This is a genomic window from Mammaliicoccus sp. I-M35, from assembly GCF_022386455.1.
GTDB lineage: Bacteria > Bacillota > Bacilli > Staphylococcales > Staphylococcaceae > Mammaliicoccus > Mammaliicoccus sciuri_A.
Window position 1 is genome coordinate 115,344 of sequence record NZ_JAJNIL010000006.1, and the last position, 57,671, is coordinate 173,014.

Here is a 57,671-nt window from a genome sequence, read left to right on the forward strand (position 1 = left end):
GGTATGGATTGCTAATACGAGATTATCACCCCAACTTGAGAAAAAAGAAAATCAACTTTTTATTCAAACATGGCACGGTACGCCCTTAAAGAAATTGGCTAATGATCAAACGGTTATTTCTATTCCCGAAATTACGCTTGAAGAGTATCTTTATGGCTTTAATAAAGAAACAAGTAGGTGGGATTTCCTAATATCTCCGAGTGAAACTGCTACTAAACGATTTAAATCTGCTTTTAATCTGAAAGAAGAACAGATTTTAACTTTAGGATATCCAAGAAATGATGATTTAGTTCAGTTAAATAATGAAGATTATATTAATCAACTCAAACAAAAATATGATATTCCTTCTCATAAAAAAGTCATATTGTATGCACCGACATGGAGAGATAATGATCGTACAGATATAGGTAATTACAATTTTAAATTGAAGATTGATTTAGATTCGTTTAGTAAAGAACTATCCGATGAATATGTATTGCTCATAAGAGCACATTATTTAGTATCAGAACATTTGAATTTAGAAAGTTATTCAAATGTGTATGACTTATCTAATGCTAATGATATCAACGAATTATTCTTAATGAGTGATGTATTAATCACAGATTATTCGTCTGTTTATTTCGATTATGCGAATCTAAGTAGACCAATCTTATTTTTTGCATATGATAAAGATGAATATGCTAACGATATTAGAGGATTTTATTTACCGTATGAATCAGATTTACCAGGACCCGTATTTGAAACAAGTGAAGCATTAATTGAGTATATTAAATCAATGCAATATGTAGATATTCCACATTCTGATAATTATAGAAAATTCAATAATAAATATAATCAACTTGATGATGGAGGAGCAACTGAAAGAGTAAGTGAAAAGATTATCGGCACTCTAGATAAAGAAAAGGAGTTTCAATAAATATGAAAATATTAAATATTTATCAAGAACGCGATTTACTAGTCTTTGAGTTTGATCAAACATTGGATAATATTAAAAATGTTTATATAAAAAATGAATTTGATGAAATAATCATTCCACAAACCAATATCAAAAATCAATTTAAAATTAATTTGAATGACGTTTTAGAAAAATTTTCACAGTATGATAGAGAAACAATCTTTATTTTACTAGAAAGATCTGATGGTATTACGCAATCCATTCAAAAAATAAACATAAAAAAATATGAATATAATATACAAAACTTTGAAACAGTTATTCATGATGAAGCGACTATTACCCCGTATATTACTAAAAACGGAATTATACAATTCACATTAAAACTAGAATTACCAGTGTCTACTTATTTTGCAAGAAGACATATAGATAAAATTATCATAAATAATAAACAAGCATTTTTAAAAGGGAAGTTCTCAATTCAAAATTCAACACTTGAATATGCTCATATAAGAATCACTTCAAGGTTAAGTGAGCATGTTATTGAGATACCATTAGATCCAGTTGTATTTAATGTGTATAAGTCACTAAATTCTACAAGTTATGATTTTGAAATTGATATTTTTAATGAACTTAAGCAGTATTTAGAAAATGACTTTGATTCTGAAGATATTATTGATATCTACTTAAATATTAAAGTAAATGAATTTAAAAATGTAATAGATGTAAAATTGGGTAACCCAAGAATTATGGTAGAAAGATTTGCTAAAGGTGAAGTATCAATTGATCTTGGGCAAACTGTAAAAACGGCTATACCATATTTCACGATAAAAGGTAGAAACCTATCATTTAGAATTAATGAATATGCAAAAGAAGATTATGAAGCATACAAAAAATTAATGCACGACTATCCAACATTAATCAAAAACAATTTGAACAAAAATAAAGTTTGGGTGATTGGTGAAAAATCATATAAAGCCCAAGATAATGGCTATCATTTCTTTAAATATATGAGAACTGAGCATCCAAATGAAGAAGTATATTATGTTATTGATAAAAATTCTGAAGAACGAAAAAACGTAGAACCATATGGAAATGTCATTGATTTTAAATCAAAAGAACATTTCGAAGTTATGATTAAAGCAGATATTATTTGCAGTACGCATCATACAGAATTATTGTTCCCAAGTCATGAAGCAAGTTATGTGAAAAAAATTAGAGCTAAACGCGTCTTCTTACAACATGGTGTATTAGGTGCTAAAAACTTAACACAGATAAATGGTAAACAACTGAAAGACTTTAATGTTGATATGTTTATCACAAGCTCTAATCGAGAAAAACAAATCGTTAATAGAGATTTATTATTTGATTCATATCAAGCAAAAGTTACAGGTCTCTCAAGATTTGATGAATTATTTAAGGAAAACGTAGAAGTTAAAAATCAAATCTTAATTATACCTACATGGCGTGATTGGATAACAAATATTAATAGTCTTTTAGAATCTGATTATCTACAAAATTATAATAACTTATTGAATAGACCAGAATGGAAAACAATTGCTCAAACAAAAAATGTAGATATCATATTCTGTTTACACCCTAATATGCAGGCATTTGTTGAATATTTTGATATACCTGATTACATTAAAGTCATTAGACAAGGTGAAGTAGATGTTCAATTACTTATTAAAGAAAGTAAATTGATGATTACAGACTATTCAAGTGTTGCGTTTGACTTTAGTTTCTTAGAAAAACCAGTTATTTACTATCAATTTGATAGAGATAGATTTATCGGTAAATTACCATCGCATTTAGATCTTGATAAAGAACTACCTGGTAAAATTGTTGATAATGTTGAAGCAGTTATAGAAGCGGCTAACCATTATGTTAATAACGGCTTCAAGAATGAACAACAAATTATCAATAAAGCTAATAACTTTGTAGCATATAAAGATACAAACAATTCACAGCGTATATATGAAGAAGCTAAATCATTTAAACGTAGAAATATCATAAAGGATACTTTAAAATATGATATTCTTTCACAACATGTGTTTAAACGATTTAGAAGACATAAAAAATACTTTGATATTATGTCCTATATGAATAAATTCCTTGTAAGATTTGGGAAAATAGATGAAAAACTAATTGTGATAGAAAGTAATTTAGGTAAACAAGTAACGGATAGTCCTAAAATGATTTACGATCAAATTAAAGCGCTCGATAAAGGTTATAAGATCGTATGGGTATCCAATAAAATATATCCATTTGATGATGAAAATGTAATAACAGTGAAACGTTTAAGCCCAAGTTATTATAAATATTTATCAATCGCTAAATACTGGATCAATAATCAGAACTTCCCTCATTATATTGAGAAAAAGAAAAACACAACATATATTCAAACATGGCATGGTACGCCACTGAAAAAAATGTTAAATGATGTCGATGATTTTAAAGGTAGAGATGAAGGGTATATAGACAGAATTAATCGTTCAGTGTCACGATGGGACTATTTAGTTTCACCAAGTCCATATGCATCGAGTTGCTTTAAATCTGCATTTAACTTTAATAAAGAAATATTAGAAGTAGGTTATCCACGTAATGATATCTTCTATGAAAATGAAAGTGATATTGAAGAAAAACAACATATTATCAAACGTAAACTTTCAATTCCTAAAGATAAAAAAGTGATATTATATGCACCAACATTTAGAGATGACGAAGTATCATCTGCGAAAAAACATTTAATTAATTTAAAATTAGATCTACATCAAATGAAAGAAAAACTTGGAGACGAGTACGTACTACTATTAAGACCGCATATCATTATTAGTAATAATATTATTATCGACAAATCATTAGAAGGCTTTATTTATAATGTTGCGAGTTATGAAGATATTAGTGACTTATATTTAATTAGTGATATCTGTATTACAGACTACTCATCTGTAATGTTTGATTATGCTAATACACGAAAACCATTACTCTTCTTCACATATGATTTAGAACATTATAAAGATAATTTAAGAGGATTCTATATGAACTTCGAAGACGAAGCACCAGGTCCATTGTTGAAAGACAATGAAAGCTTAATAGATGCTATTCTAAATATAGAAACGGTTAATGAATCATATAAAGATAAATATGATAAATTCTATGAGAAATTCTGTTCATTTGAAAAAGGAACAGCAGCGAAACAAATTGTTGATAAATTATTTTAAATAAAAAAAGCAGAACTGACGATGTATTTTCTGGCAGTTCTGCTTTTTATTATTTATTCGTTAATTTTAACGAAAGGTTTCCATTTATAGTAGGGTAGAAAACACCTTTTTTATCCGTTAAACTGATTTTCTTATCATACCCAAATTTAATATTTAAATGCTTAAATCCATCATATACAATGATACAGTTATATATTGCTGCTGGTTTATTATTGATTTCAGTTTTAGGTATTGAGATGGTTAAGAGGTTATCTTGGACATCTATATTCTCAATAACGATATCATCTTTGTAATCTTTTCGAGACATAAGAGACAAGTTACGTATTTCTTCAATCTCTATACCATCTATTTCAATTTGTATTTTGATGGATTTGTCTACTTCAGCTATGTTTAATAACGTTGCCTGTTGAAATGGTATTGTAAATCTTTCAGTAACATCAGTTAATATTGTTTGTTTTGGTTGCTTTTGAATAATTTTAGGTTGTTTTTTAAGCCACGTAAAGAAATTGATAAATGACTCAAAATCATTAGTTTGAATAAATTTAATTGCGTCTATATATTCTTGACTTATTCTTGGAATGATATCTGTTATTATATAGGATTGGTTGAAAAGCTCATTTAGTTGTTTAAAGTAATGGACTTGCTGATTTTTATCACTATTTAAAAATACATGACTATTACAACTTTTCAATAAATCATACTCTAAAAATCGATTTAACAATCGAATGTTTTTAATGTTTGATTCTTGTTTTAGTAAATGATTAATAATTTCTAAATCTGAATCACGTTTTTCATAAAAATCTATACTTCTAGTAAGTGACTCGTTAGATGTTGTTCTGTCAATAATTGAACAATTATCTGTCACCGTAGATACATTATTAATGTAAGGACTCAAGTTAGTGAAAAACATTTTATCTTCACCGAAATGTAAGTCTTCTGGGAACTTTATATTGTGTTTTTTAATATGACTTAGTTTAATAAATTTTGATGGCGGACCAAAGTGATTATATATATATGGGATGTCATTGATGTTATAATTATAACGATTATTGTTACTCATAAATCTAGCATGTACAGTTAAAGAATGATCATTTTGACGTAACGTCCTACCGACAATCATGTCTGATTTAAGAAGTGCATCGTCGTTAGCAATTCTTGCTAATATATCTGGTGCTAAATAATCATCAGCATCTAGAAAATAAATATATTGACCGGTTGCTTTTGCAATACCAATGTTACGAGGTTTTGAAGGACCACCTGAATTTTCGTCTAATATGATAAATTTGATGTTTTTAGCTTCATAGTTTTTAATTAAGGTTTGAGTATTATCCGTAGAATGATCATCTACTATGATGATTTCGTAATTTCTTGCATCTAGAGATTGGTTTAATATTGAATCAATCGCACGTTCTACTTTAGCTTCATTATTATACGTTGTGACAATAATTGAAAAAAGCTTTTTACTTTTGAATAACATAAATTAACTCCATTCATTTAAAAAATCAAATTGTATAAACAATGTGGCAAATTTGTCTCACATTGTTTGTATAATGTAATATGAATAAATAAAGAAGTCAATTTATTGTATAGCTTAAAATATATGGGGTGTAAAATGATTAAAATTATAAATATTCATGACGAGCATAATTTAGAAAATTATATAATTACAGAATGTCATGAAGAAAATCATATTATTTTAATAGATAAAAATACGCGAGTTAGGGAAGATGTATTGAACAATTTAGAATTGGATAACCAATCTTATATTGTTGATTATACTAACAATGGTTATTATACAAACGATAGTAGATATATGGGAAAGGCATTTATTACAGTTGCTGATTGGTTTAATAATATAACGCTTCAACCAAATATCATTTTTAAGAAAGATGAGCTATTATGGCTAATTTCTAATTATCAGTGGGAAACGATATTTGATATTACATTAAATGCAATTTTCCACTTGGATGAAATTAAAATTGATGCTCACGTTATTTTTGATTATGTTGAACAAAGTAAACTAAGTGCAAGCTGTTTATCAGCATTTAAAAATGAAAGTCTAAGTCATGAAGAGAAATTTTATTTAAATAAAACAGCACTTTTAAATGGAATTTCACCATTGTTTAAAGCGAGAGAAACACATATTCCTTCAATCGCCAGAACGATTGATAAAGTGATGGCAAAATCACAGTTTCAATTACCGAAGATTGCTTATCAAAAATTAAGTCATACGGCACAACAAAAACAAATGAAAGCAATTAATATATATGACAAAGATCAGACGAAAATTAAGCCACATATTGTATTTTTAGGTTTCGATTATGGTTACAGAGGTAATTCAAAATATTTATTTGAATATTTAATAAAGCAACACCCTAAATATACGGTGTACTTTATTACGGACGAAGAAAAAGGTGATCACTTTGTTTCTCCTTCTCATTCTGATACGAAACAAATTATAGAGGAAGCTAACGTAGTGATACTTGAAAGTTACTTGCCAGATCAATTTAAACCTAATGGTACAATCATTCAGTTATGGCATGGTACACCTTTAAAACGACTATTCTTAGATAGCAAAGAACCTAAACAAAATATTGATATTTATAATTATCGAGCACGTAAATATAATAAATTAATTAAACAAGATTATTTTATAACGGATGTAGAATCTATAAACGATGTATTTAAATCCGCATTTCCAATGGAAAAAACTGAACTTGTTGCATGTGGCTATCCTAGAAACCAATATTTATTAGAGAAGCACTCAATTTCTAATGAAATAAAACAAATCAAACAACAGTTAAATTTAAATACTGAAAAAGAAACAATTCTGTATACGCCGACATGGAGAGATAATCAAGAAGAAGAATTTTTATTAGAATTTACAGATGAGATGAAAGCGAAATATAACATCATTTATAAATATCACGAAGAAGATCATGCTAATAAACAGTATAATTATATCGATACAAGACAGTTTGAAACACAACAATTACTACTTGTTTCAGACATTGTAATTAGTGATTACTCTTCAATTGTATTTGATGCATTAACAATTGATAAAAAAGTGTATTTATATACACCGGATTTTAATAATTACGATTATAACCGTGGTTTATATAAAGAAGTATATGAAACTATCAATGATAATCAATATTTTGAAAAGTCATTATTGTTTAATGCAATTATGAATAATGATTATCATACGATTAGTGATCAATTTATCAACAAAAATAATCAGTCATACGAAACTATCACGCAATTGATAGAACAAGCTATGGACTGAAAAGGAGGATTTATATGAAATCTTTTACATTTTTAGTTCACAATATTTATCATATGGGTGGGACGACGAAATCAATTTCTAATCTGGCAAATAAATTAAGTGAAAAAGGTCACGCTGTAAAAATATTGTCAGTATTTAAAGCGAGTGATGAACCTTATTTTAAGTTGCATGAAAATATAGAAATTCAACCCATTATTGAATATAACAAAACCATCAAAGGGTTGAAAAATATATTTGTAAATAGAATCAATAAGTATACACCTTTTTTGAGTCCTAAAATTATTCATCCATCTGAACCTGGACTTCATCAATTTTCAAGTCATATTGAGCAACAAATTGTTAAAGCCATTCAGAATGTGAATACAGATATTATTGTAGGTACACGTGCAAGTTACAATATACTTGTTAGTAAATATGCAAGACAGTCGGTATTTAAAATTGGTATGGAACATATGTATTTACATGCGCATGATGAGCAATATCAAAAAGATATGCTTAAAACTTATGAACGACTTGATTTAGTGACGACATTAACTAAAGAAGACCAACAAGATTATCAAAAAGGTTTAACACACACTAAAGTGATTATTGTTCCAAATATACTAAATGAAACTCAATATAATGTAGAGAAACATAATACAATTGTTGCTGCAGGTAGATTTGAGCATGAAAAAGGGTTTGATTTGTTACTGGATAGTATCAATTTAATTCAAGACACAATGCGAAAACACCAATTTCAATTAGAATTATATGGAGATGGACAAGAAAAAGAACAATTCCATCAATTGATCAATCAATATAATATTCAAGATATTGTGAAACTTAAGCCTACTACTAACGCATTATCAAAAGTATTAGCTGAAAGTAAAATTACGGCTATTCCTTCTAGAGTTGAAGGTTTTGGACTTGTTATTTTAGAAGCTATGTATCAACGAAATGTAGTTATCAGTTATAAGGGCTGTTATGGTCCAGAATTTTTAATTGAAAATCAAAAAAATGGTTATTTAGTAGACTACCAAGATGCTAAACAATATGGAGCACAACTTGCGTATGTTATTGAAAATTATCATCATCATGATGTTCAAAATGTCATTCAAAAAGGTCTAGAAAGAAGTAATGATTTCGACGGAGATGTCATTTATGAGCAATTTATAAATGATTTAAACAAACACTTTAAATAAGAAACAATCTGAATCCCTAACAAGCCAATTGTTAGGGATTTTTTAATAGAGTGTTAAGATATTGTAAATATTAATTAATTGTCTTTCTAATAAATATCCTTATATATATACTTACAACTGTATAATACTTAAAGGAGATTTTTATATGCAGACAAATCCTATTAATCTAGACAAAAAATTTAGACCTGAAATTGAGGGGCTAAGAGTTATTGCAGCATTATTAGTTGCAATATATCATATTTGGTTTGGGAAAGTGTCTGGGGGCGTCGATGTATTTTTCGTTGTTTCAGGATTCTTAATTACCACTTCCATTATTTCTAAATACAATAAAACAGGGTCATTTAAATTTATACCTTACATAACAGGATTAATTAAAAGGTTATTTCCTTCTGTTATAACGGTGTTACTTGTTACGGTTATCTTAAGCTTTTTCTTATTGCCAGAATCAATACTTGGCAAAACGATAAAAGAAATCTTTGCTTCTTTATTTTATTATCAAAACTGGCAACTCGCTTTATCGAGTACAGATTATTTAAATAAAGATCAAATGAAGACGCCAGTTGAACATTTTTGGGCAATGTCGATTCAAGGACAATTCTATATTATATGGTTTGTTATTTTTAGTTTGATTTTTATGTTATATAAAAAATACACTAACCTTAAAGTTATTAATGTCATAAACCTTTTTTTAGGTACATTATTTATCGTTTCGTTGTCGTATTCTATTTATTTAACGCACGTCAATCAACCTTGGGCATATTTCCATACATTTACAAGAGTTTGGGAATTCTCGCTCGGTGGCTTATTAGCAATCAATCTTAATAAAATTAAAATTAATCGTCTAGTAGCAAGTTTAATTGGATGGTTAGGTTTAATTGGCTTGATCTTAACGGGTATTATTTTTAATGTATCAACAATGTTTCCTGGATATATTGCACTATGGCCAATGTTATGTGCCGTATTTATACTCGTTTCTGGTAACTATGAAACTAAATATGGTGTTAAGAAATTCTTAGGATCATCCATTATGGTGAAGATTGGCGGATTGTCATTTGGTTTATATTTATGGCATTGGGTGATTTTATCATTTTATCAGTACCATAATAATGAACGTCCTGGAATTGTATTAGGTATTTGTATGATTTTACTGTCATGGTTATTATCATATTTCATGACGCGTTATATTGAAAAGCCAATTAGATCAGCATCTTCTGATAAAATTGCATTCAAAAAATTAGGAATTGGATTAGCGATACAGTTATTGGCAATCGCATCTTTATATTTCGTTATCTTTAATAATCCTTTTGAAAAAGAAAAAGTAGCATTGAGTGAAAATTATCCCGGAGCAATGGCTGCAGAAAAGCATGTAAAAGTTAAAAAAGGTGTAGAAGCAATTCCAGAGTTTTCAAAAATCAGAAATGAATCACCTGATTCTACAAGAGACAAAGTTCATCAAAAAATAGGTGAATCAAAAGTTCTAGTTGGAGAGTACGGTAAAAAAGAAAACTATGATAAGACAATCGCTTTAGTAGGGAGCTCTCACGCACAACATTGGTTAGGTGCACTTCAAAAAGCAGCTGAAGAAGGCAATTATAGAGTATTAAGCATGACGAAAAGTGGCTGTGTATTAACAACGAATGACAGTGACCGAGATTGTACAGAGTGGAATAAAAATTTAATTAAAGAACTTGATAAGCAAGATGTCGATTTAGTTGTAACAACTGCAGATTCAAGTACAGATGTAAATGGACAAATCGATCCATTACAATTAAAACAATATCAAAACATTACAAATACAAAAACACCGATTATGGCAATAAGAGATAATCCGAGATATGAGTTTAATGTCCCAGAAACATTAGATAAATTCGGAGAACAAGAAACGATTAAGAAGATGAATGCTAAACAACGTTTGCCAAAAGTATCTAAATGGGATCAACTTGAACAAAAGCCAGAACAAACAAAATATGTAGATTATACATCGTATTTCAAAGAAGATGGAAAGTTTGCACCTGTAATAGGTAACGTCATTGTATATATGGACAAAGGACATATATCAAATAGTTACTCTAAAACGTTTGGTCCTAAAATAAAGAAAGATATCGAACAATACTTTAAAGAACTTAATCATTAATCTATAAAGCCCCTCAATCATATGAATTTATATGAGCGAGGGGCTATTTTTAACACGAAATATTGAGCAATTGTAAACAATGATAAAAGAGTGTAAACCCTTCCTTAAGTATCTGTTAAACGACTGTTTATTGTATTCATAGAAGTTACAATATATTTAACATTACGAAAGTAATAGCTTAACAATTAATTATTAAAGGATGGATAAAATATGAAATTAACTACTATTGGTTTAGGATACATTGGATTACCAACATCAATTATGTTTGCGAAACATGGTGTAGATGTTGTAGGTGTCGATATAAATAAAGAAGCAGTAGATAAATTAAATAATGGTCAAATTCATATTGAAGAGCCTGGCTTACAAGAAGCTTATGAAGAAGTGTTAGCTAAAAATAAATTCAAAGCAAGTATGCAACCTGAAAAAGCAGATGCATTTATTATTGCAGTTCCAACTCCAAATAATGATGATCAATATGAATCATGTGATATTTCGTTAGTAATGGGTGCAGTTGAATCTATCGTACCATTTTTAGAAAAAGGTAATACGGTCATTGTAGAATCTACGATAGCACCAAGAACAACGGATGATCATGTTAAACCATATCTTGAAAGCCAAGGATTTGAAATTGGTAAAGATATATTTTTAGTACATTGCCCTGAAAGAGTGTTACCAGGAAAAATATTACATGAACTTATTCATAACAATCGCATAATTGGTGGTATAACGCCAGCATGTGTTGAAGCGGGTAAACGTGTATATGGAACATTCGTACAAGGTGAAATGATTGAAACAAATGCTAAGACAGCAGAAATGAGTAAGTTAATGGAAAATACTTACCGTGACTTGAATATTGCGCTAGCAAATGAACTTGCGATGGTATGTAATCATTTAGATATTAACGTATTAGAAGTTATCAAGATGGCGAACAAACATCCACGTGTGAATATTCACTTACCAGGTCCAGGTGTTGGTGGTCATTGTTTAGCAGTTGATCCATACTTTATTATCGCTAAAGATCCAGAAACAACGAATCTCATTCAAGAAGGTAGACGTATTAATCGTTCAATGCCTCAATATGTAATTAATGAGTCTAAGAAAATGTTAGAAACTTTAAATGGTCATAAGGTTGTTGTATTTGGATTAACTTATAAAGGTGATGTAGACGATGTCAGAGAATCGCCAGCATTTGATATTTATAATGATTTGAGAAAAGAAAATGATATTCAAGTAGAAGCATATGATCCACATGTTGAGCTAGGTTTTGTCCAAAAAGATATTCAAAAAGCCGTTAAAGATGCATCTCTTGTATTAATTTTGAGTGACCATTCAGAATTCAAAAATTTAGTAGATCAAGATTTTGAAGGTATGAAAGACAAAGTCATTTTCGATACGAAAAATGTTGTTCAATCACAATTTGAGCAAGTTAAATATTACAACTACGGAAATTTATATACTTTCGGAAAAAATATTGCACTTTCATTTAATAAGTAAAGATTGAGGGGTCTTCATATGATAGACGTTAACAGTCCAATTATTCAAAGCGGATTGAGCTTTCAAATAATTTTAAGAGAACCAGAAAATCAAAAAATATTTGATGTAGATAAAAATGAACTTGTTGTAGGATATGCTTCTGATTATTTAAATAAAGCATTAAAAGTTATTTCTATAAAAGTGATAGAAAGTGAACTATATGGATTAATTGTAAGAGGTACGAATATTATAGGGTGGACAAGATTAAATCATTCTATCAAATTAATTTCTAAACCTATTGATACGATAAGAGTAGATTTAAGCTATTTTTCTACACCACAAATTAATAGAGAACTAGGGTTTGGTGATGACTATAATTTACTATTTAAAGAAAAAAACTTTTCATCTAGAGCATTATATTTATTTGGAGGTGAAGTGTTAGAAGCTGTATTTAATAAAGGAACATTTGCAGGATTTGTGCATACGAAAGACATAGATAGAGCAATTCCTATTAATAAAAAAGTATCAATAGAAGAATCTACAGTCCTTTATCAAGATAGCGCATTGCACAAATCAATTGATCTATCCTTGGATAAAGAACAATTTGATTTCAATAACGTCTTGATCGATATGGTGTTCTTAAAAGCAGAATCGGTAAGGATTATTATTAAAAAGAAAAAATATTGGATGAGCTTTAATGACTTAAAAGATAAAAGCATCATTCAAGATTTAGAAGCTAAACAATATGAAAACTATAACGAATTAACGCTAGAACAGCTGGATATGATTACAAACTTTCAAGAAGAAAGAAAAGAGTCAAAATCTGCAATTGTTCGTTTAATAAACGAAAATATCTCATTACAAAAAACAAATAAAAATGAAGAGAAAAATCAGTATGAACGATTATATATGAATTTAAAAAATTCTAAATTAGGAAAGATTCAAACGAAATACTGGAGTTGGAGAAATAGGAGGAAATCATAATGTCTTCAAATATGCCAACAAATATCAATCAAAAAAGTAATATCGAATCAACTAAAGAGGCTTTAGTCAATTTTGATGATAAAACAAAAGTTGAACAATTAGAAGAAGTGTTAAATATTGTTGAACAAGATTATATGTATGGACTATATAAATTAAAAAAGGTTAAAGATCATACAAATCATCATAATTACTATAAAAAAGTAGCAGAAGAATCAAAATTAGATTTCCTTGAAAAACACCAACAACATTTATCAAACCTTGTGAATTCTAATACATCGCGTGTATTTACTAAAAACAAATACAAAGTTGGTCTTATAGCTGATGAATTTTTATATAACTCATTTAAAGATATTGGTAATATCGTTTATTTAGATAGTAAATTTACAGATTTAAGTCGTGATATGGATGTTTTAATCGTTGCGACAGCATGGAGAGGTATAGACGGAAGTTGGACTGGTTTAGCATCAGTTAATAGTAAGAAAAGAAGAATGTTATTTGAAGGTATTCAACAAGCTAGAAAATTCAATATACCGATTGTCTTTTATTCTAAAGAAGATCCCGTCAATTTCCATTTATACAAAGATATCGCGACAGAATGCGATATTATTCTGACATCAGCTGCTGAAGTAGTAGAAGATTATAAAGAATATTGTCAAAATGATAAAGTATATGTACTTCAATTTGGTATTAATCCTCATTACCATAATCCAGTAGGGACGAGAAGTTCATATAATAAATCATTTAAAAACGATGTTATTTTTGCAGGAAGTTGGACTGAGAAATATCCTGTTAGAAACCAAGAATCTGCAAGAATCTTTGATGAGTTAATCAAAAAAAATCATAAATTAACCATTATTGATAGAAATTTACCATTGCGAAGAAAACGTTATCAATTCCCAATGAAATATATCCCATACTTAACAATGCCAATTGATCATGAAGAACTTATGAAACTGCATAAAGTATATAGATGGGCAATAAATGTCAATTCAGTAAAATATTCAGAAACGATGTTTGCGAATAGAATATTTGAATTACAAGCTTTTGGGAATTTAATCTTATCTAACTATTCAGTAGGTGTTAATAATCAATTTCCAAATGTATTTATGGTTAATCATAAAACTGATGTGGCACCAATTATGAACCAATATCAAGAATATGAAATAGAAGATATGCAAGCTAAAAGTATACGTAGTGTGATGAGAAATTGTACGACATATCATCGTTTAGATGAAGTCTTATCATATATTGGCATTGAACCGACTCAAAAAGAATCACAAATACTCGTAGTTGTTGATGCATTAACCGATAAAATGAAAGATATTCTATATCGACAATTACATGTTCAGTTTGATGTTATAGAAGCGCAAGATACGATAGAAGATGCATCACAATATGATTTTATAACTTACATGAAAGATTCAATCGAATATGAAGAATATTATTTAGAAGATTTATTAACAGCATTTAAATATGTAGATGTTGATTTTGTTACGAAAGATAAACAACATGAAGCACATCAATTTATTGAAAAAGCTCAAAATAAATATGTAACAATGTATCATAAAAATATATTCGATCAACAGTTGAATGTTACACAATCTCAAAATGGCTATAATTTAGATCAATCAGAAATTTATGACGCATCTTTATATGGTCAAAATAACCGCAAGAAAAAATTGAGTGTTATTATTCCAATTCATAATAATGGTACTTATTTAGAAGACAAGTGTATGAGAAGTTTAAGGAGATCTTCAATTTTTAAAGATATGGAAATTATATTCGTAAATGATGGTAGTACGGATTCTGAAACGATATCTATTATTAATCGATTAAGAAGACGATACCCAGATATTGTTTACTATGCATATGATGAAGGGTCAGGTAGTGCTTCAAGACCTAGAAATAAAGGTGCTGAACTTGCATCTACAGATTATATTACTTATTTAGATCCTGATAACGAAGCTACTGGTGATGGTTATGCAACATTATTAGAAGAAATAGAATCGAATAAAGATGTTGATATGGTTGTCGGTAATATTATTAAAGAAGATAATAAGCGCAGAGCATTGTTTAATTATGCTGGCACAGTGATGAAGTATAACGATGGAAAATTATTAATCGAAGACCCTAAAAAATATATGAAAAAATGTGGTCTACGTGCTCAAAGTATTCAAGCTTTAATCATTAAATCACAAATTATTAAAGACAATCATATTCGAATGATTGAAGGTGCTGCTGGTCAAGATACTTTATTCTTCCAAGAATTAATGATTCATTCTAAAAAAGTACAAGCTGTAACAGATGTTATTCATATGTATTATGCTGCTGTGTCTGGATCAGTTACAAATTCGATTTCTAAGAAGCTATTTGACAAATATTACACGTTAGAAATTGAAAGAATACCATTTTATGAAAAACATGGATTACTAACATCCTACTTAGAACATAGATTTAATTTTTACGTAAAAGGCTGGTATTTGCCAAGATTAGAAAAAGTAAAACCGGAAGAAAGAAAAGAAGCGGTAGAACGATTTTTAGAAATATATAGTTTGTATGATCAATATAAACGTCCAGAAGACCATGATTTAAATCAATATGTTGAACATTTAAAGCAAGAGGTTCAGCAATAATTGCATGATTGATATAAGGGGGTGTGTATGATGGATAATACGTTCATAAATTTTAACAAAGCATATATGATCGTTCCTCGACAAATTTCAATTGAAGATCAAAACTATCGTCAATATATTCAATTCACTGACTTTACGATTTATTTTTCAAATGATTTAAGTGCTTATGAGTATACAAAGAATGACATCAAAGTAGTCATATTAGGTCATTTTGTGCATACGAAACATGTCGATTTAAAATATCCTGAAATATGCGCCCAATTATTATCTCACGAAATTGATTCTTATGATTTTCTTGAAGAGATGAGTTTTTATAATGGCAGGTATGTTATGTTGATAGAGTATAATGGACGTTTGCTACTATATAATGATGCAACGTCATTTTTATCATTGTATTATCATGCGTCTCATGATTTATATGCTAGTCATTCTGAATTAGTGAATCAACTCGTAAAGTTATGTTTTGATAAGACTTGTGAAAGAATCGCACATAAGTCGTATGGATTTTTAGACTATAGTAAATATAAAGATGTTTATAAATTCAATGCCAATACAAGATTTAATATAACAGACCATACAATTAAAAGAATTTATCCAATCAACCCATGTGTTAAGAAATCAGCAGAAGAAGTATATGATATCGTTAATGATGAAATTGAAGCAGCGGTTGATTATTTATTTCGATTTAATCAAAAAGTGATTTGTTCTATCACTGCTGGTCATGATTCTAAAGTATCCTTAGCTTATATTAAAGAACATATCAATGATGTGAATTTCTTTACTTATACAAAAAATATAGATGAATTAGAACATGAACAAGCTGCTCATATTTATCGTATAGATGAATACATTTCTCAAAAGTTAGCATACAATTTAAATTTAAAGCATACGTTATTTAATATGGATCAACTAGCAGTCAATTCAAATTTGATTGATAGATATCAGTTATATGAAACAAATCATAGTATTCATTTAATCAATTATTATCATGAGAATAGGTCGTTTAATCATTGTATACATTTAAAATCTACTATCTTTGAACTTGCTAAAAGTATTATTCCGAAGCGGATACAAAGAGCAGACTCATTTTTACCGTATGAAAATGCAATCAAAAAATGGGCTAAAGATTTTCCAGTGGATCAATTATCTCACGATTATTTACTAGAATTTGTTAAAAGAAATAATCTCTATAAGACGATTGAATTAGGTTATCATCCTTATGAAACGTTGTATTACGAATCTAGAATGAACGGTTGGCATAGCTGTATTGTTCAAGAAAGTGATGATTATTTAGATGTGTTTAGCTTAATCAATACGAGGCATATCTTATTTGAATTTATGAGTATTAATCAGGAAGATAAGCAAAACCAAATGTTACATAAATTGATGATTAAACATCATTGGCCAATTTTAAATTACTTTCAAATCAATGACGTGAACACATTAGAGGATAGAATAATTCAATTAGAAGAAGACACAAATGAGCAAGTAGAAAGTTTGGCGAATATTATGATTCAAACTGAAGATTTCTATCAAGTTATTCAAAATGAAAAAAAGTTATTTCGTGCATTAACACCTAAATTTAGTTACGAAAATCAAAAGAAAATGATGTTAACGAATACGCAAGATAACACGATTACACTTGAATTAAGAACATTTTATCAAAATAAAAAAGGCAGAGATACGGTGTACTTTGATATAGAAAGTGAGTCAATTGACTTAGTAGATTTGAGTAAAAACAATTTAGAATTGACAATAAAACCACAATCATCTATTACAATATCTGTCTACGCAAGTAAGAGTTTTGAAAAAGAATCTTGGGTTAGCGCTTCACAATTTGAACTTATTGAAAAATAAAAATCAAGTAGGTCGTTATATATGAAGATAGTTATTGATATCTTAAAAGAACAATTTAATAATTTACCTAAAATTTTTAAACTTGCAATTTATAATATGAAAAGTCAATATGCCAATCATTATCTTGGTGTATTTTGGAATATACTACAACCCATCTTACAAGTTGCTGTATATTATCTTGTGTTTGGTTTAGGGTTAAGAGGAGATGCGAGTGCTCAAGTAGTAGGCGTACCATTTTTAGTACATCTTATTTCAGGTTTGTTTCCTTGGTTATTTATATCACAAGGGATCAATACAGGTGCATCTGCTATTCAAGGCAATATTGGACTCTTATCAAAAATGAAATTCCCATCTTCAATATTTATTTCTATAGCTTTAACGAATAATATGATTAATTTAATGATCACATCAGCCATTTTATTTGTCGTATCTGTCATTAATGGATATGTACCTTGGTGGCATTACTTTTGGTTTATATACTTTTTAGTCGCATCTTATGCAATTATTTTTGGTATTTCATTAATTATGAGTACATTAATTATTGTTATTCGCGATACTAAAAATTTATTACAAAATGTTATAAGAATGCTATTCTTTATGACACCTATATTTTGGGCGATGGAAGAAGCACATGGTATTTTACAAAGATTAGCAAGCTTAAACCCATTTGCATATTTAGTAGGTGTTTATCGTACGGCGTTTGTGCATGATAACGTTTCTGTGTACGGACAATGGCATGATCATTTATATTTTTGGCTTTTAACAATTATATTATTATTAATAGGTTCATTGGTTCATTCAAGGTTTAAACGGAAATTACTAGACTACTTATAGGGTGTTCATAATATGACAAAGAAATTATTAATGATTTCACAAAATTTTTATCCAGAACTTGGGTCTGCTGCAAATCGAATGAAAATGATGTTCAAAGCTTTTCGTTCAAGTGGTTCAGATCCGACAATGTTAACAACTGAGCCAACATATCCTAACCAAAGTTTATTTGAAGACCAATCTTATTTTACAGATGCATCTTTAAATAAATTAGAAAAGAAGAAAATTATTCGAATGAAAATGCATGGTAATAAGCAAAATAGTAATTTTATCATGAGGTTAGTCTATTATATAGAACAATACGTTAGATTAAGAGTCTTCTTGAAAATGCATAATGACGATTACGATATTGTGTATGTTTCTAGTCCAAATATATTTCTAGCATGGGCGACGTTATTTTTTAAAAGTGCGAAACATCCGACATATGTATTAGAAATTAGAGATTTATGGCCAGACAGTGTAAATGGATTAAAGCATATTAACATAAGTTTATTTATGCCACTATTAAAATATTTAGAGAAAAAAATGTATAATTCTGCTGATAAAATTGTCATTAATAATGAAGCATTTAGGTCACATATTCAGAAACGATTACAGCGAAAAGTGCCTATATTTTATTTACCAAACGGCATTTCAAGAAATGAACTGATTACTGAAGAAAAATATAATGATTTTAGTGTTATTTATACAGGAAATATTGGATATGCCCAAGATGTAGATAAACTTATTTCAATATGCTTAGCTTTAAATGATAAACAAATCAATGTTACAGCGATTGTTTATGGTGTTCAAGCTAACAAGTTTAGAAAAGCTGTGAGAGATTGTAAATATATTCAAGTGAAAAAGCCAATGGATCGTACAGCTTGTTTAACTGAAATATCTAAACATCATATTTCACTTTCCATTTTAGAATCTTCAGATGTGTTTATGAATGTGATGCCTGGAAAAATTGTAGACGCTATTGGTGTCGGAACACCTCCTATATCTAATATTAGTGGTCCAACTGAAGCCATTATTCAAAAATATAATCTAGGATTTGCAAGAAGACAAGCTTCAATAGATACAATCGTTAACGAAATTGAATCATTAAAATATGATGAACAAGCTTTATCTATTAAAGCTAAGAATGCACGTGAATATCGTGATGAACACCTCATTTGGGAAGATAATATTGAAAAGCTTATGACATTTTTAAGAAAAGGTGATAGAGATGACAAATACTTATAAAATAAAATGTGAAAATGTCTCGAAAGTTTACGACTTAAATGTAAACAGAAAAGATAAGCTGCTATCTTTATTTACTTTTGGATTAAGTTATAAATCTAAACCTTATTATGCTTTACATGATATTTCATTTGAAGTAGAAGAAGGGACATCTGTAGGTATAATTGGATTAAATGGTTCAGGTAAATCAACTTTATCTAATATTCTAGGTGGTGTTGTTGAACCTTCGTCTGGTACAGTTTATACAAATGGTAAGCCGTCGCTAATTGCGATTGGCGCAGGGTTAAATCCTGAATTTACAGGTGAAGAAAATATTCATTATAAATGTTTAATGCACGGTATGTCGCAACGAGAAATAAATGAAAAATTTGATGATATTGTACAGTTTAGTGAACTTGATGAATTTATTTATCAACCTTTAAAATCATATTCTAGTGGTATGAAATCAAGATTAGGCTTTGCAATTGCGATTCATACAGATCCAGATATACTTATTGTTGATGAAGCATTGTCAGTAGGCGATGAAACTTTTTCGAATAAATGTATAGATAAAATGCATGATTTACAAGAACAAGGAAAAACAATATTTTTTGTATCACATTCAGCAGGACAAATCAAAAAAATGTGTAAAAAAGCGATTTGGATACATTACGGTGAGATGGTTGCATATGGTGAAGTCAATGATATCGTAACGAGGTACGTTAATCTCATTCAGAAAGTAAAAAAGAAATCGAAACAAGAACAATTAGAATATAAACGTATAAAAATCCAACAACAACGTAATAAAGAAGTTGATGATTCAGTCATACAAAAAGAAAAAAGACCAACAAGTTTAATAGCGATGATTGGGATCATGAGTGTGGCATGGATATATATACTACTATTCCAAGTAGGGATACTATAAATTGCATGGAATGAGGTTATCAAATGAAAAAGGTCACAATGTTTGTATGGAATCATTTTACGAATGATGCAAGAGTCAATAGAGAGTGTACAACTTTAGCGGATAATGGATATGACATAAATTTAATTGCGATAAATGATCCGAAAAATCCTGCTATTTCAGCTTATGAAGAAATATCTAATACATTTAAAGTTCATAGAGTGAAGAGATATCCATGGTTATTGCAAGCTTATCAAGATCATGGCAAGAAATTCTTATTAGTTGTAGCTGGTGTCCAAGTTGTTATTATACCAAGTCTTTTCTATATCAGTTTCACATTAATGGCAGCTTATTTGTTATCACTCGTGGTTGCTGCAGGTATGATAAAGTTTAAAAAAATAAGAAAATGGTTTATAAATGGTGCAATTATTACGAGAATGATTGTAAAAGGTTATATACAAAATGCTGATATTTATCATGCAAATGATTTAAACACATTGCCTCAAGCTATCGTATGTTCTAAATTACGCTTAAAACCGAAGCCATTAATTTATGATAGCCATGAAGTCCAATCTGACAGAACAGGTTATAATCCAAAAACAATTAAGTCTATTGAGTCGTTTATGTTAAAATTTGTAGATCAAATGATTGTAGAAAATCATACAAGAGCAAAATACAATGAAGATATTTATGGATTCTATCCTAAAACATTGTATAACTACTCAGAGAAATACAATATTGAAGAAAAGCCACAAATCAATTTACATAAGAAAATAGGCATCAATGAAGATGAGAAAATTTTACTTTATCAAGGCGGACTCCAACAAGGAAGAGGGCTTGAATTGCTTATAGAGGCTATGGATGAAATTAAAGAAGGTCATTTACTATTTATCGGTGGTGGGAAGTTAACGCAACCTTTAAAAGAACAAGCCGAAGCTTCCAAACAAGCTGATAGAATTCATTTCTTAGATAAAGTGCCATTTCAAGAATTACCATCATATACGCGTGAAGCATATCTTGGATTCCAAGTGTTGCAGAACATTTGCTTCAATCACTATTCAGCAAGTTCAAATAAATTGTTTGAATATATGATGGCTCACGTACCAGTTATCAGTTGTGACTTCCCAGAAATTAAGAAAGTAGTCGAAGAAACTAATACCGGTTTAGTTGTGGATTCACATAATGCTTCAGAAATAGCTAATGCAGTGAATCAACTTGTAAAAGATACAAGCTTAAGAAATCAATTAAGTGAAAACACTAAACAAGCCAAAGAAATCTATAATTGGAATAATGAAAAATCAAAATTACTCGAAGTCTATAATCAATTTGTACCAATAGATCATCCAATAACTCAAGTTCATACAAAATGACAAAAGGTCTACCATGCCTCGGCATCGTAGACCTTTTTATGTTGTTTGAAGTCGTTACCGTTAATATTAACTAACTTGTGTTTTGTAAATATTGGGATTACAATTATATAATTAAGATAGTAACGGTAGAAGGAGTAATTGTAAGATGTATATTAAAAAGAGTATAGAACGCGTTAGCAATTTTATTGAAGTAGGTAATGAACGAGAAGCAATGATGTTACTAAGAGATCTAGAAGCAAATGTTGTAAGATATGATTTTGAAATAATGGGCGACGGATTTAACAAATTTGCTGAAATATACGTATCACAAAAAAACAGAAAAAAAGCAATCGAAATGTATCAAAAAGCAATCTTATATTATAGAGAAGTCGATAACCAAGAAAAAGTATCCCAAGTCAGTCGTAACTTTGAAAATCTGATTTTGTAGGGTTGGTAGAGGTAAGTAAAAAACTACATATATCTTTAATGAAGGAGCTTATATGGAAGAACAAATATTATTTCTTTCTGGTTTAGGCAGTCATAGATTATTTTTGGAAGATTTAAATAACCAATTGGATAATCTGAATTTAGTTCAAATTGATCTGCCAGGTCATGGTTTGAATTTAGATGTTATTGTTAATGATTTAAATGAATTAGTGGAGTGGTTTAAAACAGAGATAAAAATTTATGGTAATGAAGAACTGTCTATAATGGGACATTCTTTAGGAGCAGATTTATTATCTTATATAAGTATCAAGGTTCCACAAATTAAAAATATTATATTATTAGATGGTGGATTATTTAATCTTGAAGACCTAGAATACAGCAGTGAAGTTGAAATAAAAGATACTAAAAATCATTTAGAAAATTTTCAATTCAAGAACTTGGACGAATTTATAGAGACAGAAAAAGACGCATATAAAACATGGAATCAAAATTTATTAGAAGCATCAACTGCAAGGATGACTTTCAATTTAAATAAACATGTTTATGAACTTAATATTAATGAACTTTCTATTCTAAAATTATTGAAAATAAGAAGACAAATCAACTTACCTACCTTCAATCAATTAATAGACAGAAATATAATGGTCTTATTACCACAAGAACAGGACCAATTCATCTTAGACATGAAAATTAAAAATATACCTTCACATATTTCCTGTAAAACAATCCCTAACAGGGGCCACGATATTTATATAGATAACCCTGTAACAGTAGGGAAAGAAATAAAGAGTTGGTTAAGTACTATAAATGATTAAGGGAGGTAATTAAATGATAACCGATTCATTTGATATACAAGGGAAACCAATTGTAAATTTGAGTGACTATTAATTGTAAGATAAACCGAAGCCTATATCATATATAATAATACAAGTGCAATTTGATCAGAATCCCCCTAACTTAAATATTTAAGTTAGGGGATTCCATTTATCAAGAATGGCGAAACATGATAAATAGTGGGTCCGTATTTATCAAGACTGATCAAACAAGATAAATAGGAGGTCCGTATTTATCAAGAATGGCGAAACAAGATAAATAGAGGGTCTGTATTTATCAAGACTGATCAAACAAGATAAATAGAGGGTCTGTATTTATCAAGACAGGTGAAACAAGATAAATAGAAGGTCTGTATTTATCAAGACTGATCAAACAAGATAAATAGGAGGTCCGTATTTATCAAGACAGGTGAAACAAGATAAATAGGAGGCATGTATTTATCAAGACTGACTAAACAAGATAAATAGAAGGTCTGTATTTATCAAGACTGATCAAACAAGATAAATAAGAGGTCTGAATATTGCAAGTGGGGCATGACTAGCAACATAGAGCCTCCGAATATTGCAAGACAACCCAAACAAGCAACATAGCACCTCTCTATGTTGCAAGACTGACCAAACAAGCAACATAGAGCCCCTGAATATTGCAAGACTGACCAAACAAGCAACATAGAGCTCTCGAATATTGCAAGACGAGTCAAACAAGCAACATAGCAACCTCAATACAATCCAAAATCCCAAACCAACCACCCAATCCCAACACCCAACTCACTCTCCATACCATTAATTAATTCTATACAAAATAAAAAAGCTGTTAATAAAGTCTCTGACTTTATTAACAGCTTTAAATATATAGGTTTTACATATGGGCGCTGTGTCCGCCAACCATAACCCAATAAGTACCGATTATTACTAATAAAGTAATAATTACTGCGAAGAGTACTTTGAATGCAGTTGCGCGTCCATCTGGTCCTTCTGTTAAATGCATGAACATTAGTAATTGAACTAATGCTTGTAAGAAAGCAAATCCAATAATGATTGATGTTCTTACTTGTAGTGACATGCCAGTGTATAACATGACATAAACAGCTACTAATGTTAATACAATTGAGAATATTAAACCGACTGTATGTGTAACGACTGTTTTATTCATGACCCACTCACCATCCCTACAAGATAAACTAATGTAAAGATAAAGATCCATACAACATCAAGGAAATGCCAGTATAAACTTCCGATAAATACTTTTGGTGCATTGTGTTCATTTAATCCACGTGTAAGGATTTGGATTAGTACACCTGAAATCCAGAATATACCTAAAGTAACATGGAGACCATGTGTACCTAAAAGTATAAAGAATGCAGACCAGAATGATCCTAATTGAGGTGTAACACCTTCATGAACATAGTGAGTAAATTCGTAAATTTCAAATCCTACGAATCCTGCACCTAAGATAAGTGTGATAATCATCCATACCATCATCATTTTGACATTTTCTTTACGCATGTAGTAAACACCGATACCACAAGTGTAACTACTTACAAGTAATAGGAATGTCATAATCATAACTAATGGTAATTCAAATAATTCTGGTGTAGTGAAACCACCGTATGAACCACTTTTCTGTAGTACTAAGAATGTTGCAAATAATGTACCGAATAACGCAACCTCAGCAGTAAGAAAGACCCAAAATCCGAGTTTATTTAATTGTCCTGTTTCATTAACAGTATCAATTGTATTGTGGTGTTCATTACTCATCTTTATTGTCCTCCTTTTCCTGTAATTCTTGTTCACGTAATTCGCGTAATTTTGCTTCATTTTCTTCTAATTCTTCAGCATGAATATGGTAGCCGTAGTCTTTTTCGAAACTTCTCCAAACCATACATGCTAATACGCCAACACCAAAGATAATTGCTGGTATATATGTTTCGAATACTAGGAAGAATCCACCGAATAAGAAACATACTGCCATCCAGAATCCGATATGTGTATTATTTGGCATATGAATATCTTTATAATCTCTATCGTCTAAATAGTGTTTACCATTTTGTTTCATTTCTACAAATGTTTCAGTATCATACCATTTTGGTGTAATAGCGAAGTTGTAGTGTGGTGGCATAGCTGAAGCAGTAGCCCATTCTAATGTTCTACCTAAACCATTCCAGTTGTCACCAGTTGCTTCACGTTTCGCTTTACCGAAGCTGTATACGACGTTCCATACTAGAGCTAAGAAACCAATACCCATCAAGAATGCACCAATTGTAGAGATGAAGTTTAATGAGAACCATCCATCTGCTTGAGTGTATTTATATAAACGACGTGGCATTCCATCTAAACCTAATAGGAATTGTGGTAAGAAACATAAGTTGAATCCTAAAGTAAATGTCCAGAATAACCATTGATTAATCTTTTCATTTAATTTGTGACCAAACATTTTTGGATACCAGAATATTAAACCTGCGAAACATGCGAATACAACACCAGCGATAATAACGTAGTGGAAGTGTGCCACTAAGAAATAAGTATTGTGATATTGATAGTCCGCTGCTGCCATAGCAAGCATAACACCTGTAACCCCACCTAATGTGAAGTTTGGAATAAAGGCTAATGCGAATAACATAGGTGATTCAAATGTAATTCGACCTTTATATAACGTTAATAGCCAGTTGAATATTTTAACACCTGTTGGTACGGCAATTAACATAGTAGTTATTGAGAAGAATGAGTTAACTAATGCACCACTACCCATAGTGAAGAAATGGTGAACCCAAACGATAAAGCTTAAGAACGCAATACCACCAGTTGCCCAGACCATACTTTGATGTCCGAATAATCTTTTTCTAGCAAAAGTAGGGATGATTTCTGAGTAAATACCGAATGCCGGTAATACTAGAATATAAACTTCAGGGTGACCCCATACCCAGAAGAAGTTAGCCCATAACATTGGCATACCACCATTAGCAACTTCAAAGAAGCTTGTTCCCATTAAACGGTCGAATGTCATTAAAGCAAGTGCGACAGTTAAAATAGGGAAGGCTAAGATAATTAATAATGATGTAATTAATGTTGTCATTGAGAACATTGGGATTTGCATAAATTTCATTGATTTAGTACGTAATTTTAAGATTGTAACAAAGAAGTTAATACCTGTCATTAACGTACCAATACCAGCGATTTGAATTGCAATTAAATAATAGTTAATACCTGTACCTGGACTGAAGTCAGTTGCAAGTGGCGCATAGTTTGTCCAACCAGCAGCTGGCGAACCACCAATTACGAATGAAATATTAAATAATCCCATTCCGGCAGCAAATAACCAGAAACTTAAGTTATTTAACATAGGGAATGCAACATCTCGAGCACCTAATTGTAATGGTACAACAACGTTCATTAAACCAATTAAGAACGGCATTGCCATGAAGATAATCATGATTACACCATGTGTTGTAAAGATTTCATTATAGTGCTGAGATTCAAGTAATGTATTATCTGGTGTCATTAATTGTAAACGGATAAGAAGTGCATCTACACCGCCACGGAAGAACATAATGATTGCAGATATAATATACATTACACCAATTTTTTTATGGTCAACTGAAGTTAACCATTCTGTATAAAGCCATTTCCATTTTTTGTAATATGTTAGTCCACCAACAACACATATACCTGTTAATACAAGTAAAACTTGTGCCATTGTTATCATCCAGTCACTTTGAACGATAAATTCATTCCATGGAAAATTCATTACTTGTCACCTCCATGGTTCTTATCTGAAGATTTTTCATCATCAGATTTTGCATCTTCTTGCATTTTTTCCATTTCGTCCATATGATGTTTTTCTTCTTTTTTGAAGTCACTGTCATATTTTTCGTTATTTTTAAGAATCATAGGTTTCATTCCATGACGTTCATAGTTAGGGTTTGTAACAGTCACTTTACGTGCAGGTAATACTGGTTTTTCTGTTACGCCTTCACTTTCATCATAGAAGTTTGGATCTTTTGGTTCATAGCGGAAACGTTTATAAGCATGGAAAATGTATTCAGGATCCGCAGCAGGATCTACATATGCTAAGTGTGTTCCACTAAAAGTAAGTTCTTCATTCTTAGTTGTAGGTAAAAGTTGATGATCGAATGTATCTTGATCAATTGTTTTACGTTTTTGAGATTTAGAAACCCATTTATCATAATCTTCATTGCTTACAGCGTTAACATTAAATGTTTGTCTAGAGAACCCTTCACCATTAAAGTTAGAGTTTCTACCTTTAAATGTACCTGTTTCGTTTGCTTGCAATGTCCAATCCATTGTCATGCTAGTCATCGCGTACTTCTGTCCACCTAATTGAGGTACCCAGAAACTTGTCATTGTATCCATAGATTGTAATTTAAATAGAACTGGTCGACCTTCTGGAATTGTTACATGATTGACAGTTTCTACTTTCTCATCTGGATAACTAAAGAACCACTTAAAGCCTGCACTTGTTGCATAAATAACAACTGGGTCTTCTTCTGACTTTGGTGCTTCTTCATAGAAATACAATGATTTAATTGTTGGTACAGCTAATACCACAAGTATGATTATTGGAATAATAAACCATACAGCCTCTAAAACGACGTTGTGATGCATCGTACCAGATGTTTCGTTTTTTGTTTTTCTATATTTAATAATAAATATTAAAAACAAAACGGAGACCACTATAACAATAAAGACCATCATTATAATTGAAAAGATAATTAAGAAATGTTGATCTTCAGCCATAGGGCCTTTGGGGTTTAATACTTCTAAATTTGAACAACCACTAAGTAAAATACCTAATGTTGACATGAGAAGTATTGACTTTAACTTTGCCACGTTTTTTACCTCCCAATTTTCTATATACCTATATATATGGCTAGACCTTAATTTTAAAGGATTTAAACATATTTACAAGGCTATAAAATAGGGTGTAAGCGTTATAATATAAAAATGTATTTAATTAACTTTGATATGACGCGTTTTTTCCTAATTGTTAAATTTTTGTGTACATTTTAAAAATATTTAAAAAAACGAAAAAACATCTTTAAATTGTTAAAAACATTGAGTTTTCAGCTTATTAAGAATAGTTTAAAATATTTTTAATGTTCTTTAATAAGTACTTAAATGAAACATAAAATTAAAAATTACACTTTTGATAAATATAAAAAAACAAACCAAATGAATGAAGTCATTTGGCTCGTTTATATATGATTATTTTACTGTAATTGTTCTACCTTCAGCTGAAATATGACCGTCAGCATCTGATACTGCGTAACCAACTTTGTATTTACCTGGTTTGCTAGTGTCTACTTCACCACTTGTAACAATGTCAGATGTTAAATCTTTTCCTGATTTATCTTTAGCTGTTATACCTTTTAATAAGTCAAAGTCTTGACCTTTTTTAATGGTAACGTCTTTAATACCTGATAATTCAGGATTAGGTGCTAAATCTGCATCGTTTACGTAAACGCCTCTTTTGTATGTGTAGTAGTAGCCATCAGAGTCTTTTACGTGATAAGTGATATATTGTAAACCAGTTTTAGATGTGTCAATATCACCTTTAACAGTTACTTTATCAGTGATGTCTCCGTCTTTTTTGTCAGATGCTTTAACACCTTTCATCGGATCGAAGTGGTCACCTTGATAAACTAAATCTTTAGTTGGCACTGTAATAATTGGCATATTTTCATCTAAATCTTTAGTAGATGTCTTTTTGTTAGATGCTACTTCAGCTTTAGATTCATCTTTATGCTTATCTTTAGTATCGTTGTCTTTAGAACCATTTAATGAACCTTCTTTGACAACATATACATAATGCCATTTTGTTCTATATGCGCCATCAGAATCTGTGACTTTATATTGTACTTTGTATTTACCTAATTTAGAAGTATCAACGTCACCAGTTACTTTAATCTTATCTGTTAAGTCTCCATCTTCTTTATCATATGCTTTTATGCCTTTTAATGAATCGTAGTCAGCACCTTTTTCAACAACGTCACCCTCAACACCTTTAATTTGTGGAAGGCTGTTTCCAGTAGCACTCGCAGTTAATGAAGGTGTAACAAGTGAAGCAGAAACACCAAGTACTGTAAGTGATTGTAATATTTTATTCATCATTTTTTATGTACTCCTTTGTTGTAAGCTATAAGGAAAGAATAACATGTCTCGTTTTTCATTTCCTTACTAAATGATATATTATCGTAATATTTTCACATTTACATCGACCTTTAGACCGATTTCCTAACTTAAGTAGTGTAAACAGTGTCTTTTAGGGTGTTTTTAGGGATGATATCACTTAAATAATATTGATCAAGCGTACGTAAGTACTCCATTAAAGCATGATTGAGTGCACCTTTTAATCCACAATTTAATGCTATTGGACAAGTGTTTGTTTCCATATTAAAGCATTCTACTAATTCAAAATGATCTTCAGTTTGTCTAACAAGTTTACCTATATTAATGTCACTAGGGGACTGATTGAGGATTATGCCACCATTTCTTCCTCTTATGGATTTTAAGTATCCTAACTTAACAAGTTGATGTACGACTTTTGTTAAATGATTTTTTGATATGCCATAAAAGTTTGAAATCTCTTCTATTTGAGATTGTTTATTTTGTTGAGCTAAATACATGAGGACACGTAAAGAATAATCCGTGTATTGGGTGAGCTTCATAAAGTTCAACCTCCTTATAATATATTAATTATACTTTATATGAAGGTTAAAAAACAATCAATCAATATATGTATTTTTAAAAGAGTGACAACTTTGTAAACTTTTTGCAAACTGTATTGAAAAACATTGTGAAATTATTTACAATTAAACATGTATTTAAAATATATCTTTTAGAGGGGGACTTCTGATGTTATCAGAACAAACTAAAGAAATCGTAAAACAAACAGTACCAGTATTAGAACAATACGGAAATGAAATTACAAAAGTCTTTTATCAAAGAATGTTTGAAGCACATCCTGAATTATTGAACATATTTAATAAATCTAACCAAAAACAAGGTAAACAACAAACAGCTTTGGCACAAACAGTTTTAGCAGCAGCTAAACATATCGATCATTTAGAAGCAATCGTTCCTAACGTAAATCAAATTGCACATAAACATCGTGCATTACAAGTTAAAGAAGAACATTATCCAATTGTTGGTGAATTCTTATTAAAAGCAATTAAAGAAGTTCTAGGCGATGCAGCTACAGATGATATTATGAATGCTTGGGAAGAAGCATATGGTGAAATCGCAGGCGTATTTATCCAAATGGAAAAAGCAATGTACGAAGCAGCAGCTTGGGACGACTTTAAATCATTTAAAATTACAAATATCGAAGATCAAGGTACTTCAATGAAATCATTTGAAGTTGAACCAGTAGATAACATTAAAATTCCTGAACTTGTTGCAGGTCAATATATTACTGTACGTATTAAACCAACAAACGATGATAATTTAGCATTAAGACATTACTCAATTTACTCTGTAAAAAATGACGGTAAAATAAGATTTGCTGTAAAACGTGAAGGAGAAGGCGAGAAAAAAGGTCTAGTATCTCATGATTTACATGATAAATATTCAGTTGGAGATACAATTGAACTTTCAGCTCCAGCAGGTGATTTCAAAGTAGAATCAGATAAAGATAAAAAATTATTACTATTATCTTCTGGTGCAGGTGTTACACCAATGCTAGCTATGTTAGAAGATGAAGCATATAAAGGTAGAAATGTTCATTTCGTACATGTAAATGAAGCAGAAAAAGACGTACCATTTAAAGAAGAAGTAGACGCATTAAACGCAATGAACGAAAATGTAGAAGTTACTTATCATTTAAAAGAAAAAGACGGATATTTAACAAGCAATGAATTGAGCAATTGGATTAATGAAGACGTCGACATCTATTTATGTGGTGGTATCACATTTATGGATACAATATTTGATGAGTTAGAAAAATTAAATATTGGTCAAGCAGATGTTCACTTCGAACCATTTGGTCCAAAAATGAGTATTACAAACGTATAATTTAAATATTTAAAACACCATCCTATTATGATCAGCATAGTGGGGTGGTGTTTTTTATATTGTTAGGGACAGAATTTGGAGAAGTGTCCGTAATGGGTGTCGTTAGGGACAGAATTCTGAGAAGTGTCCGTAAGAGGTGTCGTTAGGGACAGAATTCTGAGAAATGTCCGTAAGAGGTGTCGTTAGGGACAGAATTCTGAGAAATGTCCGTAAGAGGTGCTGTTAGGGACAGAATTCTGAGAAATGTCCGTAAGAATGGCCCGCCTAATTACCACAATTCAGAATAATGGAAGTTAGCGAGTCCTAATCACCACAATTCAGAATAGTGGAAGTTACAGCATTCTAATTACCACAATTCAGAATAATGGAAGTTAGCGAGTTCTAATTACCACAATTCCGAATAATGGTAGTTAGCACATTCCATCTACCACAATAAATAAAAGCGGAACCGTCATCGGGTTCCGCTTTTTCTATATTATAATTTTATTCAAGTCCGTTTTTCCATTTTTCTGCTAATAATGTATTGTTCAATACCATAGTGATTGTTAATGGACCGACGCCGCCTGGTACTGGTGTGATTGCACTAGCTACTTCTTTAACAGCTTCGAAATCGACGTCACCTTTTAATTTACCATTCTCATCTGGTGTGTTACCGACATCGATAATAACTGCTCCTGGTTTTACTAAGTCTTTTGTAACGAGGTGTACGCGTCCGACTGCACTTACGATTACGTCTGCTTGTTTTAAGACTTCTTCTGTATTTGTTGATTTTGAATGTAATAAAGTAACAGTTGCATCTTGATCTGTTAATAATTTACTAACTGGTTGACCAACAATATGACTTCTACCGATTACGGCTACGTTTTTTCCTTTTAAGTCAATATCTGCATGTTTGAGAATTTCCATTATACCTAGTGGGGTACATGGGATAAATGTTCTTTCTCCAGTATATAATCTACCAATATTTATAGGATTAAATCCATCTACATCTTTGTCAGGATTGATTGCTTCTAATACTTTTGCTTCAGAAACTTGTTTTGGAAGTGGAACTTGGACTAATATACCACTTACTGAATCGTCATTATTTAATCTATCGAGTTCAGATAATACTTCTTCTTCAGTAGATGATTCATCCATATGTACAATTTCAGAAATCATACCAATCTTTTCAGCTGCTTTTTTCTTAGAATTAACATAACTTTGACTCGCGCCATCATTACCAACGAGTATGACCGTTAATTTAGGTACGATGTTATGTTCTTTTAACTTTTCAACTTCTGCTTGAAGACCTGCTCTGTAAGTCTTCGCTATTTCTCTACCGTCTAATATCTTAGCTACCATGAAAATTGCCTCCTATTAATAATCGAACTATATTGATTGATACAATGAAAATTATGCCCTTAATACGAACATAAATCAAACTTTTTTGTAAAAAATATATAAAATGTTCGTTTTTTCATTGAAAATAGCATGATCAATTGTTATGCTATATCTGTAATATACACAGAAAAGATTAAATATTTCAACTATTTGAAAGGGTGACCTACATGAAAGTGGCAGTAATAATGGGTAGTTCTTCAGATTGGCCAATCATGAAAGAAGCATGCGATATGCTTGAATATTTTAATATTCAATATGAGAAAAAGGTCGTATCTGCACATCGAACACCATTAGAAATGGTTGACTTTGCTAAAAATGCTACTGATCATAATATAGATATTATTATTGCTGGAGCAGGTGGGGCAGCACATTTACCAGGAATGGTAGCTTCATTAACAACAGTTCCAGTGATTGGTGTACCTATTGAATCAAAAAGCTTAAAAGGTATGGATTCATTGTTGTCGATAGTACAAATGCCTGGTGGGATACCAGTTGCGACAACTGCAATAGGAAAAGCCGGATCTAAAAATGCTGGTATTTTAGCCGCAAGAATGATCGGTATGACAGATGAAAATGTAAGAAAACAACTCGTGAATTATGAAAAAAGTTTAGTCGATAAAGTGGAGGAAATGCAAAATGACTTATTATAACCTAGAATCAGGTGACATGATAGGTATTGTCGGTGGAGGTCAATTAGGTAAAATGATGGCTCAGTCTGCTCAAAGAATGGGATTTCAAGTTGTTGTTTTAGACCCTGACGAAGATTGCCCTGCAAGATTTGTAGCACACCAATTTATAAACGCTGAATTTTCGGATATAGATGCACTCAATCAGCTTGGTGACATCTCTAAAGTTGTAACTTATGAATTTGAAAATATAGATGCACAACAGTTAGAAAAACTTTCCAATCAATTTAATATTCCTCAAGGGAGCCAAACAGTTGCTTTATTACAAGATCGCTTAACTGAAAAACAAACATTAGAAAGCGCAAATGTTCAAATTGTACCGTTTATGGAAGTTAAGTCAACAGAAGACTTGAATGAAGCTATAGAAACAATTGGCTATCCATTTATTATAAAGACACGCTTTGGTGGATATGACGGTAAAGGTCAGCTTGTCATTCAATCTAAAGAAGATTTAGATGAAGCTAAGAAATTAATTACTGATACACCTTGCGTAGTTGAAAAATATCTCCCTCTATTTAAAGAAGTATCCATAACAGCAACACGTGATATATATGATCATACAGTTTATTTTCCATTACAAGAAAATGAACATAGAAACCAAATTTTATATAAGACAGTTGTTCCAGCTAGAGTAGATTTAGAAGCACAAGCTATACAAGAAGTTCAAAAAATTATGACGAAGTTACATTTTGTAGGAACGTTTACAATTGAATTTTTTGTAACGGAAGATCATCAACTTTATGTGAATGAAATTGCACCAAGACCACATAATTCAGGACATTACTCTATCGAAGCATGTGATTACTCACAATTTGATACACATATACTTGCTGTTGCAGGATGGCATTTACCGAAAAAGATTACTTTATTACAACCAGCAATCATGATGAATTTGCTAGGACAAGATGTGTTGAATTTACAAGAAGTTTTTAGTGAGCATCCTGAATGGCACGTTCATATTTACGGTAAAAAGGTCAATAAAGTAAATCGTAAAATGGGACATATTACAAAATTATCAACAGATTTAAATAAAGATGAAAACCAATTTAATCAATTATTTGAAGGGCGGAACGATTAATATGTCATTACTTTATGAAGGCAAAGCTAAAAGAGTTTTCAATACGGATCAAGATGGTATTTTGAGAATCGAATATAAAGATGAAGTGACTGCTGGAAATGGTGCTAAAAAAGATAAAATGCTTGGAAAAGGGCGTTTAAACAATTTAATTACATCAAAAATATTTGGAATATTGCGACAAAAAGGCGTTGAGAGCCACTTTGTAGAACAAATTTCTGAAACAGAACAACTTGTTAAAGCTGTAGAAATATTCCCGTTAGAAGTTGTCGTAAGAAATGTTGCAGCAGGCTCAATTTGTAAACGACTAGGTTTTGAAAAGGGACATGAATTTAAAGAACCTTTATTAGAACTATTCTATAAGAAAGATGAGTTGAATGATCCACTTATTACGGATGATCACGTGTCATTATTGAATATTGCTTCATCAGAAGAATTATCAACCATTAAAAAAGAAGCATTAAAAGTAAATAAAGTATTAAGTGAAATTATGGATGACATGAATTTAATACTCGTAGATTACAAAATCGAATTTGGCATAACATCTGATGGAGAAATCTTATTAGCGGATGAAATTTCTCCAGATACATGCAGAATTTGGGACAAAGAAACAAAAGAAAACTTTGATAAAGATGTATATAGAGAAGATACAGGCTCATTAATTGATACTTATGAAACTTTCTACAAAAAATTGGAGGAACTATAAAATGAAAAAGATTGAATTGCATATTACGTTACAAGGTCAAGTATTAGATACACAAGGACAAGCTTTAAATAGAGCGGTACACGATTTAGGCTATGAACAAGTTAATGATATAAGAGTAGGTAAAGTTATTTACATGACTGTTGATGAAACTGATGAAAATTCAATCAAGAATATCGTTAATACTTTAAGTGAGAAGCTATTTGCCAATACGGTTATTGAAGAATATAGTTTTAAAATCTTAGAAGATAAGGAGAACGCATAATGAAATTAGCTGTATTAGTATTTCCAGGATCTAATTGCGATCGTGATATGTATAATGCTGCTAAACGTTCAGGTGTCGAAGCGGCATATGTAGACTATAGAGAAACTTCTCTTGAAGGTTTTGATGGTGTGTTAATACCTGGAGGTTTCTCATTTGGTGATTATTTAAGATCAGGTGCAATGGCACGCGTAGCACCAATTATTAGTGAAGTAAAAAGACTTGCAAGTGAAGGTAAACCAGTACTTGGCGTATGTAATGGGTTCCAAATCTTAACAGAGGTTGGTTTGTTACCAGGTGCACTGTTACATAACGACAGTCATTTATTTGTAAGTAGAAATGAATCGTTAACAATTGTAAATAACGAAACGAAATTCACACATCAGTATGATAAAGATGAAACTGTTATTTATCCTGTTGCGCATGGTGAAGGTCACTATTATTGTACAGATGAATTATATGAAGAACTTGTGAATCATAATCAAATTATTTTAACTTACAATGATAATCCTAATGGTTCATATAAAGATATAGCTGGTATTACGAATAAAGAAGGAAATGTTTGTGGGATGATGCCTCATCCAGAACGTGCCATGGAAACATTACTTGGTTCAGATAGTGGCGTTAAATTATTTCAATCTATGATCGAAAGTTGGAGGGAACAACATGTCTAAGTTTTTAGAACCTAGTATAGAAGAAATTGAAAAAGAATATTTATATAGAGATATGGGTTTAACGGACGAAGAATATCAAAAAGTCGTAAGCATTTTAGGACGTAAACCGAACTTTACTGAAATAGGTATATTCTCGGTAATGTGGAGTGAACATTGCTCATATAAACATTCTAAACCATTTTTAAAACAATTCCCTACTTCTGGAGAACATGTATTAATGGGTCCAGGTGAAGGTGCTGGTGTTGTAGATATCGGTGATAATCAAGCAGTCGTGTTTAAAGTAGAATCTCATAACCATCCTTCAGCAATTGAACCTTATCAAGGTGCTGCTACAGGTGTTGGTGGTATTATCCGCGATATCGTATCAATCGGAGCAAGACCTATTTCTTTATTAAATAGTTTAAGATTTGGCGAGTTATCTAATAAGACAAACCGCAGATTGTTTAGTGGAGTCGTAAAAGGTATCGGTGGTTACGGAAACTGTATCGGTATACCGACAGTAGCAGGTGAGATTGAATTTGATGAAAGATATGATGGTAATCCACTTGTTAATGCGATGTGTGTTGGCATTATAGATCATGACAAAATTCAAAAAGGTACTGCTAAAGGTATCGGAAATCCAGTTATCTACGTTGGTTTAAAAACAGGTAGAGACGGAATTCATGGTGCAACATTTGCATCTGAAGAATTGAGTGAAGCATCTGAAAGTAAGAGACCATCAGTACAAATTGGAGATCCATTTGTAGGTAAAAAATTAATGGAAGCAACTTTAGAAGCAATTACTTATCCTGAATTAGTAGGTATCCAAGACATGGGTGCAGCAGGATTAACGTCATCTTCTTCTGAAATGGCAGCTAAAGGTGAAAGTGGTATTCATTTGCACTTAGAGAAAGTACCGACAAGAGAAGAAGGTATCTCACCATATGAAATGATGCTTTCAGAAACACAAGAACGTATGTTATTAGTAGTTGAAAAAGGTACAGAACAAAAATTCTTAGATTTATTTGATCATCATGAATTAGATTCTGCTGTTATAGGTGAAGTAACAGATACAAATAGATTTGTTTTATCTTATGAAGATGAAATATACGCTGATATTCCTGTTGAACCTTTAGCTGATGAAGCACCCGTTTATATTCTAGAAGGTGAAGCAAAAGAATTTAAGCACAATGATAATCAATATGATGAAATCAATGTAGAAGAAGTATTCCAAAAACTAATTAATCATCCAACAATTGCATCTAAACATTACGCATATGACCAATATGATCAACAAGTTGGTGCCAATACAATTATCAAGCCAGGTATAAGTGCTGGAGTAGTTAGAGTGGAAGGTACAAATAAAGCGATAGCTTCTACTATAGATGGAGAAGCGAGATATGTTTATAACAATCCATATGAAGGTGGGAAAATGGTTGTTGCAGAAGCGTATAGAAATTTAATTTCTGTAGGTGCTAAACCATTAGCAATGACAGATTGCTTAAATTATGGTTCTCCTGAGAAGAAAGATATATACCAACAACTTGCAGATTCTACTAAAGGAATGGCTGAAGCTTGTGAAGCCTTAAATACACCAGTCGTATCAGGGAATGTTTCTTTATACAATGAAACAAAAGGGACGTCAATTTTCCCTACACCTGTAGTCGGTATGGTTGGTTTAATTGAAGATGTGACGTATTTAAATGATTATCAACCAAAAGTAAATGATCGTGTATACGTAGTTGGAGAAACGAAAGATGACTTTGGTGGCAGTCAGATTGAAAAATTATTATTTAAAGAAGTTAATCATGAACCAAGTTCAATTGATTTATCAGCAGAAGTAAAACGTGGAGAACAAATTAAAGATGCTATACGTTCAGGCAAAATTTCACATACGCAAGCTGTTGGTAAAGGTGGTCTTGCTATTGGACTTGCAAAAATAGCTACACACTTTAACTTAGGATTAGATGTGACGTTACCAGTAACAAATGCTCAATTATTTAGTGAAACTCAAGGTAGATATATTGTTGTCGTTAAAGAAGGACAATCTATAGATATTGACGATGCCGTTGAAATAGGTCGTGTTACTGATAATGCTCAATTTACGATTAAAAATGATGCTGCTCAAATTAAATACAATGTATCTGATTTGAATGAGCAATTGAAAGGGGCAATAGCTCAATGCATGATATCAAGAGTTTAAATGAAGAATGCGGCGTATTTGGTATATGGAATCATCCAGAATCTGCACAACTCACTTACATGGGGCTTCATAGTTTACAACATAGAGGTCAAGAAGGTGCAGGAATTGTAACTTCAAACGGTTTCGAGTTAAAAGGTGAAAGAGGATTAGGCTTATTATCTGATGCGATTACGGATGTACAATTAGAAGGTTTTAAAGGGAATCAGCATGCGATAGGTCATGTAAGATATGCAACTTCTGGTAATAAAGGAATTGAAAATATTCAACCTTTTTTATATCACTTTTATGATATGAGTGTTGGTGTTTGTCACAATGGTAACTTAGTCAATGCACAAAGTTTAAGAAAAGAATTAGAACAAGAAGGCGCAATTTTCCATTCTTCTTCTGATACTGAAGTGATTATGCATCTTATAAGAAGAAGTAAAGCGCCTACTTTCGAAGAAGCATTGAAGGAAAGTTTGAATACAGTTAAAGGTGGTTTCACATTTGCTTTATTAACAAAAGATGCACTATATGGTGCTGTTGACCCAAATGCAATAAGACCTTTAGCTGTAGGCAGAATGAAGACGGGTGCTTATATCATTGCTAGTGAAACATGTGCAATTGATGTACTTGGCGCAGAGTTTGTGAGAGATATTCATGCAGGTGAGTATATTGTTATAAATGATGATGGTATAAGAGTTGAATCATACACAACGGAAACAACGACTGCAATTTCAGCGATGGAGTATATTTACTTTGCAAGACCCGATTCTACAATTGCAGGTAAGAATGTTCATGCAGTTCGTAAAGCATCTGGAAAAAAATTAGCTCAAGAAAGTCCGGCTTTAAATGCTGATATGGTAATCGGCGTACCAAACTCTTCACTTTCAGCAGCATCTGGTTATGCAGAAGAGAGTCATTTGCCTTATGAAATGGGGCTTGTAAAAAATCAATATGTCGCTCGAACATTTATCCAACCGACACAAGAATTACGAGAACAAGGTGTACGCGTGAAATTATCAGCTGTAAAAGATATCGTACATGGTAAAAATATTGTGCTTGTTGATGATTCTATTGTGAGAGGGACAACAAGTAAACGTATCGTCAGAATGTTAAAAGACGCTGGAGCAAATGAAGTTCACGTACGTATCGCATCACCAGAATTCATGTTTCCAAGTTTCTATGGTATCGATGTGTCGACATCTGCTGAACTGATTTCTGCACATAAATCACCTGAAGAAATTAGAGATTATATCGGTGCAGATTCACTTGCATATTTATCAGTTGATGGCTTAATACGATCAATAGGGTTAGATAAAGACGTACCTTATCACGGATTATGTGTAGAAAGCTTTACTGGTGACTATCCAGCAGGTCTTTATGACTATGAAGAAAGATATTATCAAAACTTAAGTCCACGTCAAAAATCTTATTTAGCTAGTAATAAACAATACTTTAATAAAGAGGGTAATCTTAATGTCGAAAGCATATAAAGCATCTGGTGTAGATATTGAAGCTGGTTATGAAGCGGTCAATAGAATGAAGTCACATGTTCAAAGCACAATGAGAAAGGAAGTTCTAGGCGGTTTAGGTGGCTTTGGTGCTGCATTTGATCTGTCACAATTAAATATGAAGAAACCAGTACTTGTTTCTGGAACAGATGGTGTTGGTACAAAGCTTAAACTCGCAATTGATTATAACAAACATGACACAATCGGTATCGATGCCGTTGCGATGTGTGTGAATGATATTTTAACGACTGGCGCAGAACCTTTGTATTTCCTTGATTATATTGCGACGAATAAAGTAAATCCTGAGACAATTGAAGCGATTGTTTCAGGTGTATCTGTCGGTTGTAAAGAAACGAACTGTGCATTAATTGGTGGAGAAACTGCTGAAATGGGCGAAATGTACCATGAAGGAGAATATGATATTGCTGGATTTTGTGTTGGTGCTGTTGAAAAAGATGACTATATTGACGGCAGTGAAGTTAATGAAGGTGACGTCATAATTGGTATTACATCAAGCGGTATTCATTCAAACGGCTACAGTTTAGTTAGAAATTTAATTAAAGAAAGTCAAATTAACTTAAATGATGCATTTGATGAAGAAAGAACGTATTTAGAAACTTTTCTTGAATCAACAAAACTATATGTTAAACCTGTTCTTACCGTGTTAGATAAAGTAAAAGTTAAAGGTATGTCTCACATAACTGGTGGAGGATTTATTGAAAATATTCCAAGAGCGATTCCAGAAAATAAAGATGCACATATCGATGTTCAATCATATGAAGTACCACAAATATTCCAATGGTTAAAAGAGCAAGGAAAGATTGAAGCAGAGGAAATGTATAATGTGTTTAATATGGGAATCGGCTTTGTACTTATCGTTAACAAAGAAGATGCTCAAGAAACATTAGATATTTTGAAAGAACAAAATGAAGAAGCATATGTAATAGGTGAAATTTCAAACGGAACAGGTCAGGTCAAATTGACGGGGGTTCAATCATGATTAAAATAGCGGTATTTGCATCAGGAAATGGATCAAACTTTGAAAAAATAATGGAAAATATCGAAGCAGGTTATTTAGACCATATAGAAGTAACAGCATTGTATACAGATAACCCTAATGCCTTTTGTATAGAAAGAGCAAGAAGATTTAATTTACCTGTTTATATCATAGATCCAAGAACTTACGATAGTAAAAAAGAATATGAAGAAGCACTACTCACGAGATTATCTCAAGATCGTGTAAGTTGGGTTATTCTCGCAGGATATATGAAAATTGTTGGTCCTACATTATTAAAACAATATGAAGGTAAAATGTTGAATATACATCCATCAATATTACCAAGTTTTCCTGGAAAGGACGCTGTAGGGCAAGCATTAGATTACGGCGTACGTGTTACAGGAGCAACTGTTCATTATGTTGATAGCGGTATGGATACTGGCGAAATTATAGACCAATTAAGCTGTAAAGTATATCCAGATGATACGAGAGAAACATTACAATTAAGAATACAGAACTTAGAATACGAATTATATCCACGTGTTATGAAAGAAATTATTCAATAAAGGAGTCTTTACAAAATGAAGAATGCAATATTAAGTGTGTCAGACAAAACAAATATAGAAGATTTCGCAAGCAAATTAATAGAAAATGATTATAAAATCTTTTCAACTGGTGGTACTAAAAAGGCATTAGAAAATGCTGGGATTGAAGTATATTCAGTTTCAGAGTTAACAAACTTTCCAGAAATAATGGATGGAAGAGTTAAAACTTTACATCCAGGTGTACATGGAGGGATTCTTGCAAATCGTTCTATTCCTGAACATTTAACAGCATTAAAAGAACAAGACATCGACTTAATTGACTTAGTAGTCGTAAATTTATATCCATTTAAAGAGACTGTTAAGAAAGAAGATGTAACAGAAGATGAAGCAATTGAAAACATCGATATCGGTGGACCAACTATGTTACGAGCAGCAGCTAAGAACTTCAAATTTGTTACAACAGTCGTAGATCCTTCTGATTATAATGAAGTTATTGAACGTATTGCTTCTGACAAATTAGATGAAAATTATCGTAAATCACTAATGGTAAAAGTATTTAAACATACAAATGATTATGATAATGCGATTGTTGAATTCTTTGGAAATACATCAGAAACATTAAGATATGGAGAAAACCCTCAACAAAATGCTACTTTTGTAAAGACTTCAAACGAACCGAATACATTAGCTGGCGCTAAACAATTACATGGTAAAGCTTTAAGCTTTAATAACATTAAAGATGCCGATGCAACGTTATCACTTATTAAAAAGTTTGAACAACCTGCAGCTGTTGCAGTGAAACATATGAACCCATGTGGAGTTGGTGTAGGCGCAACTATTGAAGAAGCATACGATTATGCATATGAAGCGGATTCTCAATCTATATTTGGTGGTATTGTCGCTTTAAATAGACATGTTACAAAGGAATTAGCGGAGAAATTACATTCTATTTTCTTGGAAGTTATTATTGCACCAAGCTATGAAGCCGATGCGTTGGAAGTCCTAACAGCGAAGAAGAATATTAGATTACTAGAAATTGATATGACAGAAACGCAAGATGAACAAGAATTTGTATCAGTTTCAGGTGGATACTTAGTTCAAGATAAAGATAATGCAACATTAACGCGCGAAGAAATGAAAGTCGTTACAGATGTTGAACCAACTGAAGCACAATGGAAAGCTTTAGAACTAGGATGGAAAGTTGTCCGCTCAGTTAAAAGTAATGCCATTGTACTTGCGAACGATCACCAAACTGTTGGTGTTGGAGCTGGACAAATGAATAGAGTTGGTTCTGCAAAAATAGCAATTGATCGTGCAATCGAAATGAATGAAAATGTAGCCTTAGCGTCTGATGGATTTTTCCCAATGGGTGACACTGTAGAAACAGCTGCTAAAGCAGGTATTAAAACAATTATCCAACCAGGTGGATCTATTAAAGATCAGGATTCAATAGATATGGCAAATAAATATGGCATCAGTATGGTATTTACTGGTATGAGACACTTTAAACATTAGGAGGTCAATATGAAAGTACTTGTTATAGGATCAGGTGGAAGAGAACATGCGTTAGCTCAAAAATGTCAATCGTCTAAATTAGTAAATGAAGTCTTTGTCATTCCGGGTAATGATGCAATGGAAGAAGTTGCGACAATTATATCGGATGTTCAAGAAAATGACCATTTAGCTATAAAATCTTTTGTAGAAGAAAACAATATTGAATGGGTAATAATTGGACCTGAACAACCTTTAATAGATGGATTAACAGATGCATTAGAGGAAACAAATGCTAAAGTCTTCGGACCTAATAAAGAAGCAGCACAATTAGAAGGTTCTAAAGAATTTGCGAAAAAAATTATGGAAAAGTATGATATTCCAACTGCAGAATATAAGACAATCACAACAAAAGAAGAAGCAATCAATTATGTTGAGCAGTGTAAAATACCTATTGTACTTAAAAAAGATGGACTTGCAGCTGGAAAAGGTGTAATCGTTGCTTTAACACGTGAAGAAGCAAGAGAAGGCGTAGAAACTTTATATCAAACACCTCATGAGAAAGTCGTATTTGAAGAGTTTCTTGATGGAGAAGAATATTCAGTTATGACATTTGTAAATCAATCATATGCAGTTCCATTTGATTGTATCGCCCAAGATCATAAACGTGCATTCGATGGTGATAAAGGGCCGAATACTGGTGGTATGGGTGCATACTGTCCAGTACCTCATATTACGGACGATGTATTGGAAGAAACGAATCAAAAAATCGCACAACCTGTTGCGGATGCTTTAGTGAGTGAAGGGATTAACTATTTTGGTTTGATTTATATTGGCGCAATTTTAACAAAAGAAGGACCAAAAGTAATTGAATTTAATGCAAGATTCGGTGATCCAGAGGCACAAGTATTATTGACTAAATTAGATTCTGATTTTATTGAAATATTAAACAAGGTGTATCATAAAGAACCTTTAACATTAGAATGGAAAGATGAAAGTGTAGTAGGTGTCGTATTAGCATCTAAAGGATATCCAGGTAGCTATGATAAAGGATATTCAGTTGAAGGTTTAGAGCATGTAGATCAATATTTTGTAAGTGCTTTAAAGAAGAACTCTGAAGGTAAGTATGAAAATAATGGTGGACGTGTCATGATCGTTATCGGTACAGGTGACAATATTGAAGCGGCTCAAAAAAATGCATATGAACAAGTCAAACATATTAAAAGTGAACAACTATTCTATAGAAATGATATTGGACATAAAGCATTAAAAGTATATAAATCATAAATTAAAGGCTGAGACAACAAAGTTTGTCTCAGCCTTTTCATTGCGCTATATTTCATTCTTTTAGGGAAAGGTATGGTCAAATATAACGCAATGTTATCGAATATCTGAAATGTTTGTTATAGGTAAATAAACATTTAATAAATATGCGACAGCGACGAGTGCAATCGTCAATAAGATGAAATATAAATCATTTTTAGTGAAAGGTACTTTATAATAGAAAGTTCTTTTGCCGTTTGTGAATCCTTTTGCTTCCATCGCAACAGCTAACCTATGAGATTTTCTTATACTTTGACTTAATGTTGGAATGAGTAAATGGTGAATCCATTTTAAGCCTTTACGATTACTTTTATCTATAACTGCATATCGCATCTTTAAAGCTTGTCTTAACTGCATAAAAGAACTAAACATAAGCGGTATCATGCGTATAGAAGCCATGAAAGCATATGCAATTTTAGGTTTTACTTTTAAATGTTGCATGAAACTATAAAACACATAAATGATTTGCGAAGTAAATGGTATAACCATGCCGTAAAATGAAATGACAAGTGTACGCATGGTTACGTGAATACCTCTCAAAAAGCTTTCTTCAGTAATATGAATAATACCAAACTTGAATATTGTTTCATTTCCTTCACCATAAAAAATCATAAATAGGGAAGAAGTGAGTCCGAAAAATAAAGTGATAGCAATGACGATTAATAGTGGTAACCATCTCACGCCACTCATGAAGATTAGATAAAGGAACATAATAATCGTTAAATAAAGCATGAAATCAAATTGATGAATAAATATCGCATAGAAAAATAGAGTGATACCTAATATAAGTTTCGTTAGAATATTCACATCATCAATAAATGTACGGTATTTCTTCCAATTAGTTAACATGAGATTCACCACCGCTTACGTGTAATTGCTCATCTTTGATTGTCAATCTTCTAGTAGCATAACGATTAATAATCTCATTTTCGTGCGTAATCATTAAGATAGTTTGACCATGTTGAACGCGTTCATGAAATAATTTGATGAGTTCAAAGGTATTGTGACTGTCTAAACCAAATGTTGGCTCATCAAGTAAAATAATTTCAGAATTTGTACTTAATGCAGTTGCGACACTTAATCTTTTTTTCTGTCCTATTGATAATTCGAAAGGGTGTTGGTCTTTCACATGATTGAGTTTTAATAACGTCAACATGTCTTGGGTCTTGTCATGAGCTGTTTGTTTATCTTGATATGCATAATTGATAAATATTTCATTGTATACGGATGTTTCTATGAATTGTAATTCTGGATTTTGATATACGAAATACATATGTTGAGAAGCATCTTTTACTTTTTTGATCTGTTTATTTTTGTAAAATATTTGACCATTATATTTAATGAGCTGCATCATCGTTTCTAAAAATGTCGTCTTACCTGTTCCATTTGGTCCAGTGATTGTAAGCCACTCGCCACTTGAAATCGTCAATTCATCTATAGTAAATAGTTTTTTGGAGCCACGCAGTACATCTAACTGTTCTATATTTAATAATGGCATGTGCTCAGCAGTCTGTTTAGATAATTTGGGGGCATATTGCCACGAGTTAGGGTGCCAAACACCGTATTCATTTAAAATGTCTGTATGATGATATAATATATCTTGAGGTGTACTATCATGAGTGATTTCACCATTTTCATTCATTACAATAACTCTATCAACATAATTCCAAATATAATCAACTTTATGTTCTACGATTACAACAGTTTGATTATCCCAATGCTCCATAATCAAATCCCATAGTTGTGTTGTTGATTGATGATCAAGCATTGCTGTCGGTTCATCAAGAAATAAAGTATTTGTATCTTGTAATAATATAGAAGCAATCGCTAATTTTTGTTTCATACCACCACTTAAACGATTGATTTTAAGTGAAGGATCAGCATTTAAATTTACCTGTTTCATGGCATTTTTTATAAATCCGTCCATTTTATCAGGTTCGATGTTCATATTCTCAAGCACAAATGCTAATTCTTCTTTAATCTCAGGCATACAAAATTGCGTATCTGGGTCTTGGAAAATAACACCCGGGTGTGAATCGATATCGATTGAATCTACTTTCATCGGTATGTCCATCGATCTCGGTATAATACCGCTTAATACATTTAATAATGTACTTTTACCAGATCCACTTGGACCTAGTAGCAGTACTTTTTCTTTATCATTAATATTGATGTTTAAATTTTTAAATATAATGCGTTCATCATCAGGATACTTTAGTCTTAAATTTTTTAGTGATAACAATTGAATAACTCCTATAATAAGTCATAATCTTTTTTAGATGCTGGTTTGAACAATTTCGTAACACCAGTTTGGTCGAGTGCTTTTACAATTGCATAGCCTAATGCACCAGCAACGATTGCACCACTTAAAATTCTAATCGTAAACATTAAAATAACATTCCATAAAGCAACGTCACCTAAGTAATTATAGAACCAATCAATTGGTAACGTAATAATACCTGCAGCCATACCAGCTATAACAGCAACTGATAATTTTCTAGATTGATATCGAACAGCTAAGAAAATGATTTCACAAGCTAAACCTTGTAATAATGCGTATACAAATGTTGGAATATCGAATTGACCCATTACAATCGTTTCACCAGCACCGGCAGCAAATTCAGCAAGAATTGCAACACCAGGCTTTTGAATAATTAAATAAGTGACAATCGCTGCAATAAACCATACACCATATACAGATTGTTCTAGATGTAGACCGAGTGGTTTTAAAATTTCATAAGGTATCCATAAGAACTTATAAATGATTGCAAACAAAGCACCAATTAATACAGTTACTAAAATATCTGATAGGGTTAATCTTTTTGACATGTTAAATTCTCCTTTTAAATAAAAAAATGTGCACTCCTATATCTAAATAGAAGCGCACAAAAATATTGTTATCATTTAAAAATGAATATTATATGATTTACGAACACTTTCCTACGCTAGTATCATCTAGATCAGGTACAAAGGGTTCAGACCTTTTCATGTCTGTCTCAGTTTCAAAACACCCCTAGTGCATTTATTAATTTGTTATCCATACGATAAGTCTTATTAATCTTTTTGTCAATAGTAAATCATAAAACTGAAATTAATTTCTTAAATAAATGATTTATAAGTTATTAAAATAAATTATAAATAAAATAGGGAGCGAAATCACAATATATCTAAATTTGCGATTTCGCTCCCGGATAGGTAATGAAATTCATTTATTCAAATGTGTCTTGTATATTTTCTTTTGTTTCATCCTGACCTTTGTTGTTGTCTTGCTTATTTTCTTGTTCTTTCTTTTTAGCTTTTTCTGCTTCTTCTTTATGCTTATCATTATGAGTCATAATAACACTCCTTTAAAATGTATGATATTATTATATACCCAACTACATATAAGTATTAAACTTCTTGCTAGTACTTGGGACTGATTTTCAATATAATTAAAGACAATTGAAAATGAAACAATTATAATGTTCAATGAGGTGAAGAACATGGCTATAAAGAAAAAAAGCTGGGAAGTTCATTTTAGTCGAATTATAGGTATATTTCTTTTGATTACTGGATTACTTATACTTTTTAATGCGCCGCGTATTAAAGACTATAATATCAAGGATTCAAGTAATATCCATATCAATAACATTTGGGACTTTTTTGTAGCTTTTTTTGATGAATTAGTAAGAATATTGCACAATTATATTGGTAACTTTCCAGTTATCGCAGCAATTATTGTATTGCTATTTGGTGTGTTTGTATTATTAGTAGGACGTACTTTAAGAAGAACGACGCATTACGATTATGATATTTCTGTATTTTATATCGGACTGACAATTATTTTAATGATTGTTATTATGATGACCATGTTCCAAGTATATAGTTTTGCATCTTTCTTATTTATTATTCCATTTGCAATTCATGTGGGATATGTCGTTTATAAAAATGAGCTAAATCCAATGCATCGAAAGAAACATTATTTATGGATTATCATTTCATATGGATTATGTTATTTCATTTCACAATTTGCAATGAACCATAATATCGATGCTCAAAATGTAAAGCCTATAGACGTTATGAGTGTTAACTTATTCTTCATTCTATTATGGTGTCTAAGCCAAATGTCAGTTTGGATTAGTTTATATTTAAGAAGATCTTTACCAGTAAGTGATGAAGACATTGAACAATTTCATGAAGAAAGATATTCAAGAGTTAAAAATAACCGCTTAACAAGAAAAATATATACTTTAGCAGAAGGTTTTTACCAAAAATTACAGAATTTCAAACAGGCGACTTTAGAAAAATTCAATTCTGAAGAGGCAATTGCTAAAAGAAAACGCCGTAATGAAAAATGGAAAGAAATTATTAAAATTGAAGAAGACGATATTCCAAGATGGATGAGAAGACCGAAATGGTTAAAGAAAAGCTATATAGAATGGATAAGTACTGTAGTTTTATTCTTATTTACATTTATAGAGTTTAATAACCGAAATGGTTTATTCTTATCAGGTGAATGGAAATTATCTCAAATTCAATACGTTTTTGAATGGTTAACATTATTTATTATGATGTTATTGATTATTTTATATGCATACTTCAACTACACGACAAATTATAAGAATAAAAATAATTTTGGTAAGTTGTTTGTTATTTCAGCATTATTCTTTGAAATTGCAACGACATTCTTTGTATCAGCAATTCAAACGTCACAATTTTCCGTGTTTATCACACCAATTTCATTTTTATTATTATTATTTGTAACACCTGCATTTATCATTCACTTGAAAAAATCATTTTAATATCTTACACGATATAATTAGACACTTTATTGAGCGCATAGCGCTCAATAAAGTGTCTTTTATTTTATAATTTGCACGAGCAATTGCTGTATTTAAAAGTTTAAATATGTAATAAGTAAACTATTTTAATGAATTTATTCAAAAAATGTATTGCGTGGAATAATCTTATCCTTTATACTAACTTTAGTAAGCGTTTACATATAAGGGGATCAAAACTTTCTGGGGGAAATTTTGATTAATAAAATTCGGTTAACAGAGTATTCTAAAGGGGAATACTCTGTTTTTTGGTGTTTTGTATAATATACGTTATAATATGTGAGACATTTCGAAAGGATGGCTAATATATAATGAAACAATTAATGCTCAAAAAAGGAAAAGAAGATAAATATTTAAGAGGGTATCCTCTAGTAGAAAAAGACGACGTTTTTGATATGCCTAAAATGGATGAAGGCGAATTAGTTGCGCTTGTTGATGCAGGAAAAAGATTCATTGCAACTGCATATTATGGTGAACAAAATAAAGGTATAGGCTGGGTATTATCATTAGACTCAACTGAAAAGATTGATCATAACTTTTTTGTAAAGTTATTTGAAGAAGCTAAAAATGATAGAGCATATTATGAAAATGTAGATGGAATCAATGCATATAGATTATTTAATGCTGAAGGCGATGGAATTGGTGGACTGACAATCGATCATTATGATGGTCATTTATTAGTTCAGTGGTACTCAGTAGGGATATATCGATTGAAAGATAGAATATTACCTGCAATTAAAGAAGTCTTTGAATATAAATCAATTTTTGAGAAAAGAAGATTTAAAGGAATGGAAACAGCGTCAGACTTCGTAACGGGTGAAGCACCAGAATTTCCATATGTCATAGAAGAAAACCATATGTTCTATAATATTAACCTTGATGATGGACCTATGACAGGTATTTTCTTAGATCAAAAAGATGTTAGAAAAAAATTAAGAGACCACTATAGTCAAGATAAAGATATATTGAATTTATTTAGTTATACGGGTGCATTTTCAGTTGCAGCAAGTGAAAATGCTCGATCTACTACAAGTGTGGATTTAGCTAATAGAGCTAGACCATTAACTGAAGCAAACTTTGGTTTAAATACAATGGATCTTAATCAGAACCATATATTTATTATGGATGTATTTGATTATTTTAAATATGCTTTAAGACATGGCTTAAGTTATGACGTTGTCGTGATTGATCCACCAAGCTTTGCACGTAATAAGAAAAAGACTTTTAGTGTTCAGAAAAACTATCCTGAATTAATTGAAGGTGCATTAGAATTATTAAACGAGAATGGTAACTTAGTGTTAAGTACAAATTCAAGTGCTTTTCCACAAAAAGCATTCAAAAAAATGATTAATCAAACATTAGATCAATTAGGTGTAGATTATACAATCTCTGATGTAATGGGATTACCTAAAGACTTCAAGAGTCATCCACACTATAAACCAAGTAAATACTTGAAAGTCGTATTCGTACAAATAAATGGTTAAAATTTCCTAGTTCGGGTATATATTATTATAATAATGTTTGAATATAATCGAACTGTGAGGAGAATGGAAACAATGGGAATTTTCGATAAAATTACGACAAAAGCAGGCAATAAAGCATTTGGTATACAAGAAATAAAGAAACGTTCTGAATTACCAACTTCACAAGAGGAATTGTTAGAACGTAGAAAAAAAGCTAAAGAACTTATTCATAAGAAGTCATTAATGTCTTCAGCTGCAAATGTAGTACCAATTCCAGGACTTGGTGTTGGTATGGATATTAAATTAATGGGCGATATCATTGAAGATATTAATAAAATTTATGGATTAAGCCATAAACAAGTTAATAAAATGCAAGATGATTTAAAACAAAAAGTTTTAACATCAGCTGCAATGAGAGGTAGCCAGTTTATTGGTCAAAAAGTTACGAATGCAATGGTAAAAGTTATATTTAGATCAGTCGTAAAAAGAGAAGCGGCAAAACAATCAAGATGGGTACCATTAGTTGGACAAGCAGTTGCTGGTTCAATTAGTTATTATTTAATGAAAAAAATGGGTGAAGATCACATTAAAAAATGTGAAACAGTCATTCAAGACTTTATAGGTGAATAAAATATTGAAAAGAAGCTAAGGCATTTTGCAATGTCTTAGCTTTTTTTGTGTAATTTTCTTATTTTATATTTGCAATTAATCTGAAAACGCTTTATAATCAAAATGTAAACTAAAGTTTGAAATATAAACAAATGTTTGTGAGGTGAAATTGATGAATGAAAATGAAAAATTAATTCTTAACTTAATTAAAGAGAATCCTTTTATATCACAACAAGAGTTATCGGATAAAGTTGGTTTGTCTAGACCTGCAGTTGCAAATATTATTTCAGGTTTAGTTAAGAAAGAATATGTTCAAGGGAAAGCATATGTGTTAAACGAGCAAAATCCAATTGTTTGTATTGGTGGGGCTAACATAGATAGGAAATTTCATATTACAGACGAATTAGTGCAGGGTACTTCAAATCCAGTAACTTCTGAAACTTCTATTGGTGGCGTTGCTAGAAACGTTGCTGAGAATTTAGGACGCATCGGTGAAGATGTTCTGTTATTAACGACTTCAGGTAATGATGCAGAGTGGCAACATATTTCTGATTTATCATCACCATTTATGAATGTGGATTATGTTGAGAAGATTTCTAGTGAATCAACGGGAAGTTATACGGCATTGTTAGATCAACACGGTAGTATGACGATGGGGTTTGCGGACATGTCAGTTTATGACAAAATTACGCCAGAATTTATGATTAAAAACACATATTTACTCAATAAATCAAAATGTATTATTGCAGATTTAAACTGTCCTAAAGAGACGATAGAGTTTTTATGTTCATATGCAGAGAAGAAAAAGATTAAATTAGTATTGATTGCAGTTTCCGGACCTAAAATGAATCGTCTACCTCATAATTTACATGCGGTTGATTGGCTCATATTAAATAAAGATGAAGTTGAATCATTTGTAGGTAAAGATGCACAAACAGAAGCAGAATTAATTCAATACATTGGTGAAATTAGATCCCTAGGTGTGAAGAACTTAGTTGTGACATCGGGTAAAGATAAGATTATTTATGATGGCGATGAAGGTCAACGTCAATTTGAAGTTAAAAAAGTCGATAATGTCGTTGATGTAACAGGTGCTGGTGATGCATTTACATCAGGTTTAATTTATGGATGGTTAAAATCATATGAAATAGACAAAATTATTGATTTGGCAAAAGCAAATGCATCTAAAACAATTCAAACAGCTTATACAGTAAGACAAGATTTAGATAAAAAACAATTAATTAAGGACATGGAGGCTTTATAATGGAAAACTATATTCAATTTTCAAAAGAAGTAGAACAAGCAAAAGAGGAAGGTAAAGCAATTGTCGCTTTAGAATCTACAATTATTTCACATGGTATGCCTTATCCTCAAAACGTAGAAATGGCACAAAAAGTAGAACAAATTGTAAGAGATAATGGTGGGGTACCTGCAACAATCGCGATTATTGATGGAAAGATCAAAATTGGATTGAGCGAAGATGAATTACAATTATTAGCAAGTGCAGAAAATGTAGCAAAAGTTTCTAGAAGAGATATCGCTGAAATATTAGCAACTAAAAAAATTGGTGCAACAACAGTGGCTTCAACAATGATTTGTGCTCAATTAGCAGATATTAAATTCTTTGTTACTGGTGGTATCGGTGGTGTTCATAAAGGTGCAGAACACACAATGGATATTTCTGCAGACTTAGATGAACTTTCAAAAACGAAAGTAGCTGTCATTTGTGCAGGTGCTAAATCAATTTTAGACTTAGACAAAACATTAGAATATTTAGAAACAAAAGGTGTACCTGTAGTTGGATACCAAACTGATGAACTTCCAGCATTCTTTACAAGAGAAAGTGGACTAAAATTAAATACAAGAATTGATGATGTAGGTACAATTGCAAAACTTGCAGAAGTACAATGGGACTTAGGATTAGAAACAGGTATTGTTGTCGCTAACCCAGTACCAGAAGAAGATCAATTAGAGCCAAGTTTCATCAATGGTATTATTGACAAAGCAGTTGCTAAAGCTGAAGAAGAAGGTATTCACGGCAAAGATTCTACACCATTCCTATTAGGTGAAATCGTTAAGCAATCTGGCGGTAAATCATTAGAAACAAATATTAAACTTGTTGAACATAACGCTAAAATTGGTACACAAATAGCAGTTGAATACACGAACCTCCAAAAATAAAGAATAATCAGCTCAAATAATTGCATACTTATGTAATTTGATTGAATTGTAAGTGTTTTTTTGATATTCTTTAATCGTATAGATAAAATTTGATTTTATACAAATTTAATATAGGTATCAGAAGGAGACAATAAAAATGGAACAAAATTCATACGTAATTATTGACGAAACGGGTATTCACGCTAGACCAGCAACAATGTTAGTTCAAACTGCATCTAAATTCGATTCAGATGTACAATTAGAATATAACGCTAAAAAAGTTAACTTAAAATCAATTATGGGTGTAATGAGCCTAGGTGTTGGTAAAGATGCTGAAATTACTATCTACGCTGAGGGTAGTGATGAGAAAGAAGCTATCGAAGCAATTACTGAAGTATTATCTAAAGAAGGATTAACTAAATAATGTCTGAATTATTAAAAGGTATAGCTGCATCTGATGGTGTGGCTATTAGTAAAGCATATTTATTAGTTGAACCTGACTTATCGTTTTCAAGCGAAAATATCAGCGATGTAGACGGCGAAGTTGAAAAGTTTAAAGCGGCTGTTAATCAATCAAAAGTTGAATTAACTCAAATTCGTAATAATGCTGAAAAACAACTTGGTGCAGATAAAGCTGCGATTTTTGATGCGCATTTATTAGTGTTAGAAGATCCAGAATTATTAAATCCAATTGAAGAAAATATTCGCAATAACAAAGTAAATGCACCTACTGCATTAAATGAAGTATCAACAAACTTCATTACAATCTTCGAAAATATGGATAATGAGTACATGAAAGAACGTGCGGCAGATATTCGTGACGTTTCTAAACGTGTTTTGGCACATATTTTAGGTGTAGAATTACCAAATCCTAGTATGATCAATGAAAGCGTTATTATTGTAGGTGAAGATTTAACACCATCTGACACTGCGCAACTTAATAAAGAGTTTGTTAAAGGTTTTGCGACAAATATCGGTGGAAGAACTTCACACTCAGCAATAATGAGTCGTTCATTAGAAATTCCAGCTGTTGTAGGTACTAAAGATATTACTGATCGCGTAAACCATGGTGATAGTTTAATCATTGATGGTTTATCTGGTGATGTAATCATTAACCCAACAGATGACGAAGTTCAAGCATACGAACAAAAACAGAAAAACTTCTTAGCTGAAAAAGAAGAATTAGCTAAATTAGTTAATGATGAATCTGTTTCTAAAGATGGTGTTCATGTAGAATTAGCTGCGAATATTGGTACACCTAATGACTTAGAAGGTGTTAAAAATAACGGCGCAGAAGGTATCGGTTTATACCGTACTGAATTCTTATACATGGGTAGAGACAATATGCCTTCAGAAGAAGAACAATTTGAAGCATATAGCAAAGTCTTAAAAGAAATGGACGGCAAACGTGTTGTCGTTCGTACTTTAGACATAGGTGGAGATAAAGAATTATCTTACCTAAACTTACCTAAAGAAATGAACCCATTCTTAGGATATAGAGCGATTCGTTTATGTTTAGATCAAACTGATATCTTTAGAACACAATTAAGAGCTTTATTACGTGCCTCTGAATTTGGTAAGTTAAATATCATGTTCCCAATGATTGCAACTATTAAAGAATTTAGAGACGTTAAAGCAATCTTACTTGAAGAAAAAGAAAAATTAGTTTCTGAAGGTGTTAACGTTGCGGATGATATCGAAATAGGTATTATGGTAGAAATTCCATCTACTGCAGCACTTGCAGACATCTTCGCTAAAGAAGTTGATTTCTTCAGTATTGGTACGAATGATTTAATCCAATATACAATGGCTGCTGACCGTATGTCTGAGCGTGTTTCTTACTTATACCAACCATATAATCCTGCAATTCTTCGCTTAGTTAAGCAAGTAATTGAAGCTTCTCATAAAGAAGGTAAATGGACTGGTATGTGTGGAGAAATGGCTGGAGACAATACTGCAATTCCATTATTACTTGGATTAGGTTTAGATGAATTCTCTATGAGTGCGACAAGTATTCTAAAAGCTAGAAAACAAATCAAACAATTAGATCAAAAAGAAATGCAAGAATTAGCGAACAAAGCAATTAACTGTGCAACAGAAGAAGAAGTTGTAGAACTCGTTAATCAAATTCTTTAAAATTAAAAAACAGAGCAGTTATCTCTTAACATTAAGTAGATAACTGCTCTGTTTTTATATGTGAATGATCTTTTCAGATTTTAATGAGCGTTCAAGTTGAATATCGCAATTTCAGGTGAACAAAATATTCTAATAGGAAGTCTTGTCATACCTATGCCTTGATTAACATAAAGGTATTGTCCATTTCTAATTTGATATAAACCTTGTTTATATACTTTTCCATAAGTTGGTGTATAAATAGCACCAAACTTAGGAAGTCGAACTTGACCACCATGTGTATGTCCAGAAAGTACTAAGTGGATGTTTGGATCTAATAATTTAACTTTATCTGGTTCATGTACGAGTCCTATTCTAAAGTCTATATGACAGCTTGGAACTTGGAATGAACTGCTAAAGTTAGGCTGACCAAAACATAAATCGTCAATACCATTAATCTGAATATTACCGTCAGGTGTGTTGACGACGTAAGAACTGTTTAACAATACTTCAAAACCCGATTTATTCATGATATCTAATACCGTATGAATGCCGTTTGAACCGTAATCGTGGTTGCCTGGAACAAAAAACTTTCCATATTTTGATTGAACTGTACGAAATAAAGGTATAACTAGATAAGGGTCAAATGAAATTTGAGCAATATCATCAAAACAATCACCTGTGAAACAAACAATATCTGCTTCTTGCTCATTGATAAGACGTACAAGTTGATATAAATTTTCTAAATTAGAATAATAACCTAAATGCAAATCTGTTATATGAATGAGTTTCAGATTTGATTTTAAGTTTGTATCAATAGAATGTGTGGTGACTTTAATTTTAGAACTTGGAAATTGAATCTTCATTAATGAATGCCTAATGCTTTATTAAAAGATTCTATATCAACTTGATAAAAAACTTCATCATTAATGAGAACAGTAGGTGTTGAAAAACTGTCTAGATCGATAAGTTCGTTTTTAAATTGTTTGTTTTTTATATTTTTTTCTGTAAACGGAATTTCTTTTTCATTAAAATATTGTTTTACAAATTGGCAAGGGGGACACTGGTCTTGTGTATAAATTGTAACTTCACTCATAGCTTTCACCTCAACTTTATATAGACATATTATAAATGATTTTTTAAAGCGTTCAACGATTATGTCCTATTTTGCCATTAATTTGTCATTACTTTGTAAATGTTAAACATTTCACAAATGATTAAAGTGTTGTATAATAAGATTAAATTGTGATGTATATCACAAACGTTGAATGGAGGAATATTATGGATGCAGTAGTTATAAGTCGTTTACTAACTGCTATGACATTGGGATTCCATATCATTTTTGCAACAATTGGTGTGGGGATCCCATTAATGTTTGCAATTGCTGAATTCATAGGTATTAAGAACAATAATCCTATGTATATAGCAATGGCAAAACGTTGGTCTAAAGGGTATACGATTACTGTAGCGGTCGGAGTAGTTACGGGAACAATTATTGGTCTACAATTATCATTATTGTGGCCAGCATTTATGCAATTAGGTGGGCAAGTTATTGCGCTACCATTATTTATGGAAACATTCGCCTTTTTCTTTGAGGCTATTTTCTTAAGTATTTATTTATATACGTGGGATAGATTCAAAGGTAAATGGACGCACTTTTTAATTACGTTACCAGTAATTATTGGTGGTACATTCTCAGCGTTCTTTATTACATCTGTGAATTCTTTCATGAATACGCCAAATGGATTCGATTTTATCAATGGAAAATTGATGAACATTGATCCAATCGCTGCGATGTTTAATGCATCATTCGGTATTAGAGCATTTCACGTTATAGCGACTGCGTTTATGACAGCTGCATTTATTTTAGCAAGTATAGCAGCATATCGTTTAATTAAGAATAAATTTATAGACGATAAAGAATATCATAAAAAAGCTCTTAAACTTACAATGATAGTTGGTTTAATTGCGAGTTTACTTGCAATGTTAGCAGGCGATTTATCAGCTAAGTTCTTACATCAAGAACAACCTGAAAAATTAGCAGCTATGGAGTGGCATTTTGAAAGTGAATCAAAAGCAGACCTAGTATTATTTGGGGTAGTAGATGAAGATAAACAAGAAGTTAAAGGTGCTATTAAAATTCCTGGCGCTTTAAGTTTCTTGTCAGATAGTAATTTTAATACTGAAGTTAAAGGATTAAACGAATTTAAGAGTGATGAAACACCACCACTTATCATTCACTATTTCTTTGATTTGATGGTATTCTTTGGTGTGTATTGTTTTGTCGTTTCAGCTTTATTTGTTGTATTAAAATGGGTGAAAAAATGGTCACAATATAGTAAACCAATCTTATATTTAGCAGTATTAACGGGACCACTTGCAATGCTTGCAATTGAATTTGGTTGGTTCTTAGCTGAGATGGGTAGACAACCTTGGA

At 31.3% G+C, this 57,671-nt stretch carries 49 protein-coding genes, 1 pseudogene and 1 riboswitch (2 of these 51 cut by a window edge); of the genes and pseudogenes, 35 read left to right on the top strand and 15 right to left on the bottom strand.

The annotated features are described in order from the left end of the window. On the top strand, positions 1-916 hold the 3' portion of the coding sequence (locus tag LQ679_RS08355) for a CDP-glycerol glycerophosphotransferase family protein (RefSeq protein ID WP_051575416.1). Its footprint begins 569 nt before the window's first position; the window shows 916 of its 1,485 coding nt (coding positions 570-1,485); its start codon lies beyond the left edge, outside the window; it ends in the stop codon at positions 914-916. 2 nt (positions 917-918) lie between these two features. Further along, positions 919-4,116 (top strand): CDP-glycerol glycerophosphotransferase family protein, encoded by a 3,198-nt coding sequence (locus LQ679_RS08360; protein ID WP_239762456.1) that lies wholly within the window; start codon positions 919-921, stop codon positions 4,114-4,116. Between the two features lie 49 nt (positions 4,117-4,165). Here the strand turns inward: LQ679_RS08360 and LQ679_RS08365 are convergent, their stop codons facing one another. Further along, positions 4,166-5,593 carry a glycosyltransferase family 2 protein gene (locus LQ679_RS08365; protein ID WP_126477803.1) on the bottom strand — a complete coding sequence of 476 codons (1,428 nt, stop codon included), beginning with the start codon at positions 5,591-5,593 and terminating at the stop codon, positions 4,166-4,168. A gap of 135 nt (positions 5,594-5,728) precedes the next feature. On the opposite strand from LQ679_RS08365, the gene LQ679_RS08370 reads away from it, so the two are divergent. The 13 genes from LQ679_RS08370 to LQ679_RS08430 all read left to right on the top strand — a co-directional run bounded on the left by LQ679_RS08370 (position 5,729) and on the right by LQ679_RS08430 (position 23,213). Further along, positions 5,729-7,402: a CDP-glycerol glycerophosphotransferase family protein gene (locus LQ679_RS08370; RefSeq protein WP_126477804.1), complete on the top strand. Its 1,674-nt coding sequence runs from the start codon at positions 5,729-5,731 to the stop codon at positions 7,400-7,402. A gap of 14 nt (positions 7,403-7,416) precedes the next feature. Further along, positions 7,417-8,583: a glycosyltransferase gene (locus tag LQ679_RS08375; RefSeq protein WP_126477805.1), complete on the top strand. Its 1,167-nt coding sequence runs from the start codon at positions 7,417-7,419 to the stop codon at positions 8,581-8,583. Positions 8,584-8,728: 145 nt separating this feature from the next. Next, the gene (locus LQ679_RS08380; protein ID WP_126477806.1) at positions 8,729-10,717 is read left to right on the top strand and encodes an acyltransferase family protein; all 1,989 of its coding nucleotides are present in this window, start codon (positions 8,729-8,731) and stop codon (positions 10,715-10,717) included. A gap of 210 nt (positions 10,718-10,927) precedes the next feature. Continuing rightward, a complete protein-coding gene (locus LQ679_RS08385; RefSeq protein ID WP_126477807.1) occupies positions 10,928-12,211 on the top strand; it encodes a nucleotide sugar dehydrogenase in 1,284 nt (427 codons plus the stop codon). Positions 12,212-12,229: 18 nt separating this feature from the next. Then, entirely contained in the window at positions 12,230-13,174 is a 945-nt protein-coding gene (locus LQ679_RS08390) for a hypothetical protein (protein ID WP_239762458.1), read from the top strand. Continuing rightward, positions 13,174-15,807, top strand: a complete 2,634-nt coding sequence (locus LQ679_RS08395) for a glycosyltransferase (RefSeq protein ID WP_239762460.1) — start codon at positions 13,174-13,176, stop codon at positions 15,805-15,807. The genes LQ679_RS08390 and LQ679_RS08395 overlap by 1 nt, the downstream gene beginning before the upstream one ends. 30 nt (positions 15,808-15,837) lie before the next feature. Then, positions 15,838-17,664, top strand: a complete 1,827-nt coding sequence (locus LQ679_RS08400) for a hypothetical protein (protein WP_239762461.1) — start codon at positions 15,838-15,840, stop codon at positions 17,662-17,664. Between the two features lie 21 nt (positions 17,665-17,685). Further along, positions 17,686-18,498, top strand: a complete 813-nt coding sequence (locus tag LQ679_RS08405; protein ID WP_037588949.1) for an ABC transporter permease — start codon at positions 17,686-17,688, stop codon at positions 18,496-18,498. A 12-nt stretch (positions 18,499-18,510) separates the two neighbouring features. Beyond that, on the top strand, positions 18,511-19,722 hold the full coding sequence (locus LQ679_RS08410) for a glycosyltransferase family 4 protein (protein WP_239739614.1): 1,212 nt from the start codon (positions 18,511-18,513) through the stop codon (positions 19,720-19,722). Between the two features lie 58 nt (positions 19,723-19,780). Beyond that, entirely contained in the window at positions 19,781-20,623 is an 843-nt protein-coding gene (locus LQ679_RS08415; protein WP_410250519.1) for an ABC transporter ATP-binding protein, read from the top strand. Between the two features lie 23 nt (positions 20,624-20,646). Then, the gene (locus tag LQ679_RS08420; protein WP_239762462.1) at positions 20,647-21,972 is read left to right on the top strand and encodes a glycosyltransferase; all 1,326 of its coding nucleotides are present in this window, start codon (positions 20,647-20,649) and stop codon (positions 21,970-21,972) included. A gap of 145 nt (positions 21,973-22,117) precedes the next feature. Further along, on the top strand, positions 22,118-22,399 hold the full coding sequence (locus LQ679_RS08425) for a hypothetical protein (RefSeq protein WP_204188707.1): 282 nt from the start codon (positions 22,118-22,120) through the stop codon (positions 22,397-22,399). A gap of 52 nt (positions 22,400-22,451) precedes the next feature. After that, positions 22,452-23,213, top strand: a complete 762-nt coding sequence (locus tag LQ679_RS08430) for an alpha/beta fold hydrolase (protein ID WP_239762463.1) — start codon at positions 22,452-22,454, stop codon at positions 23,211-23,213. 877 nt (positions 23,214-24,090) lie between these two features. Here the strand turns inward: LQ679_RS08430 and qoxD are convergent. The 7 genes and pseudogenes from qoxD to LQ679_RS08465 all read right to left on the bottom strand — a co-directional run bounded on the left by qoxD (position 24,091) and on the right by LQ679_RS08465 (position 29,917). After that, positions 24,091-24,384, bottom strand: a complete 294-nt coding sequence (gene qoxD, locus LQ679_RS08435) for a cytochrome aa3 quinol oxidase subunit IV (RefSeq protein ID WP_025905215.1) — start codon at positions 24,382-24,384, stop codon at positions 24,091-24,093. Beyond that, on the bottom strand, positions 24,381-24,989 hold the full coding sequence (qoxC, locus tag LQ679_RS08440) for a cytochrome aa3 quinol oxidase subunit III (protein WP_103361567.1): 609 nt from the start codon (positions 24,987-24,989) through the stop codon (positions 24,381-24,383). Before qoxC ends, qoxD begins: the two co-directional genes overlap by 4 nt. Beyond that, positions 24,982-26,976: a cytochrome aa3 quinol oxidase subunit I gene (gene qoxB / locus LQ679_RS08445; protein ID WP_037587365.1), complete on the bottom strand. Its 1,995-nt coding sequence runs from the start codon at positions 26,974-26,976 to the stop codon at positions 24,982-24,984. The genes qoxC and qoxB overlap by 8 nt, the downstream gene beginning before the upstream one ends. Next, on the bottom strand, positions 26,976-28,079 hold the full coding sequence (gene qoxA / locus LQ679_RS08450) for a cytochrome aa3 quinol oxidase subunit II (protein WP_239762464.1): 1,104 nt from the start codon (positions 28,077-28,079) through the stop codon (positions 26,976-26,978). The genes qoxB and qoxA overlap by 1 nt, the downstream gene beginning before the upstream one ends. A gap of 375 nt (positions 28,080-28,454) precedes the next feature. Then, positions 28,455-28,925 carry an immunoglobulin-like domain-containing protein gene (locus LQ679_RS08455; protein ID WP_224658721.1) on the bottom strand — a complete coding sequence of 157 codons (471 nt, stop codon included), beginning with the start codon at positions 28,923-28,925 and terminating at the stop codon, positions 28,455-28,457. Positions 28,926-29,045: 120 nt separating this feature from the next. Then, a pseudogene (locus LQ679_RS08460) lies at positions 29,046-29,357 on the bottom strand (immunoglobulin-like domain-containing protein); the annotation flags it as partial. Between the two features lie 131 nt (positions 29,358-29,488). After that, positions 29,489-29,917 (bottom strand): RrF2 family transcriptional regulator, encoded by a 429-nt coding sequence (locus tag LQ679_RS08465; protein WP_037587372.1) that lies wholly within the window; start codon positions 29,915-29,917, stop codon positions 29,489-29,491. A 187-nt stretch (positions 29,918-30,104) separates the two neighbouring features. Between LQ679_RS08465 and LQ679_RS08470 the strand changes: the two genes are divergently transcribed. Next, positions 30,105-31,262: a globin domain-containing protein gene (locus LQ679_RS08470; protein WP_206180306.1), complete on the top strand. Its 1,158-nt coding sequence runs from the start codon at positions 30,105-30,107 to the stop codon at positions 31,260-31,262. Positions 31,263-31,745: 483 nt separating this feature from the next. Here the strand turns inward: LQ679_RS08470 and folD are convergent, their stop codons facing one another. Further along, positions 31,746-32,603, bottom strand: a complete 858-nt coding sequence (folD, locus tag LQ679_RS08475; protein ID WP_037587375.1) for a bifunctional methylenetetrahydrofolate dehydrogenase/methenyltetrahydrofolate cyclohydrolase FolD — start codon at positions 32,601-32,603, stop codon at positions 31,746-31,748. A gap of 206 nt (positions 32,604-32,809) precedes the next feature. Between folD and purE the strand changes: the two genes are divergently transcribed. Genes purE through purD form a run of 11 tightly spaced genes read left to right on the top strand, consistent with a single transcriptional unit; the run spans position 32,810 to position 44,037 of the window. Continuing rightward, on the top strand, positions 32,810-33,292 hold the full coding sequence (gene purE, locus LQ679_RS08480) for a 5-(carboxyamino)imidazole ribonucleotide mutase (RefSeq protein ID WP_025905207.1): 483 nt from the start codon (positions 32,810-32,812) through the stop codon (positions 33,290-33,292). Further along, entirely contained in the window at positions 33,279-34,406 is a 1,128-nt protein-coding gene (gene purK, locus LQ679_RS08485) for a 5-(carboxyamino)imidazole ribonucleotide synthase (protein ID WP_239762465.1), read from the top strand. The genes purE and purK overlap by 14 nt, the downstream gene beginning before the upstream one ends. Position 34,407: 1 nt before the next feature. Beyond that, positions 34,408-35,109, top strand: a complete 702-nt coding sequence (purC, locus tag LQ679_RS08490; protein ID WP_126476986.1) for a phosphoribosylaminoimidazolesuccinocarboxamide synthase — start codon at positions 34,408-34,410, stop codon at positions 35,107-35,109. A gap of 1 nt (position 35,110) precedes the next feature. Next, positions 35,111-35,371, top strand: a complete 261-nt coding sequence (purS, locus tag LQ679_RS08495; RefSeq protein WP_025905204.1) for a phosphoribosylformylglycinamidine synthase subunit PurS — start codon at positions 35,111-35,113, stop codon at positions 35,369-35,371. Beyond that, a complete protein-coding gene (gene purQ, locus LQ679_RS08500; RefSeq protein ID WP_025905203.1) occupies positions 35,371-36,042 on the top strand; it encodes a phosphoribosylformylglycinamidine synthase subunit PurQ in 672 nt (223 codons plus the stop codon). Before purS ends, purQ begins: the two co-directional genes overlap by 1 nt. Next, positions 36,035-38,224: a phosphoribosylformylglycinamidine synthase subunit PurL gene (gene purL / locus LQ679_RS08505; protein WP_239762469.1), complete on the top strand. Its 2,190-nt coding sequence runs from the start codon at positions 36,035-36,037 to the stop codon at positions 38,222-38,224. Before purQ ends, purL begins: the two co-directional genes overlap by 8 nt. Beyond that, entirely contained in the window at positions 38,203-39,699 is a 1,497-nt protein-coding gene (gene purF, locus LQ679_RS08510) for an amidophosphoribosyltransferase (protein WP_239762472.1), read from the top strand. Before purL ends, purF begins: the two co-directional genes overlap by 22 nt. Next, positions 39,683-40,717: a phosphoribosylformylglycinamidine cyclo-ligase gene (purM, locus tag LQ679_RS08515; protein WP_239762474.1), complete on the top strand. Its 1,035-nt coding sequence runs from the start codon at positions 39,683-39,685 to the stop codon at positions 40,715-40,717. Before purF ends, purM begins: the two co-directional genes overlap by 17 nt. Then, complete coding sequence (gene purN, locus LQ679_RS08520) at positions 40,714-41,280, top strand: phosphoribosylglycinamide formyltransferase (RefSeq protein ID WP_025905199.1); 567 nt, start codon at positions 40,714-40,716, stop codon at positions 41,278-41,280. The genes purM and purN overlap by 4 nt, the downstream gene beginning before the upstream one ends. Before the next feature lie 15 nt (positions 41,281-41,295). Then, entirely contained in the window at positions 41,296-42,774 is a 1,479-nt protein-coding gene (purH, locus tag LQ679_RS08525) for a bifunctional phosphoribosylaminoimidazolecarboxamide formyltransferase/IMP cyclohydrolase (RefSeq protein ID WP_239762475.1), read from the top strand. A gap of 9 nt (positions 42,775-42,783) precedes the next feature. Beyond that, complete coding sequence (purD, locus tag LQ679_RS08530; RefSeq protein ID WP_239762477.1) at positions 42,784-44,037, top strand: phosphoribosylamine--glycine ligase; 1,254 nt, start codon at positions 42,784-42,786, stop codon at positions 44,035-44,037. Between the two features lie 93 nt (positions 44,038-44,130). On the opposite strand, the gene LQ679_RS08535 is transcribed toward purD, so the two are convergent. The 4 genes from LQ679_RS08535 to LQ679_RS14815 form a co-directional block, all read right to left on the bottom strand. Then, positions 44,131-44,922: an energy-coupling factor transporter transmembrane component T family protein gene (locus LQ679_RS08535; RefSeq protein ID WP_239762478.1), complete on the bottom strand. Its 792-nt coding sequence runs from the start codon at positions 44,920-44,922 to the stop codon at positions 44,131-44,133. Further along, positions 44,912-46,315, bottom strand: a complete 1,404-nt coding sequence (locus LQ679_RS08540; protein ID WP_239762479.1) for an ABC transporter ATP-binding protein — start codon at positions 46,313-46,315, stop codon at positions 44,912-44,914. The genes LQ679_RS08535 and LQ679_RS08540 overlap by 11 nt, the downstream gene beginning before the upstream one ends. Before the next feature lie 11 nt (positions 46,316-46,326). Beyond that, positions 46,327-46,902: an ECF transporter S component gene (locus LQ679_RS08545; protein WP_239762480.1), complete on the bottom strand. Its 576-nt coding sequence runs from the start codon at positions 46,900-46,902 to the stop codon at positions 46,327-46,329. Positions 46,903-46,993: 91 nt separating this feature from the next. Beyond that, positions 46,994-47,098, bottom strand: a riboswitch (TPP riboswitch). A gap of 184 nt (positions 47,099-47,282) precedes the next feature. Then, complete coding sequence (locus tag LQ679_RS14815) at positions 47,283-47,408, bottom strand: hypothetical protein (RefSeq protein WP_255201038.1); 126 nt, start codon at positions 47,406-47,408, stop codon at positions 47,283-47,285. A 147-nt stretch (positions 47,409-47,555) separates the two neighbouring features. Here LQ679_RS14815 and auxA point away from each other — a divergent pair, with 147 nt between their 5' ends. The 7 genes from auxA to ptsP all read left to right on the top strand — a co-directional run bounded on the left by auxA (position 47,556) and on the right by ptsP (position 55,258). Beyond that, the gene (auxA, locus tag LQ679_RS08550) at positions 47,556-48,854 is read left to right on the top strand and encodes a lipoteichoic acid stability factor AuxA (protein WP_239762481.1); all 1,299 of its coding nucleotides are present in this window, start codon (positions 47,556-47,558) and stop codon (positions 48,852-48,854) included. Between the two features lie 347 nt (positions 48,855-49,201). Further along, complete coding sequence (locus LQ679_RS08555) at positions 49,202-50,374, top strand: class I SAM-dependent rRNA methyltransferase (RefSeq protein WP_126476970.1); 1,173 nt, start codon at positions 49,202-49,204, stop codon at positions 50,372-50,374. A gap of 72 nt (positions 50,375-50,446) precedes the next feature. Continuing rightward, a complete protein-coding gene (locus LQ679_RS08560) occupies positions 50,447-50,983 on the top strand; it encodes a hypothetical protein (RefSeq protein ID WP_025905191.1) in 537 nt (178 codons plus the stop codon). A 151-nt stretch (positions 50,984-51,134) separates the two neighbouring features. Then, positions 51,135-52,226: a carbohydrate kinase gene (locus LQ679_RS08565; protein ID WP_037587401.1), complete on the top strand. Its 1,092-nt coding sequence runs from the start codon at positions 51,135-51,137 to the stop codon at positions 52,224-52,226. Further along, positions 52,226-53,143 carry a pseudouridine-5'-phosphate glycosidase gene (locus tag LQ679_RS08570; protein ID WP_239762482.1) on the top strand — a complete coding sequence of 306 codons (918 nt, stop codon included), beginning with the start codon at positions 52,226-52,228 and terminating at the stop codon, positions 53,141-53,143. The genes LQ679_RS08565 and LQ679_RS08570 overlap by 1 nt, the downstream gene beginning before the upstream one ends. 136 nt (positions 53,144-53,279) lie before the next feature. Next, positions 53,280-53,546 carry a phosphocarrier protein HPr gene (locus tag LQ679_RS08575; RefSeq protein WP_016912884.1) on the top strand — a complete coding sequence of 89 codons (267 nt, stop codon included), beginning with the start codon at positions 53,280-53,282 and terminating at the stop codon, positions 53,544-53,546. Further along, positions 53,546-55,258, top strand: coding sequence for a phosphoenolpyruvate--protein phosphotransferase (gene ptsP / locus LQ679_RS08580; RefSeq protein WP_239762483.1), 1,713 nt, complete (start codon positions 53,546-53,548; stop codon positions 55,256-55,258). Before LQ679_RS08575 ends, ptsP begins: the two co-directional genes overlap by 1 nt. A gap of 80 nt (positions 55,259-55,338) precedes the next feature. Here the strand turns inward: ptsP and LQ679_RS08585 are convergent, their stop codons facing one another. Continuing rightward, a complete protein-coding gene (locus LQ679_RS08585) occupies positions 55,339-56,100 on the bottom strand; it encodes a metallophosphoesterase (RefSeq protein ID WP_239762484.1) in 762 nt (253 codons plus the stop codon). Continuing rightward, positions 56,100-56,330 (bottom strand): glutaredoxin family protein, encoded by a 231-nt coding sequence (locus LQ679_RS08590; protein ID WP_204188701.1) that lies wholly within the window; start codon positions 56,328-56,330, stop codon positions 56,100-56,102. Before LQ679_RS08590 ends, LQ679_RS08585 begins: the two co-directional genes overlap by 1 nt. Before the next feature lie 185 nt (positions 56,331-56,515). Between LQ679_RS08590 and LQ679_RS08595 the strand changes: the two genes are divergently transcribed. Further along, a protein-coding gene (locus tag LQ679_RS08595; protein WP_239762486.1) for a cytochrome ubiquinol oxidase subunit I crosses the window boundary here: on the top strand, positions 56,516-57,671 show its 5' portion. It continues 191 nt past the right edge of the window; only the first 1,156 of its 1,347 coding nucleotides appear in the window; the start codon lies at positions 56,516-56,518; its stop codon lies beyond the right edge, outside the window.

What these genes read in the sequence shown, in the direction of transcription:
- LQ679_RS08360 (WP_239762456.1), top strand. Translation starts at nt 919, where the DNA reads ATGAAAATATTAAATATTTATCAAGAACGCGATTTACTAGTCTTTGAG.
- LQ679_RS08365 (WP_126477803.1), bottom strand. Translation starts at nt 5,593, where the DNA reads ATGTTATTCAAAAGTAAAAAGCTTTTTTCAATTATTGTCACAACGTAT.
- LQ679_RS08370 (WP_126477804.1), top strand. Translation starts at nt 5,729, where the DNA reads ATGATTAAAATTATAAATATTCATGACGAGCATAATTTAGAAAATTAT.
- LQ679_RS08375 (WP_126477805.1), top strand. Translation starts at nt 7,417, where the DNA reads ATGAAATCTTTTACATTTTTAGTTCACAATATTTATCATATGGGTGGG.
- LQ679_RS08380 (WP_126477806.1), top strand. Translation starts at nt 8,729, where the DNA reads ATGCAGACAAATCCTATTAATCTAGACAAAAAATTTAGACCTGAAATT.
- LQ679_RS08385 (WP_126477807.1), top strand. Translation starts at nt 10,928, where the DNA reads ATGAAATTAACTACTATTGGTTTAGGATACATTGGATTACCAACATCA.
- LQ679_RS08390 (WP_239762458.1), top strand. Translation starts at nt 12,230, where the DNA reads ATGATAGACGTTAACAGTCCAATTATTCAAAGCGGATTGAGCTTTCAA.
- LQ679_RS08395 (WP_239762460.1), top strand. Translation starts at nt 13,174, where the DNA reads ATGTCTTCAAATATGCCAACAAATATCAATCAAAAAAGTAATATCGAA.
- LQ679_RS08400 (WP_239762461.1), top strand. Translation starts at nt 15,838, where the DNA reads ATGGATAATACGTTCATAAATTTTAACAAAGCATATATGATCGTTCCT.
- LQ679_RS08405 (WP_037588949.1), top strand. Translation starts at nt 17,686, where the DNA reads ATGAAGATAGTTATTGATATCTTAAAAGAACAATTTAATAATTTACCT.
- LQ679_RS08410 (WP_239739614.1), top strand. Translation starts at nt 18,511, where the DNA reads ATGACAAAGAAATTATTAATGATTTCACAAAATTTTTATCCAGAACTT.
- LQ679_RS08420 (WP_239762462.1), top strand. Translation starts at nt 20,647, where the DNA reads ATGAAAAAGGTCACAATGTTTGTATGGAATCATTTTACGAATGATGCA.
- LQ679_RS08425 (WP_204188707.1), top strand. Translation starts at nt 22,118, where the DNA reads ATGTATATTAAAAAGAGTATAGAACGCGTTAGCAATTTTATTGAAGTA.
- LQ679_RS08430 (WP_239762463.1), top strand. Translation starts at nt 22,452, where the DNA reads ATGGAAGAACAAATATTATTTCTTTCTGGTTTAGGCAGTCATAGATTA.
- qoxD (WP_025905215.1), bottom strand. Translation starts at nt 24,384, where the DNA reads ATGAATAAAACAGTCGTTACACATACAGTCGGTTTAATATTCTCAATT.
- qoxC (WP_103361567.1), bottom strand. Translation starts at nt 24,989, where the DNA reads ATGAGTAATGAACACCACAATACAATTGATACTGTTAATGAAACAGGA.
- qoxB (WP_037587365.1), bottom strand. Translation starts at nt 26,976, where the DNA reads ATGAATTTTCCATGGAATGAATTTATCGTTCAAAGTGACTGGATGATA.
- LQ679_RS08455 (WP_224658721.1), bottom strand. Translation starts at nt 28,925, where the DNA reads ATGCCAATTATTACAGTGCCAACTAAAGATTTAGTTTATCAAGGTGAC.
- LQ679_RS08465 (WP_037587372.1), bottom strand. Translation starts at nt 29,917, where the DNA reads ATGAAGCTCACCCAATACACGGATTATTCTTTACGTGTCCTCATGTAT.
- LQ679_RS08470 (WP_206180306.1), top strand. Translation starts at nt 30,105, where the DNA reads ATGTTATCAGAACAAACTAAAGAAATCGTAAAACAAACAGTACCAGTA.
- folD (WP_037587375.1), bottom strand. Translation starts at nt 32,603, where the DNA reads ATGGTAGCTAAGATATTAGACGGTAGAGAAATAGCGAAGACTTACAGA.
- purE (WP_025905207.1), top strand. Translation starts at nt 32,810, where the DNA reads ATGAAAGTGGCAGTAATAATGGGTAGTTCTTCAGATTGGCCAATCATG.
- purK (WP_239762465.1), top strand. Translation starts at nt 33,279, where the DNA reads ATGACTTATTATAACCTAGAATCAGGTGACATGATAGGTATTGTCGGT.
- purC (WP_126476986.1), top strand. Translation starts at nt 34,408, where the DNA reads ATGTCATTACTTTATGAAGGCAAAGCTAAAAGAGTTTTCAATACGGAT.
- purS (WP_025905204.1), top strand. Translation starts at nt 35,111, where the DNA reads ATGAAAAAGATTGAATTGCATATTACGTTACAAGGTCAAGTATTAGAT.
- purQ (WP_025905203.1), top strand. Translation starts at nt 35,371, where the DNA reads ATGAAATTAGCTGTATTAGTATTTCCAGGATCTAATTGCGATCGTGAT.
- purL (WP_239762469.1), top strand. Translation starts at nt 36,035, where the DNA reads ATGTCTAAGTTTTTAGAACCTAGTATAGAAGAAATTGAAAAAGAATAT.
- purF (WP_239762472.1), top strand. Translation starts at nt 38,203, where the DNA reads ATGCATGATATCAAGAGTTTAAATGAAGAATGCGGCGTATTTGGTATA.
- purM (WP_239762474.1), top strand. Translation starts at nt 39,683, where the DNA reads ATGTCGAAAGCATATAAAGCATCTGGTGTAGATATTGAAGCTGGTTAT.
- purN (WP_025905199.1), top strand. Translation starts at nt 40,714, where the DNA reads ATGATTAAAATAGCGGTATTTGCATCAGGAAATGGATCAAACTTTGAA.
- purH (WP_239762475.1), top strand. Translation starts at nt 41,296, where the DNA reads ATGAAGAATGCAATATTAAGTGTGTCAGACAAAACAAATATAGAAGAT.
- purD (WP_239762477.1), top strand. Translation starts at nt 42,784, where the DNA reads ATGAAAGTACTTGTTATAGGATCAGGTGGAAGAGAACATGCGTTAGCT.
- LQ679_RS08535 (WP_239762478.1), bottom strand. Translation starts at nt 44,922, where the DNA reads ATGTTAACTAATTGGAAGAAATACCGTACATTTATTGATGATGTGAAT.
- LQ679_RS08545 (WP_239762480.1), bottom strand. Translation starts at nt 46,902, where the DNA reads ATGTCAAAAAGATTAACCCTATCAGATATTTTAGTAACTGTATTAATT.
- LQ679_RS14815 (WP_255201038.1), bottom strand. Translation starts at nt 47,408, where the DNA reads ATGACTCATAATGATAAGCATAAAGAAGAAGCAGAAAAAGCTAAAAAG.
- auxA (WP_239762481.1), top strand. Translation starts at nt 47,556, where the DNA reads ATGGCTATAAAGAAAAAAAGCTGGGAAGTTCATTTTAGTCGAATTATA.
- LQ679_RS08555 (WP_126476970.1), top strand. Translation starts at nt 49,202, where the DNA reads ATGAAACAATTAATGCTCAAAAAAGGAAAAGAAGATAAATATTTAAGA.
- LQ679_RS08560 (WP_025905191.1), top strand. Translation starts at nt 50,447, where the DNA reads ATGGGAATTTTCGATAAAATTACGACAAAAGCAGGCAATAAAGCATTT.
- LQ679_RS08565 (WP_037587401.1), top strand. Translation starts at nt 51,135, where the DNA reads ATGAATGAAAATGAAAAATTAATTCTTAACTTAATTAAAGAGAATCCT.
- LQ679_RS08570 (WP_239762482.1), top strand. Translation starts at nt 52,226, where the DNA reads ATGGAAAACTATATTCAATTTTCAAAAGAAGTAGAACAAGCAAAAGAG.
- LQ679_RS08575 (WP_016912884.1), top strand. Translation starts at nt 53,280, where the DNA reads ATGGAACAAAATTCATACGTAATTATTGACGAAACGGGTATTCACGCT.
- ptsP (WP_239762483.1), top strand. Translation starts at nt 53,546, where the DNA reads ATGTCTGAATTATTAAAAGGTATAGCTGCATCTGATGGTGTGGCTATT.
- LQ679_RS08585 (WP_239762484.1), bottom strand. Translation starts at nt 56,100, where the DNA reads ATGAAGATTCAATTTCCAAGTTCTAAAATTAAAGTCACCACACATTCT.
- LQ679_RS08590 (WP_204188701.1), bottom strand. Translation starts at nt 56,330, where the DNA reads ATGAGTGAAGTTACAATTTATACACAAGACCAGTGTCCCCCTTGCCAA.